Source organism: Streptomyces sp. F001 (assembly GCF_004187715.1).
GTDB classification, from domain to species: domain Bacteria; phylum Actinomycetota; class Actinomycetes; order Streptomycetales; family Streptomycetaceae; genus Streptomyces; species Streptomyces flavusporus.
Map to the genome: position 1 here is coordinate 229,430 of NZ_QZWF01000009.1, position 57,671 is coordinate 287,100.

The 57,671-nt window shown below is 69.5% G+C and carries 35 protein-coding genes, 1 tRNA gene, 3 rRNA genes and 8 pseudogenes (1 of these 47 cut by a window edge); 13 read left to right on the forward strand and 34 right to left on the reverse strand.

The window, feature by feature from the left end; genetic code table 11:
• Positions 1 to 65: 65 nt before the first annotated feature.
• Positions 66 to 2,828: a SpoIIE family protein phosphatase gene (locus StrepF001_RS28820; RefSeq protein WP_129801127.1), complete on the forward strand. Its 2,763-nt coding sequence runs from the start codon at positions 66 to 68 to the stop codon at positions 2,826 to 2,828.
• A 59-nt stretch (positions 2,829 to 2,887) separates the two neighbouring features.
• Here StrepF001_RS28820 and StrepF001_RS28825 read toward each other — a convergent pair.
• From StrepF001_RS28825 to thyX, 8 genes are all read right to left on the reverse strand, one after another.
• A tRNA-Thr gene (locus StrepF001_RS28825) sits at positions 2,888 to 2,963 on the reverse strand.
• Between the two features lie 95 nt (positions 2,964 to 3,058).
• Positions 3,059 to 3,721 carry a DegT/DnrJ/EryC1/StrS family aminotransferase gene (locus StrepF001_RS28830; RefSeq protein WP_129801172.1) on the reverse strand — a complete coding sequence of 221 codons (663 nt, stop codon included), beginning with the start codon at positions 3,719 to 3,721 and terminating at the stop codon, positions 3,059 to 3,061.
• Between the two features lie 114 nt (positions 3,722 to 3,835).
• Positions 3,836 to 3,952: ribosomal RNA gene (rrf, locus tag StrepF001_RS28835) — 5S ribosomal RNA — on the reverse strand.
• A gap of 87 nt (positions 3,953 to 4,039) precedes the next feature.
• Positions 4,040 to 7,162, reverse strand: a 23S ribosomal RNA gene (locus tag StrepF001_RS28840).
• A gap of 286 nt (positions 7,163 to 7,448) precedes the next feature.
• Positions 7,449 to 8,975, reverse strand: a 16S ribosomal RNA gene (locus StrepF001_RS28845).
• Together the 16S, 23S and 5S rRNA genes form the textbook arrangement of a ribosomal RNA operon.
• A gap of 505 nt (positions 8,976 to 9,480) precedes the next feature.
• The gene (locus tag StrepF001_RS28855) at positions 9,481 to 11,166 is read right to left on the reverse strand and encodes a ribonuclease J (RefSeq protein WP_129801128.1); all 1,686 of its coding nucleotides are present in this window, start codon (positions 11,164 to 11,166) and stop codon (positions 9,481 to 9,483) included.
• A 153-nt stretch (positions 11,167 to 11,319) separates the two neighbouring features.
• Entirely contained in the window at positions 11,320 to 12,219 is a 900-nt protein-coding gene (gene dapA / locus StrepF001_RS28860; RefSeq protein ID WP_129801129.1) for a 4-hydroxy-tetrahydrodipicolinate synthase, read from the reverse strand.
• A 214-nt stretch (positions 12,220 to 12,433) separates the two neighbouring features.
• Entirely contained in the window at positions 12,434 to 13,192 is a 759-nt protein-coding gene (gene thyX / locus StrepF001_RS28865; protein WP_129801130.1) for an FAD-dependent thymidylate synthase, read from the reverse strand.
• Between the two features lie 213 nt (positions 13,193 to 13,405).
• Here thyX and StrepF001_RS28870 point away from each other — a divergent pair, with 213 nt between their 5' ends.
• Positions 13,406 to 13,672, forward strand: a complete 267-nt coding sequence (locus StrepF001_RS28870) for a hypothetical protein (RefSeq protein ID WP_129801131.1) — start codon at positions 13,406 to 13,408, stop codon at positions 13,670 to 13,672.
• Between the two features lie 99 nt (positions 13,673 to 13,771).
• Positions 13,772 to 14,329 carry a hypothetical protein gene (locus tag StrepF001_RS28875; RefSeq protein WP_129801132.1) on the forward strand — a complete coding sequence of 186 codons (558 nt, stop codon included), beginning with the start codon at positions 13,772 to 13,774 and terminating at the stop codon, positions 14,327 to 14,329.
• Between the two features lie 91 nt (positions 14,330 to 14,420).
• Here the strand turns inward: StrepF001_RS28875 and StrepF001_RS28880 are convergent, their stop codons facing one another.
• The 5 genes from StrepF001_RS28880 to rpsO all read right to left on the reverse strand — a co-directional run bounded on the left by StrepF001_RS28880 (position 14,421) and on the right by rpsO (position 19,889).
• Positions 14,421 to 14,876, reverse strand: a complete 456-nt coding sequence (locus StrepF001_RS28880; RefSeq protein ID WP_129801133.1) for a tetratricopeptide repeat protein — start codon at positions 14,874 to 14,876, stop codon at positions 14,421 to 14,423.
• Between the two features lie 8 nt (positions 14,877 to 14,884).
• Positions 14,885 to 15,637: a 4-hydroxy-tetrahydrodipicolinate reductase gene (gene dapB / locus StrepF001_RS28885; RefSeq protein ID WP_129801134.1), complete on the reverse strand. Its 753-nt coding sequence runs from the start codon at positions 15,635 to 15,637 to the stop codon at positions 14,885 to 14,887.
• A gap of 29 nt (positions 15,638 to 15,666) precedes the next feature.
• Positions 15,667 to 17,046, reverse strand: coding sequence for a pitrilysin family protein (locus tag StrepF001_RS28890; RefSeq protein ID WP_129801135.1), 1,380 nt, complete (start codon positions 17,044 to 17,046; stop codon positions 15,667 to 15,669).
• Entirely contained in the window at positions 17,043 to 19,262 is a 2,220-nt protein-coding gene (locus StrepF001_RS28895; protein ID WP_129801136.1) for a polyribonucleotide nucleotidyltransferase, read from the reverse strand. Before StrepF001_RS28895 ends, StrepF001_RS28890 begins: the two co-directional genes overlap by 4 nt.
• 339 nt (positions 19,263 to 19,601) lie before the next feature.
• Positions 19,602 to 19,889 carry a 30S ribosomal protein S15 gene (gene rpsO / locus StrepF001_RS28900; RefSeq protein WP_004982702.1) on the reverse strand — a complete coding sequence of 96 codons (288 nt, stop codon included), beginning with the start codon at positions 19,887 to 19,889 and terminating at the stop codon, positions 19,602 to 19,604.
• 291 nt (positions 19,890 to 20,180) lie between these two features.
• Here rpsO and StrepF001_RS28905 point away from each other — a divergent pair, with 291 nt between their 5' ends.
• Positions 20,181 to 20,474, forward strand: a complete 294-nt coding sequence (locus StrepF001_RS28905; RefSeq protein WP_129801137.1) for a DUF397 domain-containing protein — start codon at positions 20,181 to 20,183, stop codon at positions 20,472 to 20,474.
• Positions 20,475 to 20,525: 51 nt separating this feature from the next.
• On the opposite strand, the gene StrepF001_RS28910 is transcribed toward StrepF001_RS28905, so the two are convergent.
• Both StrepF001_RS28910 and StrepF001_RS28915 read right to left on the reverse strand, forming a co-directional pair.
• Entirely contained in the window at positions 20,526 to 22,070 is a 1,545-nt protein-coding gene (locus tag StrepF001_RS28910) for a PQQ-binding-like beta-propeller repeat protein (protein ID WP_240797718.1), read from the reverse strand.
• Between the two features lie 52 nt (positions 22,071 to 22,122).
• A pseudogene (locus StrepF001_RS28915) lies at positions 22,123 to 22,331 on the reverse strand (type VII secretion integral membrane protein EccD); the annotation flags it as partial.
• Between the two features lie 180 nt (positions 22,332 to 22,511).
• Here StrepF001_RS28915 and StrepF001_RS48395 point away from each other — a divergent pair.
• The 3 pseudogenes from StrepF001_RS48395 to StrepF001_RS49635 form a co-directional block, all read left to right on the forward strand.
• Positions 22,512 to 23,035, forward strand: a pseudogene (locus tag StrepF001_RS48395) (type VII secretion protein EccC); the annotation flags it as partial.
• 136 nt (positions 23,036 to 23,171) lie between these two features.
• Positions 23,172 to 23,843: pseudogene (locus StrepF001_RS46545) on the forward strand (hypothetical protein); the annotation flags it as partial.
• 342 nt (positions 23,844 to 24,185) lie between these two features.
• Positions 24,186 to 27,591, forward strand: a pseudogene (locus tag StrepF001_RS49635) (SCO5717 family growth-regulating ATPase).
• 90 nt (positions 27,592 to 27,681) lie between these two features.
• Here the strand turns inward: StrepF001_RS49635 and StrepF001_RS28930 are convergent.
• The 9 genes and pseudogenes from StrepF001_RS28930 to rimP all read right to left on the reverse strand — a co-directional run bounded on the left by StrepF001_RS28930 (position 27,682) and on the right by rimP (position 39,716).
• Positions 27,682 to 28,628: pseudogene (locus StrepF001_RS28930) on the reverse strand (bifunctional riboflavin kinase/FAD synthetase).
• 131 nt (positions 28,629 to 28,759) lie between these two features.
• Positions 28,760 to 32,451: pseudogene (locus StrepF001_RS28935) on the reverse strand (trypsin-like peptidase domain-containing protein).
• Positions 32,452 to 32,695: 244 nt separating this feature from the next.
• Positions 32,696 to 33,601, reverse strand: a complete 906-nt coding sequence (gene truB, locus StrepF001_RS28940; protein ID WP_129801138.1) for a tRNA pseudouridine(55) synthase TruB — start codon at positions 33,599 to 33,601, stop codon at positions 32,696 to 32,698.
• Entirely contained in the window at positions 33,598 to 34,044 is a 447-nt protein-coding gene (gene rbfA, locus StrepF001_RS28945; RefSeq protein ID WP_129801139.1) for a 30S ribosome-binding factor RbfA, read from the reverse strand. The genes truB and rbfA overlap by 4 nt, the downstream gene beginning before the upstream one ends.
• 38 nt (positions 34,045 to 34,082) lie before the next feature.
• Complete coding sequence (locus StrepF001_RS28950; protein ID WP_129801140.1) at positions 34,083 to 34,376, reverse strand: DUF503 domain-containing protein; 294 nt, start codon at positions 34,374 to 34,376, stop codon at positions 34,083 to 34,085.
• Positions 34,377 to 34,583: 207 nt separating this feature from the next.
• Positions 34,584 to 37,672, reverse strand: a pseudogene (infB, locus tag StrepF001_RS50150) (translation initiation factor IF-2).
• 146 nt (positions 37,673 to 37,818) lie between these two features.
• Complete coding sequence (locus tag StrepF001_RS28960; protein ID WP_129801141.1) at positions 37,819 to 38,115, reverse strand: YlxR family protein; 297 nt, start codon at positions 38,113 to 38,115, stop codon at positions 37,819 to 37,821.
• 102 nt (positions 38,116 to 38,217) lie between these two features.
• Positions 38,218 to 39,204, reverse strand: a complete 987-nt coding sequence (gene nusA, locus StrepF001_RS28965; RefSeq protein WP_129801142.1) for a transcription termination factor NusA — start codon at positions 39,202 to 39,204, stop codon at positions 38,218 to 38,220.
• A gap of 2 nt (positions 39,205 to 39,206) precedes the next feature.
• The gene (gene rimP, locus StrepF001_RS28970; RefSeq protein WP_129801143.1) at positions 39,207 to 39,716 is read right to left on the reverse strand and encodes a ribosome maturation factor RimP; all 510 of its coding nucleotides are present in this window, start codon (positions 39,714 to 39,716) and stop codon (positions 39,207 to 39,209) included.
• A 194-nt stretch (positions 39,717 to 39,910) separates the two neighbouring features.
• On the opposite strand from rimP, the gene StrepF001_RS28975 reads away from it, so the two are divergent.
• From StrepF001_RS28975 to StrepF001_RS28985, 3 genes are read left to right on the forward strand one after another with little or no spacing between them, the layout of a single operon-like run.
• Positions 39,911 to 40,426, forward strand: a complete 516-nt coding sequence (locus StrepF001_RS28975) for a hypothetical protein (RefSeq protein WP_129801144.1) — start codon at positions 39,911 to 39,913, stop codon at positions 40,424 to 40,426.
• Positions 40,423 to 40,926 carry a ferritin-like domain-containing protein gene (locus StrepF001_RS28980; RefSeq protein ID WP_129801145.1) on the forward strand — a complete coding sequence of 168 codons (504 nt, stop codon included), beginning with the start codon at positions 40,423 to 40,425 and terminating at the stop codon, positions 40,924 to 40,926. The genes StrepF001_RS28975 and StrepF001_RS28980 overlap by 4 nt, the downstream gene beginning before the upstream one ends.
• A 27-nt stretch (positions 40,927 to 40,953) precedes the next feature.
• Positions 40,954 to 41,853, forward strand: coding sequence for an aminoglycoside phosphotransferase family protein (locus StrepF001_RS28985; RefSeq protein WP_129801146.1), 900 nt, complete (start codon positions 40,954 to 40,956; stop codon positions 41,851 to 41,853).
• Positions 41,854 to 41,914: 61 nt separating this feature from the next.
• Here the strand turns inward: StrepF001_RS28985 and StrepF001_RS28990 are convergent, their stop codons facing one another.
• The 6 genes from StrepF001_RS28990 to dxr form a co-directional block, all read right to left on the reverse strand.
• Positions 41,915 to 43,618, reverse strand: a complete 1,704-nt coding sequence (locus StrepF001_RS28990) for a proline--tRNA ligase (RefSeq protein ID WP_129801147.1) — start codon at positions 43,616 to 43,618, stop codon at positions 41,915 to 41,917.
• Complete coding sequence (locus StrepF001_RS28995; protein ID WP_129801148.1) at positions 43,582 to 44,295, reverse strand: GNAT family N-acetyltransferase; 714 nt, start codon at positions 44,293 to 44,295, stop codon at positions 43,582 to 43,584. The genes StrepF001_RS28990 and StrepF001_RS28995 overlap by 37 nt, the downstream gene beginning before the upstream one ends.
• An 87-nt stretch (positions 44,296 to 44,382) precedes the next feature.
• Positions 44,383 to 45,231, reverse strand: coding sequence for a GNAT family N-acetyltransferase (locus tag StrepF001_RS29000; protein WP_129801149.1), 849 nt, complete (start codon positions 45,229 to 45,231; stop codon positions 44,383 to 44,385).
• A gap of 220 nt (positions 45,232 to 45,451) precedes the next feature.
• Positions 45,452 to 46,609, reverse strand: coding sequence for a flavodoxin-dependent (E)-4-hydroxy-3-methylbut-2-enyl-diphosphate synthase (gene ispG, locus StrepF001_RS29005; protein WP_129801150.1), 1,158 nt, complete (start codon positions 46,607 to 46,609; stop codon positions 45,452 to 45,454).
• 204 nt (positions 46,610 to 46,813) lie between these two features.
• On the reverse strand, positions 46,814 to 48,106 hold the full coding sequence (locus tag StrepF001_RS29010; RefSeq protein ID WP_129801174.1) for a site-2 protease family protein: 1,293 nt from the start codon (positions 48,104 to 48,106) through the stop codon (positions 46,814 to 46,816).
• A gap of 8 nt (positions 48,107 to 48,114) precedes the next feature.
• A complete protein-coding gene (gene dxr, locus StrepF001_RS29015) occupies positions 48,115 to 49,377 on the reverse strand; it encodes a 1-deoxy-D-xylulose-5-phosphate reductoisomerase (protein ID WP_129801151.1) in 1,263 nt (420 codons plus the stop codon).
• A gap of 207 nt (positions 49,378 to 49,584) precedes the next feature.
• On the opposite strand from dxr, the gene StrepF001_RS29020 reads away from it, so the two are divergent.
• Positions 49,585 to 50,040 (forward strand): lamin tail domain-containing protein, encoded by a 456-nt coding sequence (locus StrepF001_RS29020; protein WP_129801152.1) that lies wholly within the window; start codon positions 49,585 to 49,587, stop codon positions 50,038 to 50,040.
• A 164-nt stretch (positions 50,041 to 50,204) separates the two neighbouring features.
• Here the strand turns inward: StrepF001_RS29020 and StrepF001_RS29025 are convergent, their stop codons facing one another.
• The 3 genes from StrepF001_RS29025 to StrepF001_RS29035 form a co-directional block, all read right to left on the reverse strand.
• Positions 50,205 to 52,136 carry an acyl-CoA dehydrogenase family protein gene (locus StrepF001_RS29025; RefSeq protein WP_129801153.1) on the reverse strand — a complete coding sequence of 644 codons (1,932 nt, stop codon included), beginning with the start codon at positions 52,134 to 52,136 and terminating at the stop codon, positions 50,205 to 50,207.
• A gap of 111 nt (positions 52,137 to 52,247) precedes the next feature.
• On the reverse strand, positions 52,248 to 52,553 hold the full coding sequence (locus StrepF001_RS29030; RefSeq protein WP_276322848.1) for a hypothetical protein: 306 nt from the start codon (positions 52,551 to 52,553) through the stop codon (positions 52,248 to 52,250).
• 263 nt (positions 52,554 to 52,816) lie between these two features.
• A complete protein-coding gene (locus tag StrepF001_RS29035) occupies positions 52,817 to 52,996 on the reverse strand; it encodes a hypothetical protein (RefSeq protein ID WP_129801154.1) in 180 nt (59 codons plus the stop codon).
• A gap of 205 nt (positions 52,997 to 53,201) precedes the next feature.
• Here StrepF001_RS29035 and StrepF001_RS29040 point away from each other — a divergent pair, with 205 nt between their 5' ends.
• Positions 53,202 to 54,251, forward strand: coding sequence for a LacI family DNA-binding transcriptional regulator (locus StrepF001_RS29040; protein WP_129801155.1), 1,050 nt, complete (start codon positions 53,202 to 53,204; stop codon positions 54,249 to 54,251).
• A gap of 71 nt (positions 54,252 to 54,322) precedes the next feature.
• Positions 54,323 to 56,365 carry a glycoside hydrolase family 31 protein gene (locus StrepF001_RS29045; protein WP_129801156.1) on the forward strand — a complete coding sequence of 681 codons (2,043 nt, stop codon included), beginning with the start codon at positions 54,323 to 54,325 and terminating at the stop codon, positions 56,363 to 56,365.
• Between the two features lie 72 nt (positions 56,366 to 56,437).
• On the opposite strand, the pseudogene StrepF001_RS29050 reads toward StrepF001_RS29045, so the two are convergent.
• Positions 56,438 to 57,671, reverse strand: a pseudogene (locus StrepF001_RS29050) (CBM35 domain-containing protein) (its annotated part continues 853 nt past the right edge of the window); the annotation flags it as partial.

Sequence of the window (57,671 nt, forward strand, 5' to 3'; positions counted from 1 at the left end):
CGCCGGTCCGTCCGGCCTGGGCGGTGGCACGAGAACGAGCGGGCATCGGAGGGGCGGCCGCACACATGACCACCGGACTGATTCCCGGGGGACAGCCCCCGGACCCCCGGCCGACGAGCGGCCTGCCGTCGCAAACGCGACGGGAGCCGGTCGACCACGGGGCCCAGCACGTAGAAAGCAGGTCGAGGAGTTCTGTGATCACCGCGCGCGCGGCCGCCAGCTTCGAGCCCGTCGGGCGCTCGGTCGCCTCCGCCCGCTCCTTCGTCCGCGACACACTCCAGGGCTGGGGCTACGCCGACATCGTGGACGACGCGGTGGTCCTCACCAGCGAGCTGGTCACCAACGCCGTCGTGCACGCCGGTACGACCGCGGACGTCCTGTGTCTGCGCACCGACGGCGGCGTACGCATCGAGGTCGCCGACCACTACCCCGAACGCGAAGTCCCACTCCAGGGCTCGGCCGTCAACATGGGCAGCCCCGACCGCGAGGGCGGCCGCGGCCTCCAGCTGTGCGCGGCCCTGGCCAGCCGCTGGGGCGTCGAGTACACCCCGACGTACAAACAGGTCTGGTTCCAACTCGACCTCCCCGAGCGCGCGGTGGGCACCCGCACCGCCGGCCCGTCCCTCCCGGCCGACCTGCTCCCGCTGGCCGACGGCCGCGTCCGTGTGGCGGTCATCCAGATCGACCGGAACGGCTCCATCTCGGCCTGGAACGACGACGCCGAGGAGCTGTTCGGCTACCAGGCGGAACAGGTCACCGGAAAACCCCTCACCGACCTCGCGGCCTGGCCGCACACGCCTGGCACCAGCACGGGCATCGTGGAGGCCCTCCAACTCTCCCGTTGGGAAGGCAGTTACGGCATCCGCAACGCGAACGGGCGAGTGATTCCCGTCTACGCCTCCCACCTCCGCGTCCGCGACACGGCCGGCGAGCCCTCCACGGTCTGCCTCCTCGTACGGGACCACGAACGCGCCGTCCTGCAGACGCCGATGCGCCTGCCGGCATCCGACACGAGCACCTCCTCGGAGGGCCAGAACACCGACCCCTTCGAGGTGTTCATCGGCTCCCCCGCCCCGGACGACCTCGACGGCCTCCTCCAGCGCACGGTGGAACGCGCCCGCGACATGCTCGACGGCGACTCCGCGTTCCTGCTCCTCGCCACCGACGACGAAACGGAGTTGGAGGTCCGCGCCTCCACGGGCCTGCCCTCCGCCCGCCAGCGCTTCGCCCGCGTCCCCGTCGAGGCGGGCCCCGGCCGCTACGGCTCCGCCCGCATGCCGGCCGTCCATGACGACCTCACGGCGGTCTCCGGTGCGGTACCTCTACTGAACGGCACCGGCATGCGCTCGGTGGTCACGGTCCCGCTGAAGGTCGAAGGCCGCCTCACCGGCTCCCTCGGCGTCGCCGCGGAGGCGCCCGGCAGATACTCCAACGAGGAGGCCCTGCGCCTCCAGTTCGCCGCCGACCGTATCGCCCTGGCCGTCGAATCCGCCCGCCTGGGTGAACTCGAACGCCTGCGCCGCGGCTCCCTCAGCTTCCTCGTCGAGGCCTCCGACCTCCTGGCCGGCACCCTGGACCGCGACCAGACACTGGCCCTCATGGCCCAGATGACGGTCCCGACACTGGCCACCTGGTGCGCCGTCTACACGATCGCCGACCAGGCATCGGAGCCGTATCTGTCGTACGTCCTGCATGAGGACGAGGAACTCATCGACGGCATCAAGTCCCTCCTGTCGAAGATCGCCCCGCCCGACCCGGTCCCCACCCCGGGCGCCCGCGTCTGGTCGGCCCCGGCGGAAGCCGCCCACCAGGCAGCGCTGCGCACGTCCATGCGCAGCCTGGGCCTCGGTGAACCAGCCACGGTCAGCGGGGGAATCGGTCCGACCCTGGCAACGGCCTCGGCCGTGGGCGGCGAGACGGTCGTCCTCCCCCTGGTGGCCCGCAACCGCGTCATCGGCATGTTGACACTGGGCAAGCCGACCGACGAACACTTCCGCCAGGAGATCCTGGAACTGGCCGAGGACCTGTCCCGCAGAGCCGCCCTGGCCCTGGACAACGCCCGTCTCTACTCGGAGCGCGTGGCCATCAGCCAGTCCCTCCAGCGCAGCCTCCTGCCGCCCGAGCTCCCCGAGATCGGTGGCGTGGAGGTCGAGGTCATCTACCGCGCGGCCGGCGAGGGCAACGAGGTCGGCGGCGACTTCTACGACCTGTTCCCCATCCGCGACGGTGCCTACGGCTTCGCCATCGGCGACGTCTGCGGTACGGGCCCCAACGCGGCGGCGGTCACGGGCTTGGCCCGCCATGCGCTGAGGTTGCTGGCCCGCGAGGGCCTCAGCGGCCCGGCGGTCCTGCAACGCCTCAACTCCGCGATCCTCGACGAGGGCGCCCGCAGCCGCTTCCTGACGCTCCTGTACGGCGAGATGCGCCCGCAGGAGGACGGCAGCGCGGAGCTGAAGGTGGTGTGCGCCGGACACCCGCTGCCGCTCCGCCTGCGCCAGGACGGCACGGTCGAGACCGCGGCCGAGCCCCAGCCGCTCCTCGGCGTCCTGGAGGACCTGGACCTCTACGAGCAGACCGTCATTCTCGACCCTGGCGACGTTCTGCTCTGCGTCACGGACGGCGTCACCGAACGACGCGAGGGCACCCGCATGCTGGGCGACGACGGCCTCGCCGACGTCCTCACCACCTGCACCGGCCTCACGGCGGGCGCGGTGGCGGCCCGCGTCATGCGCGCCGTGGAACGCTTCGCCACGGACGCCCCCTCCGACGACATGGCGATCCTGGCCATGCGCGTGCCTGGCCTCCACAACGGTCTGAACGGCGCCTGACCGAACAGCGCCTGAACAAACAAAAGGCCCCCGCCCGAAAGGGCGGAGGCCTTTTGTAGTGGAGCCCCCAAACGGAATCGAACCGTTGACCTTCTCCTTACCATGGAGACGCTCTGCCGACTGAGCTATAGGGGCCGGTCGCCTTGCCGAGGTTTCCCTCGCGGCAACGGAATAGATCATACCCCGAACAGGCCTGTGCTCCCAACCACGACCGCCCGAGACAAGACCGGTCAGAGGGCTGGCTGCAACAGGCCGCCCAGGGCATTGCACGCGGACACGATCCGCTGCATGTCCCGCTTCGTCAAAGCCCCTTCCACAGGCAGCGCAAGCGTTTCTGCCGCCGCCCGCTCGGTCTCCGGCAAGGACACGCACTGCCGGAACCCGGGCAGCCGATGCACCGGAGTTTTCACCGGAACCCGGCACTCAACGCCCCTGGCCCGCACGGCCCGCGCGAAGGCGTCCCGGTCCGGCCGCCCGTTCCCGGGCACCCGCACGACGTACTGCTGATAGGTGTGCCCGACACCGCCATCAGGGGTGTACACACCCTTCAACTTGGCATCGAGATAAGCAGCCCGCTGCCGTCGCTGAGCCACCTCGTCGTACGGCGACTCGGACTCCCCCTGCTCCAGCACCAGAATCCCGTGCCGCTGCCCAACACGGTGCAGCCGCGTCACATCCGCCGGCCGACCGAAGCGGTGTACGGCAACGACCCCCGCGGTACGCGGAGTTACGACCGCTTCGACAGCCGACGGGTCCAGGCAGTACGACACCGGGTCGATGTCCGCGAACACCGGGAGCGCACCGGCCAGAGCCACGGCTTCCGAGACCTCGACGTTCCCGAAGGCCGGCACGATGACCTCGTCACCGACTCCGATGCCGGCGGCCCTGAGCATTGCAGCAGTACCCATGCTGCGGATCGTGGTTGCGCAACGTGAACTTCAAGTGACACAGAACAAAAAAGGGTTGGACCCGGAACGGAAGTTCCGGGTCCAACCCACTCAAGATTTGTTCGGCGGTGTCCTACTCTCCCACAGGGTCCCCCCTGCAGTACCATCGGCGCTGTGAGGCTTAGCTTCCGGGTTCGGAATGTAACCGGGCGTTTCCCTCACGCTATGACCACCGAAACACTGTGAAACTGTGAACGCCGCACCACGCGCGGTGGCGTGGGGCTGTTCGTGGTTTCAGAACCAACACAGTGGACGCGAGCAACTGAGGACAAGCCCTCGGCCTATTAGTACCGGTCAACTCCACCCCTTGCGGGGCTTCCATATCCGGCCTATCAACCCAGTCGTCTACTGGGAGCCTTACCCCATCTAGTGGGTGGGAGTCCTCATCTCGAAGCAGGCTTCCCGCTTAGATGCTTTCAGCGGTTATCCCTCCCGAACGTAGCCAACCAGCCATGCCCTTGGCAGAACAACTGGCACACCAGAGGTTCGTCCGTCCCGGTCCTCTCGTACTAGGGACAGCCCTTCTCAAGACTCCTGCGCGCACAGCGGATAGGGACCGAACTGTCTCACGACGTTCTAAACCCAGCTCGCGTACCGCTTTAATGGGCGAACAGCCCAACCCTTGGGACCGACTCCAGCCCCAGGATGCGACGAGCCGACATCGAGGTGCCAAACCATCCCGTCGATATGGACTCTTGGGGAAGATCAGCCTGTTATCCCGGGGTACCTTTTATCCGTTGAGCGACGGCGCTTCCACAAGCCACCGCCGGATCACTAGTCCCGACTTTCGTCCCTGCTCGACCCGTCGGTCTCACAGTCAAGCTCCCTTGTGCACTTACACTCAACACCTGATTGCCAACCAGGCTGAGGGAACCTTTGGGCGCCTCCGTTACCCTTTGGGAGGCAACCGCCCCAGTTAAACTACCCATCAGACACTGTCCCTGATCCGGATCACGGACCCAGGTTAGACATCCAGCACGACCAGACTGGTATTTCAACGACGACTCCACCCACACTGGCGTGTGGACTTCACAGTCTCCCAGCTATCCTACACAAGCCGAACCGAACACCAATATCAAAAACTGTAGTAAAGTTCCCGGGGTCTTTCCGTCCTGCTGCGCGAAACGAGCATCTTTACTCGTAGTGCAATTTCACCGGGCCTATGGTTGAGACAGTCGAGAAGTCGTTACGCCATTCGTGCAGGTCGGAACTTACCCGACAAGGAATTTCGCTACCTTAGGATGGTTATAGTTACCACCGCCGTTTACTGGCGCTTAAGTTCTCAGCTTCGCCCACCCGAAGGTGAGCTAACCGGTCCCCTTAACGTTCCAGCACCGGGCAGGCGTCAGTCCGTATACATCGCCTTACGGCTTCGCACGGACCTGTGTTTTTAGTAAACAGTCGCTTCTCGCTGGTCTCTGCGGCCACCCCCAGCTCGGAGAGCAAGTCTCTTCACCGGGCGCGGCCCCCCTTCTCCCGAAGTTACGGGGCATTTTGCCGAGTTCCTTAACCATAGTTCACCCGAACGCCTCGGTATTCTCTACCTGACCACCTGAGTCGGTTTAGGGTACGGGCCGCCATGAAACTCGCTAGAGGCTTTTCTCGACAGCATAGGATCATCCACTTCACCACAATCGGCTCGGCATCAGGTCTCAGCCACACGTGCGACGGATTTACCTGTCGCACGGCCTACACCCTTACCCCGGGACAACCACCGCCCGGGATGGACTACCTTCCTGCGTCACCCCATCACTCACCTACTAACCGCTTGGTCCGGCGGCTCCACCACTCCGTGCTTGTCCGAAGACGCACACGGCGGTTTCACGGCCTTAGCATCACGATGCTCGATGTTTGACGCTCCACAGCGGGTACCGGAATATCAACCGGTTATCCATCGACTACGCCTGTCGGCCTCGCCTTAGGTCCCGACTTACCCTGGGCAGATCAGCTTGACCCAGGAACCCTTAGTCAATCGGCGCACACGTTTCTCACGTGTGTATCGCTACTCATGCCTGCATTCTCACTCGTCAACCGTCCACGACTCGCTTACGCGGCCGCTTCACCCGGCAGACGACGCTCCCCTACCCATCACAGTCTCCGTTGGGAGTATGTACTGCAATGACACGACTTCGGCGGTACGCTTGAGCCCCGCTACATTGTCGGCGCGGAATCACTTGACCAGTGAGCTATTACGCACTCTTTCAAGGGTGGCTGCTTCTAAGCCAACCTCCTGGTTGTCTCTGCGACTCCACATCCTTTCCCACTTAGCGTACGCTTAGGGGCCTTAGTCGATGCTCTGGGCTGTTTCCCTCTCGACCATGGAGCTTATCCCCCACAGTCTCACTGCCGCGCTCTCACTTACCGGCATTCGGAGTTTGGCTAAGGTCAGTAACCCGGTAGGGCCCATCGCCTATCCAGTGCTCTACCTCCGGCAAGAAACACACGACGCTGCACCTAAATGCATTTCGGGGAGAACCAGCTATCACGGAGTTTGATTGGCCTTTCACCCCTAACCACAGGTCATCCCCCAGGTTTTCAACCCTGGTGGGTTCGGTCCTCCACGAAGTCTTACCTCCGCTTCAACCTGCCCATGGCTAGATCACTCCGCTTCGGGTCTTGAGCGCGCTACTCTACCGCCCTGTTCGGACTCGCTTTCGCTACGGCTTCCCCACCCGGGTTAACCTCGCAACACACCGCAAACTCGCAGGCTCATTCTTCAAAAGGCACGCAGTCACGAGAATGAAGCAAGCTCCATTCCGACGCTCCCACGGCTTGTAGGCACACGGTTTCAGGTACTATTTCACTCCCCTCCCGGGGTACTTTTCACCATTCCCTCACGGTACTATCCGCTATCGGTCACCAGGGAATATTTAGGCTTAGCGGGTGGTCCCGCCAGATTCACACGGGATTTCTCGGGCCCCGTGCTACTTGGGTGTCTCTCAGACGAGCCGCTGACGTTTCGACTACGGGGGTCTTACCCTCTACGCCGGACCTTTCGCATGTCCTTCGCCTACATCAACGGTTTCTGACTCGCCGACCGGCCGGCAGACCGGTCAAGAGAGATCCCACAACCCCGCATGCGCAACCCCTGCCGGGTCTCACACGCATACGGTTTGGCCTCATCCGGTTTCGCTCGCCACTACTCCCGGAATCACGGTTGTTTTCTCTTCCTGCGGGTACTGAGATGTTTCACTTCCCCGCGTTCCCTCCACATGCCCTATGTGTTCAGGCATGGGTGACAGCCCATGACGACTGCCGGGTTTCCCCATTCGGACACCCCCGGATCAAAGCCTGGTTGACGACTCCCCGGGGCCTATCGTGGCCTCCCACGTCCTTCATCGGTTCCTGGTGCCAAGGCATCCACCGTGCGCCCTTAAAAACTTGGCCACAGATGCTCGCGTCCACTGTGCAGTTCTCAAACAACGACCAGCCACCCGTCACACACCACTACGTGATGCTTCACCGGGGCCGGCATCCGAAGGACGAGCAGCGCTCGCACCCTCAGACACCCAACAGCGTGCCCGCAGCCCCGACCAGATCAGCGTTCCACGCTTGCGGCAGTACTAGCTCCGTCCCCTGACCGTGCCGAATAATCAACGTTCCACCCATGAGCAACCGCAGGACGTTCGCCGATGTGGCCTGGCCCCAAGCAAGCGGCAGAAGTGCTCCTTAGAAAGGAGGTGATCCAGCCGCACCTTCCGGTACGGCTACCTTGTTACGACTTCGTCCCAATCGCCAGTCCCACCTTCGACAGCTCCCTCCCGCGAACGGGTTGGGCCACCGGCTTCGGGTGTTACCGACTTTCGTGACGTGACGGGCGGTGTGTACAAGGCCCGGGAACGTATTCACCGCAGCACTGCTGATCTGCGATTACTAGCGACTCCGACTTCATGGGGTCGAGTTGCAGACCCCAATCCGAACTGAGACCGGCTTTTTGAGATTCGCTCCACCTCACGGTATCGCAGCTCATTGTACCGGCCATTGTAGCACGTGTGCAGCCCAAGACATAAGGGGCATGATGACTTGACGTCGTCCCCACCTTCCTCCGAGTTGACCCCGGCGGTCTCCCGTGAGTCCCCAGCACCACAAGGGCCTGCTGGCAACACGGGACAAGGGTTGCGCTCGTTGCGGGACTTAACCCAACATCTCACGACACGAGCTGACGACAGCCATGCACCACCTGTACACCGACCACAAGGGGGCGCCTGTCTCCAGACGTTTCCGGTGTATGTCAAGCCTTGGTAAGGTTCTTCGCGTTGCGTCGAATTAAGCCACATGCTCCGCCGCTTGTGCGGGCCCCCGTCAATTCCTTTGAGTTTTAGCCTTGCGGCCGTACTCCCCAGGCGGGGAACTTAATGCGTTAGCTGCGGCACCGACGACGTGGAATGTCGCCAACACCTAGTTCCCACCGTTTACGGCGTGGACTACCAGGGTATCTAATCCTGTTCGCTCCCCACGCTTTCGCTCCTCAGCGTCAGTAATGGCCCAGAGATCCGCCTTCGCCACCGGTTGTTCCTCCTGATATCTGCGCATTTCACCGCTACACCAGGAATTCCGATCTCCCCTACCACACTCTAGCCAGCCCGTATCGAATGCAGACCCGGGGTTAAGCCCCGGGCTTTCACACCCGACGTGACAAGCCGCCTACGAGCTCTTTACGCCCAATAATTCCGGACAACGCTTGCGCCCTACGTATTACCGCGGCTGCTGGCACGTAGTTAGCCGGCGCTTCTTCTGCAGGTACCGTCACTTGCGCTTCTTCCCTGCTGAAAGAGGTTTACAACCCGAAGGCCGTCATCCCTCACGCGGCGTCGCTGCATCAGGCTTGCGCCCATTGTGCAATATTCCCCACTGCTGCCTCCCGTAGGAGTCTGGGCCGTGTCTCAGTCCCAGTGTGGCCGGTCGCCCTCTCAGGCCGGCTACCCGTCGTCGCCTTGGTGAGCCGTTACCTCACCAACAAGCTGATAGGCCGCGGGCCCATCCTTCACCGCCGGAGCTTTCCACCATCAAAGATGCCCAAGATGGTCGTATCCGGTATTAGACCCCGTTTCCAGGGCTTGTCCCAGAGTGAAGGGCAGATTGCCCACGTGTTACTCACCCGTTCGCCACTAATCCACCCCGAAGGGCTTCATCGTTCGACTTGCATGTGTTAAGCACGCCGCCAGCGTTCGTCCTGAGCCAGGATCAAACTCTCCGTGAATGTTTACCGGTCATCCGGTGCAACACCACGAGAGCGGAACAGCCGGGCGGAATAAGCCCGGCCGTTCACAGCGTCCTCGCTGTGTTATTTCAAAGGAACCTCGCCCCGGCCTGACGGCCGGAGACGGGGCATCAACATATCTGGCGTTGATTTTTGGCACGCTGTTGAGTTCTCAAGGAACGGACGCTTCCTTCGTACTCACCCTCTCGGGCTTTCCTCCGGGCGCTTCCCTTCGGTCTTGCGTTTCCGACTCTATCAGATCTTTTCCCGATCCGATTTCCTCGGCGCTTTCCAGGTTCCCGCTTTCGCGTTTCCCTTTCCGGCGGCTCCGACTTTATCAGAGATTCTGAGTCGGAATTTCCACCCCGCTCGGAGACTGTCTCCGGTTGCGCGAAGCAGCCGGGTTCCCCGTGAGGCGGAGCCGTAAACGTACTGGAGCGGGGCGCCCCGATGCAAATCGAGGCGCCCCGCTCCCAGTTCACGCGTACGAGGGGTCGTACCCGGGTCAGACCTCCACGACGACCGGGAGGATCATCGGCCTGCGCCGATACGTGTCGGAGACCCACTTGCCCAGCGTGCGGCGGATGAGTTGCTGCAGCTGGTGGGGCTCGACGACGCCGTCCTGGGCCGAGCGCTCGAGTGTCTCCGTGATCTTCGGGATGACATCGACGAAGGCCGCGTCCTCGATGCCCGAGCCGCGGGCCTGGACATGCGGGCCGCCCGTGATCTTGCCGGTGGACGAGTCCATGACGACGAAGACCGAGATGATGCCCTCTTCGCCCAGGATCCTGCGGTCCTTGAGGGCCGGCTCGCCGACGTCGCCGACCGAGAGGCCGTCGACGTACACGTAGCCCGCCTGGACCTTGCCGGAGATCTTCGCCTTGCCCTCGATGAGGTCGACGGCGACTCCGTCCTCGGCGATCACGATGCGGTCGTGGGGAACACCGGTCAGGGCACCGAGTTCCGCGTTGGCCCGTAGGTGGCGCCATTCGCCGTGGACCGGCATCAGGTTGCGCGGCCTGCAGATGTTGTAGAAGTACAGGAGCTCGCCCGCCGAGGCGTGGCCGGAGACGTGAACCTTGGCGTTGCCCTTGTGGACGACGTTGGCGCCCCAGCGGGTGAGACCGTTGATGACACGGTAGACCGCGTTCTCGTTGCCGGGGATGAGGGACGACGCCAGGATGACCGTGTCGCCGTTGACGATGCGGATCTGGTGATCCCTGTTGGCCATGCGGGACAGGGCCGCCATCGGCTCGCCCTGTGAGCCCGTGCAGACCAGGACCACCTCGTTGTCCGGCAGGTCGTCGAGTGTTCGGACGTCGACCACCAGGCCCGGGGGGACCTTCAGGTAGCCGAGGTCTCTGGCGATGCCCATGTTGCGGACCATGGAGCGGCCGACGAAGGCCACCCTGCGGCCGTACTCGTGGGCCGCGTCCAGAATCTGCTGGATGCGGTGGACGTGGCTGGCGAAGCTCGCCACGATGATCCGCTTGCGGGCGGACGCGAAGACCTGGCGCAGGACGTTGGAGATGTCGCGCTCGTGCGGGGTGAAGCCGGGGACCTCGGCGTTCGTGGAGTCGCTGAGGAGGAGGTCGATGCCTTCCTCGCTCAGCCGCGCGAAGGCGTGCAGGTCGGTGAGGCGGTTGTCCAGCGGGAGCTGGTCCATCTTGAAGTCGCCGGTGTGGACGACCATGCCCGCAGGGGTGCGGATGGCCACGGCCAGGGCGTCGGGGATGGAGTGGTTGACCGCGACGAACTCGCAGTCGAACGGGCCGATGCGCTCCCGGTGCCCCTCCGCCACCTCGAGGGTGTACGGCCGGATGCGGTGTTCCTGAAGCTTGGCCTCGATGAGAGCGAGGGTCAGCTTGGAGCCGATCAGTGGGATGTCCGGCTTCTCGCGGAGCAGGAACGGGACGCCGCCGATGTGGTCCTCGTGGCCGTGGGTGAGGACGATGCCCTCGATGTCGTCCAGGCGGTCCCGGATGGAGGTGAAGTCCGGCAGGATCAGGTCGATTCCGGGCTGCTCCTCCTCGGGGAAGAGCACTCCGCAGTCGACGATCAGCAGGCGGCCGCCGTACTCGAAGACCGTCATGTTCCGGCCGATCTCGCCGAGGCCGCCGAGCGGGGTGACCCGCAGGCCGCCTTCGGGGAGCGGCGGGGGCGGGCCGAGTTCAGGATGCGGATGACTCAAAAGACTCTCCTCACCACGCGCGCCACGTACCGGTTGGGCACGTGGCGCGCGTGACGTTCGTGCAGAAGCAGTTGTCGTTGTGGGGTGCAGGCACCGGTGGCCCGCGTATTCAGTTGTGAAGTCCGTACACGCCCGGCCGGGCGAAGTCTGATGTCAGAGCTGTACCCCGCCGGCGGCAAGATCGATCTTGAGCTGCTCGATCTCCTGGGCCGTGAGTTCGACCATGGGCGGACGCAGGGGGCCGCCGGGCAGGCCCTGGAGGGCGAGGGCGGCCTTGGTGGTCATGACGCCCTGGGTGCGGAACATGCCGGTGTAGACCGGGAGCAGCTTCTGGTGGATCTCGGTGGCCTTCTGGACATCGCCCGTCGTGTAGGCCTCGACGAGCTCGCGCAGTTCGGGCGTGACGACATGGCCGACGACGGAGACGAACCCGACCGCGCCCACGGAGAGCAGCGGCAGGTTGAGCATGTCGTCGCCGGAGTACCAGGCGAGGCCTGACCGGGCGATGGCCCAGCTTGCGCGGCCGAGGTCGCCCTTGGCGTCCTTGTTGGCGACGATCCGCGGGTGCTCGGCGAGGCGGACCAGCGTCTCCGTGTTGATCGGGACGCCGCTGCGGCCGGGAATGTCGTACAGCATGACCGGCAGCTCGGTGGCGTCGGCGACGGCCTTGAAGTGCTGGTAGAGACCTTCTTGCGGGGGCTTGTTGTAGTACGGCGTGACGACGAGGAGGCCGTGCGCGCCGGTCTTCTCGGCGGCGCGGGCCAGCTCGATGCTGTGGTGGGTGTCGTTGGTGCCGACACCGGCGACGATGTGGGCGCGGTCGCCCACTGCCTCCAGGACCACTCGTACGAGGTCCGATTTCTCCGCGTCGCTCGTGGTGGGGGACTCGCCGGTGGTGCCGTTGATGATCAGGCCGTCGTTGCCTGCGTCCACCAGGTGCGTGGCGAGCCGCTGCGCGCCGTCTAGGTCAAGTGCGCCGTCCGCCGTGAAGGGCGTGACCATGGCGGTGAGGACCCGCCCGAAGGGGGTCTGCGGAGTGGAGGTCGGAGCCATGGGTTACACGCTACTCGTTGCTCACGGCGGGGTCTGCCCTCGGGGGCCGGATAAGTCAGGACAAAGATGGAGCCCGGCACTGCCTGCTCGGGGGTTCAAGCAGTGCCGGGTCCGTTTGATCAGGCTAGATGAACTTCTCCAAATGCCGCAATACGGACACTTCGCCCGGCTGGTCCGTACATCTGTGCTCGGCGAGCGGGGAAGCGCATGTGCGTTACGGCGCCACGCGGCCGTTGGCGTTGAAGGCGGCATGCGTGAGCGGCATGAGGCCGGCCCACTCGGCCTCCATCTTCTCGCCGACCATCTCGATCTCACGCTGCGGGAAGGACGGGACCTTGGCCAGCTCGTGCTGGGTGCGCAGGCCGAGGAAGTGCATCAGCGAGCGGGCGTTGCACGTGGCGTACATCGAGGAGTACAGGCCGACCGGGAGGACCGCGCGGGCGACCTCGCGGGCGACGCCGGCGGCGAGCATCTCCTGGTAGGCCTCGTAGGCCTGGCGGTACGAGTCCTCCATGACACGGCCGACCAGCTCCTGCTGGGCCTGAGTGCCCTCGACGAACCGGTACTTGCCCGGGCGGCCCTCTTGGACCAGCTTGCGGGACTCGTCGGGGACGTAGAACACCGGCTGGAGCTCGCGGTAACGGCCGCTCTCCTCGTTGTACGACCAGCCCACGCGGTGCCGCATGAACTCGCGGAAGACGAAGATCGGGGCGCTGATGAAGAACGTCATCGAGTTGTGCTCGAAGGGGCTGCCGTGCCGATCCCGCATCAGGTAGTTGATCAGGCCCTTGGAGCGCTCCGGGTCCTTGTTCAGCTCGTCCAGGGACTGCTCGCCGGCGGTCGAGACGCGGGCGGCGAACAGCACGTCGGCGTCCGAGGCGGTGTGCTTGACCAGCTCGACGGTGACGTCGCTGCGGAAGCTCGGCTTGAGATCCGGGGCTTCCTGGGGTGCGTCGGCGGGGGTGTCGGTCACGGCTTGGAGGGTCCCTTCCATCCACTTCTCTCGGGCGGCGCCCACTCTACGGCCCGGCACTGACATCGGGGCGTTCGGTGCCGGGCCGCGACATTCGTCGGCGAACGTCGGCAACTTCTGCGAATTCAGCGAAACCTGGCACCTTTTGGGGCACTCGCTCGTCTGTGTAGGTGACAGCGATGCGTTCGAGCCCTGAGAGGAGAAGCAGCACCGATGTTCCTCCCCCAGCTACCGCTGGGAGGTGCCCCCAGGCGCGAACCCGTGCCGTTCGCCTTCCTCGCCGAAGCCGACAGGTTTCGTAGCAACGTCACTCCCCCATCCCGCGAGCGGGCCACCGCCGGGCAGATAGCCGGGCGTTGGCTCATGGGGCTCACCATCGTCGCCGCACTGGCGGGTTCCCTGGTGATCGGCATGCCGGCGCTGGAGCTCGACCACTCGGCCGAGCACCCGCATCAGTCCCAGGCGTCCGAAGGGCGCTGAGCCGGAGCTGACTCGGACGGACCCCCAGGGTGGTGAGCGGGGGCGCAGGTCGATAACCTCACCGGCACAGCCCATGCATGGATTGAGTGAGGACCAGCCGTGCCCCTGCCCTTCCTGACGGCCGACCGCGCCTTCGACGCAGCGGACGACGTCGCGCTGCCGTTCGACGATCGCGACCGCTGGCGGCGGCCCTACCGTCCCGGGCCCTGGCGCGTGGGCACGGCTGCGATCTGGCTGCTGCTCGCCTCGTACGTGCTGTTCGCCGCGGTGATCATCGCGCTGACCGGCACGCTGCCGTCCGCCGGGGTGGTGCTCGGCATCGCGCTGGTGGTCATTGTCGGGGCCCTGCGGCTGCTGCGCATGGGCGTGTGGGTGAGCGCCCACGGGCTGCGGCACGTGGGCTTCCTCCTCACGCGTACGGTGCGGTGGGACCAGGTCGTCGCCGTGCGGACGGTTCAGCAGCCGGTGCGCTGGTTCGGGCTGCCGCGCACCGTGCAGGGACAGGCCCTGCTCCTCGTACGCAAGGACCGGGCCGCGGACGACGTGCCACCGCTGATGACCACGCACAACGCCGACTTCCTGGGGCGGCCGCAGGCGTTCGACCGGGCGGCGGACGCGGTGGAGGTATGGGCCGAGGAGTATCGGCGGGGCATCTGACACCGGTTGCGGTGGCCTCCCCTCGACCATCGCAACCGTTGATTGAGGCACCACGACGGCGATCAATCACGTCCGCGAGAACGGCGCCGGCTCAGGCGCAAAAAGGAGCCCTGCCCTCGTGCAGGGCGATCGCCCGTTGCATCGCCTTGCGGGCGCGTGGGGTGTCGCGGGCGTCGTGGTAGGCGACGGCAAGGCGGAACCAGGCGCGCCAGTCGTCCGGCGCCGCCTCCGTCTCGGCCTTGCGCCGGGCGAAGACCTCGTCGGCCGAGTCGCGGTCGATACGGCCGCTGGGCATGCGCTTCAGCTCGTCGACGGGCAGGCCGCCCTCGGCCTCGAGTTCGGCGGCGAGCTGGTTGGCCCTGCGGACGAACTGGGTGTTCTTCCACAGGAACCACAGGCCGATCACCGGCAGGATCAGCACCGCGACACCGAAGGTGACGGTGAGGAACGTGCCGGTCTTGATGAGCAGCACCCCGCGGCTGCCGACCAGGACGAAGTAGAAGACCAGGACGGCGGCCGTGAGGGCGTAGGACAGCTTGGCTCGCATGGCTCGCGTCAGCTCAGGTCCAGGAAGTTTTCCAGGCCGAAGGTCAGGCCCGGAGTGGTCACCACGCGGCGCGCGCCCAGCAGAATGCCCGGCATGAAGCTGCTGTGGTGCAGGGAGTCGTGCCGGATGGTGAGGGTCTCGCCCTCGCCGCCGAGCAGCACCTCCTGATGTGCGAGCAGACCGCGCAGGCGGACGGCGTGCACGGGAACGCCGTCGACGTCGGCGCCGCGCGCGCCGTCCAGGGCCGTGACGGTGGCGTCCGGCGCCGGGGCGGTGCCGGCCGCACGGCGGGCCTCGGCGATGAGCTGGGCGGTGCGGGTGGCGGTGCCGCTGGGGGCGTCGACCTTGTTCGGGTGGTGCAGCTCGACGACCTCGACGGACTCGAACCAGGGTGCGGCGATCTGCGCGAACTTCATGGTGAGCACGGCGCCGATGGAGAAGTTCGGCGCGATCAGCACGCCGGTCTCCGGGGACTGGGCCAGCCAGCCCCTGAGCTGCGCGAGGCGCTCGTCGGTCCAGCCCGTCGTACCGACGACGGCGTGGATGCCATGCCGTACACAGAAGTCGAGGTTGCCCATCACCGAGGCGGGGGTGGTCAGCTCGACGGCCACCTGGGCGCCGGTCTCGGCCAGGGTCTCCAGCTTGTCGCCCCGGCCGAGGGCGGCGACCAGCTCCATGTCCTCGGCGGCCTCGACGGCTCGTACCGCCTCCGAACCGATCCGGCCCTTGGCACCGAGGACCGCCACGCGCAGCTTGCTCATGATCTTGCTTCCTTACCGGATACGGGGGGTCAGGCGACGGCCTCGTGCAGCCGGGACGCCTGTTTGTCCTTCAACGGGCCGATGACCGACAGGGAGGGCCGTTGTCCCAGAATCTCGCGGGCGACCGAGCGGACGTCGTCCGGGGTGACCGAGGCTATCCGGGCCAGCATGTCGTCGACGGACATCTGCTCGCCCCAGCACACCTCGCTCTTGCCGATGCGGTTCATCAGCGCGCCGGTGTCCTCCATGCCGAGGACCGTGGAGCCGCGGAGCTGGCCGATGGCGCGGTCGATCTCGTCCTCGGGCAGGCCGTGTTCGGCGACGTGGTCGAGTTCGTCGCGGCAGATCTTCAGCACGTCGTGGACCTGCGAGGGCCGGCAGCCGGCGTACACGCCGAACAGGCCGCAGTCCGCGAAGCCGGAGGTGTACGAGTACACGCTGTAGGCCAGGCCGCGCTTCTCGCGGACCTCCTGGAAGAGGCGGGACGACATGCCGCCGCCGAGCGCGGTGTTCAGCACGCCCAGGGCCCAGCGGCGCTCGTCGGTGCGGGCGAGCCCGGGCATGCCGAGCACGACATGGGCCTGCTCCGTCTTGCGGCCGAGCATCTCGACGCGGCCGGCGGTGCGGATGACGCGACGGCCGTCGCGCGGGGCGAGGGGCGTGGCGTCGGGGTCCGTGAGGGCGCCGGCCTTCTCGAAGGCGGCGCGGACCTGGCGTACGACCTTGTTGTGGTCGATGTTGCCGGCGCAGGCGACCACGAGGTGGGTCGGGTCGTAGTGCTTCTTGTAGAAGCGGCGGATGCGGTCGGCGGTGAGGGCGTTGACCGTGTCGACCGTGCCCAGGACCGGGCGGCCGAGGGGGTTGTCGCCGAACATGGTGTGCGCGAACAGGTCGTGCACGCAGTCGCCCGGATCGTCCTCGGTCATCGCGATCTCTTCGAGGATGGCGCCGCGCTCGATGTTGACGTCCTCCTCGAGGATCAGCGAGCCGGTGAGCATGTCACAGACGACGTCTATGGCGAGCGGCAGGTCGGTGTCGAGGACGCGCGCGTAGTAGCACGTGTACTCCTTCGCCGTGAACGCGTTCATCTCGCCGCCGACGGCGTCGAGGGCGGAGGAGATGTCCAGGGCGCTTCTTCTCTGCGTGCCCTTGAAGAGCAGGTGCTCCAGGTAGTGCGTGGCCCCGTTGAGGGACCTGGTCTCGTCGCGGGAGCCGACGTGCGCCCAGATGCCGAACGTGGCGGAGCGCACGGAGGGCAGGGTCTCGGTGACGACGCGCAGGCCCCCGGGGAGGGTGGTCTTGCGGACGGTGCCGATGCCGTTCGTGCCCTTGATGAGGGTTTGGGTACGGGCGACGGCCCGCGCCTCCGAAGAGGTGCGGGCCGTCGCCTTGGAGCTACGGGACGTCACTGGTCGGCGTCGTCCTTCTTGTCCTCGGCAGCTTCCTCGCCCTCGATCACGGGGATGAGGGAGAGCTTGCCGCGGGAGTCGATCTCGGCGATCTCGACCTGGACCTTGTGGCCCACGCCGAGCACGTCCTCGACGTTCTCCACGCGCTTGCCGCCGGCCAGCTTGCGGATCTGCGAGATGTGCAGCAGGCCGTCCTTGCCCGGGAGCAGGGAGACGAAGGCACCGAAGGTGGTCGTCTTCACGACCGTACCGAGGTAGCGCTCGCCGACCTCCGGCATCGTCGGGTTGGCGATGCCGTTGATCGTGGTGCGGGCGGCCTCGGCGGACGGGCCGTCGGCGGCACCGATGTAGATCGTGCCGTCGTCCTCGATGGTGATCTCGGCGCCCGTGTCCTCCTGGATCTGGTTGATCATCTTGCCCTTGGGGCCGATGACCTCACCGATCTTGTCGACCGGGATCTTCACGGTGATGATCCGCGGCGCGTTCGGGGACATCTCGTCGGGCCGGTCGATGGCCTCCATCATCACGTCGAGGATGTGGAGACGGGCGTCGCGGGCCTGCTTCAGGGCGGCGGCGAGCACGGAGGCCGGGATGCCGTCCAGCTTGGTGTCGAGCTGGAGGGCGGTCACGAACTCCTTGGTGCCGGCGACCTTGAAGTCCATGTCACCGAAGGCGTCCTCCGCACCGAGGATGTCGGTGAGGGTGACGTAGTGCGTCTCGCCGTCGATCTCCTGGGAGATCAGGCCCATGGCGATACCGGCGACCGGTGCCTTCAGCGGCACACCGGCGTTCAGCAGCGACATGGTGGAGGCGCAGACCGAACCCATGGACGTCGAACCGTTGGAGCCGAGGGCCTCGGACACCTGACGGATCGCGTACGGGAACTCCTCGCGCGTCGGCAGCACCGGCACGAGCGCACGCTCGGCGAGGGCGCCGTGGCCGATCTCGCGGCGCTTGGGGGAGCCGACGCGGCCGGTCTCGCCGGTGGAGTACGGCGGGAAGTTGTAGTTGTGCATGTAGCGCTTGCGGGTCACCGGGGAGAGGGTGTCCAGCTGCTGCTCCATGCGGAGCATGTTGAGGGTGGTGACGCCCAGGATCTGGGTCTCGCCACGCTCGAACAGCGCGGAACCGTGCACCCGCGGGATGGCCTCGACCTCGGCGGCCAGCGTGCGGATGTCGGTGACACCGCGGCCGTCGATGCGCTTCTTCTCCTTGATCACGCGCTCGCGGACGAGCTGCTTGGTCAGGGAGCGGTACGCGGCGGAGATCTCCTTCTCGCGGCCCTCGAACTCCGGCAGGAGCTTCTCGGCGGCGAGCGCCTTGACGCGGTCGAGCTCGCTCTCGCGCTCCTGCTTGCCCGCGATGGTCAGCGCGGAGGCGAGCTCCGGCTTGACGGCGGCGGCCAGCGCCTCCAGGACGTCGTCCTGGTAGTCGAGGAAGATCGGGAACTCGGCGGTCGGCTTGGCGGCCTTCGCGGCGAGGTCGGCCTGGGCCTTGCACAGGACCTTGATGAACGGCTTCGCAGCGTCCAGACCAGCGGCGACGATCTCCTCGGTCGGCGCCTCGGCGCCGCCCTCGACCAGCGTGATGGTCTTGTCGGTGGCCTCGGCCTCGACCATCATGATCGCGACGTCGCCGTCCTCCAGGGTGCGGCCCGCGACGACCATGTCGAAGACGGCGTCCTCGAGCTCGGTGTGCGTCGGGAAGGCCACCCACTGGCCGCGGATCAGCGCGACGCGGACGCCGCCGATCGGGCCGGAGAAAGGCAGGCCGGCCAGCTGCGTGGACGCGGACGCGGCGTTGATCGCCACGACGTCGTACAGGTGGTCGGGGTTGAGCGCCATGATCGTGGCGACGACCTGGATCTCGTTGCGCAGGCCCTTCTTGAAGGACGGGCGCAGCGGGCGGTCGATCAGACGGCAGGTGAGGATGGCGTCCTCGGAGGGACGGCCCTCACGGCGGAAGAAGCTGCCGGGGATCTTGCCGGCGGCGTACATCCGCTCCTCGACGTCCACCGTCAGCGGGAAGAAGTCGAGCTGGTCCTTGGGGTTCTTGGAGGCGGTGGTGGCCGACAGCACCATGGTGTCGTCGTCCAGGTACGCCACGGCGGAGCCGGCGGCCTGCTTGGCCAGGCGGCCCGTCTCGAAGCGGATGGTGCGGGTGCCGAAGGCGCCGTTGTCGATGACGGCCTCGGCGTAGTGGGTCTCGTTCTCCACTAGTGTTTTCTCCTCGTCTTCGTCCCTCCTCGCCCGTGATGGCGGGGGGACGGTGGCGGAGAAGCGCGCCGTCTGGTGCGGGCCGGTCTTCGATCGAAGCACCCGGGGCTCGCTTCCCCCCCGGGGGCCACTACCGAGGACCGGCGGCGGCGAGGTGCGCTTCTCCTCGTTCGTCTTGTGATCCCGCCATACCCCTGTTGGTACGCGGCATCACGCTGTGTCGTACGTCTTGCGTTGTGCTACCACACTACAAAGGGGCAGTGACACTGCGCACGTTTCCGCACGTACGGCAAAGGGAGCGGCCCCCTCGACAGTGGGAACCGCTCCCTTCACGGCGTCTTACTTGGCGCCCGCCGCACCGCGGCGGATGCCGAGGCGGTCGACCAGCGCACGGAAGCGCTGGATGTCCTTCTTGGCGAGGTACTGCAGCAGCCGGCGGCGCTGACCGACCAGGATCAGCAGACCACGGCGGGAGTGGTGGTCGTGCTTGTGGGTCTTGAGGTGCTCCGTCAGGTCGGAGATCCGACGGGACAGCAGAGCGACCTGGACCTCGGGGGAGCCGGTGTCACCCTCCTTGGTACCGAACTCGGAGATGATCTGCTTCTTCGTAGCGGCGTCGAGCGACACGCGTACTCCTCATAGTCTGTGAGTGGCCACCGAGTGCCCCCGGTCTTCATCGCGGGGGAGCTTCCGTTACTCGGGAGGCGGGGATCCGCTGGGCGCGGCCTCCAGAGCGGCGCTCCGGGGGTGCGTACACAAACGGCCGTCACTCAGGGTACCAGCAGCTGGTGACCGCCTGTCCCCCGTTCCCCGGACGCTCCCCGAACCGCCCGGCCGGCCCGGGCCCGGCCACTAGGGTGAGTGATCGGATCGTTTCGTACATCGGGAATTCGTACGTCGGGAAGGGGTCGCTTCGGCATGGCGGAGACGGAAGCGGAGATGAAGGCGCGTAAGGAGCGGGAGCGGGACGAGCTCTACGCGCTCGACATCTCGGACGTCGAGTGGCACAGCGCGCCGGGCACGGAGGAGCACGAGGAGCGCGTCGAGATCGCCTACCTCCCCGACGGCGCGGTGGCCATGCGTTCGTCCCTCGACCCCGACACCGTGCTGCGGTACACGGAGGCGGAGTGGCGGGCGTTCGTACTGGGCGCGCGGGACGGGGAGTTCGACCTGGAGCCGGCGCCGCACAATGGCGGGCTTGCGGCGGAGTGAAACGAGTGGGGCGGCACGCGCGCGTGCCGCCCCCGATCGCGTATCACGGGGTCACGGCTTCTTCACTGTGTCGCTCTCTATCCCTACGACCAGCCAGATCCAGGCCTTGCCCTCCGTCGGCCCTTCGGCCGCTCGGGAGCCGAAGAAGATCCGGCCGTTCTGGACCACGATGTCCGACAACTCGGCGGAGGTGAGGGGCCACCCCTCGCTGGGCAGGTCGAAATAGAGGTACGGGGTTTCCTCACCGGTGTTCGGATCCAGGCTGACCAGGCCGTTCGGCGAGATGTGGTCACTGCTCTCGCGCAGCGCCAGCAACTGGTCGCCGCTCATCCTGAGTGGGCGGATCAACGCGTTGCGACCGGACTCGAACTTCTTGACGGTGTTCCCCGACGTCAGATCGAAGCCGACGATCCAGTTGGAGTTGTTGACCAGGGTCCCCTGCTCCTTGCTCATTACGAAAACCTGGCCCGCGCCGACCACCATCGTGGGGCAGTCCTCGGCAGCGAGGAAGTCGACTTCGTCCTTGCACTCGACGACGTAGCCTCCGCTGCCCAGGCGGATCGTCGTGCGGTACTTGCCCTTCTCGTCCAGGGAGATGAGGTCCGTGATGCCGACCTCGCCTGCCGCCGTCGCGATCACGGCCGGGTCACTGGAGAGCAGACGGATCTCCCGGACGCCCTTGGCGACGGAGTAGGTCCACTTCGTCGCGCCGGTCTGCAGGTCGAGCTTGCGCACCTTGTACGTGATGCTGTCGAACGACCCTGACGTCGCCTCCGGGTCCGTCCAGCAGGAGAGGCGAACGAGAACAGCAGTGCCACCTGCGGCGCCGTTGTGCTCGCACACGTCGGAGGCGGGGGACTTGACCCGCCAGCGCAACGTGCCGCGGTCCATGTCGTATGCGTCGGTGCCGCCGCCCCAAGTGACGACGACGGTAGCGCGGGCCAGGGTGATTCCCGGCTGGTCCTGGAAGGTTGAGTCCTCCGGGGTGCCGTCGCCGACGCCGAGTTCCGAGACGGGGAACTCCGCCTCCCATACCTTTTGGCCTTGGTCGAGGTCAACGAACGCGACGTGGTTGCACAGCGCGTCCTTCTCCTCGCTCGCCCGGAACAGCACCGCCGTGCGGTTCTCACCGTTGACATGCTGTGTGGTGCCGCAGATCGGACCACCGAGGCGGAGCTTCCATGCCTCGTCGCCCACGGCGGCGTCAGTGCCGAGCCGATAGCCGGCGACCGTTCTGTTGATGCCCTTGGCGAGGATCTTGTCCGTGGCCCACATGCCCGGCATCTCTGTGCGCTCCCCCGGGACCATCCCGTCTTCGGAAAAACGGAAGGCCATGGCACCGGCAGTGGCGGCCGGCCGCTTCTCGACGGTCTGCCGGACATCGAGCCTTCCCTGCCCACGGGCGTCCTGCGCCTTGTCTCCCGATGCCGCAGACCCGCCACCGGCACCCCACAGAAGCCATCCGCCCACGCCCAGGGCCGCCACCAGGACGGCCGAGACAAGGCCCAGCAATTGCCTCCTGCGGCGCTTCTTCTGGCCGGTCTCCGCGGACAGGGCGGACTGGGTGTACATCGAAGGGGGTGGGCCGAAGCTCACGCGGTGATATCCCTTTCACTCAATGCCGATGTGCCGGAGGCGTGCCGACGTATCAGCTCGTCATCGACCGGGCGGTGGCGTACACGTCGAAGACGGCCAGCCCAACGGGACCAGGGTCAGCAGGACGAAGCCCTCGGCGATCTCCATGAAGCGTCCCCAGAACGGGGTGAGGCCGCTCCGCGAAGCGACCAGACCGATCGCGGTGACGATCGCGGATGTCGCGGCGATCGCCGCGACGAGCCAGATCGTGCGGATGTCGAGGTCACACGGGAATGCCCTGATTCTCCAGCCTGGTTCGCGTGTGCTCACGCGAACATCCGGCACCCTACCGCCCTCTTGTCTCTCATGAAGTCAGGGTGGCGGACGAACGCTCGGGGCCCGGCAAGGGAATTGGGGAGCAGTAAGCCACATGGTCGTGAAGCGCCCTCCTCGGGTGCTGCCGTCGCCTCCACGATCGCCATGTCCGTCGCGAGGGTGATCCGCTTCCACCGTGGCTCCCAAGGACAACTGGCGGACCTGCGCCGCGCGACTGCCTCGGCTATCTGACGCAGACCCGGCGCACAGCCCTGGACACCGCGAGGGCGCAGCGCGACGCGCAGCACTACGTCCCCCCTCCCCGGAACAGCTGTGGGCCCTGGTCGCCGAGGGCAGCCGGACATGGGAACGGCGCCCGGGGGACGAGGACTTCGCCCAAGTACGCATCGGCCTCGGCCGCAGGCCCTCGCCACTCCCCTCGTCGCCCCTGAGACCGGCCCGTCCAGCAACTGGAACCGCTGACGGCAGGCGCGATGCAGCACTTCCTCGCCGTCCATGCAACTCTGGACGACCTGCCGACGGCAGTCTCCCTGCGAGCCTTCTACTACGTCACCATCAGCGGTGACGACCAGTCAGTACGGTCTTCCACCCGGGCCATGACCGGCTCGCCGGCCGCTCTGCACTCGCCCGAGGACCTGATCATCGTCGTCATGCTCGACAGCCTCTCCCTGCCACCGGGCTCGGTTCTGGCCGACCCCGAGGGACTCCATGGTCCGCACCGCCTGTGCGTGGGCGCCACGGGTTCCGGCAAGTCGGAGCTGCTGCGCACCCTGGTGCTGGGCCTGGCCTCGGCATGCGCGGCACTCCGTGTCCGTGGACCAACTGGACGCGCTCACACTGCCTATCGCCGACGACGGTGTCGTCATAGGCGTGGACGCGGAGAACCGGCCCGCGGTGCTGGGACTCAACCGGCCCACCCCGTACGACGTCGTCCTCATCGGCGGCCTGTGGACCGCCCAGGTCATCGCCCTCAGAGCGCCGGCGACGGGCGCGCGCGTCGCCGTGGAGACCGGGCGTCCGCAGGCCTGGACGCAGATGATGCACGCCATGGGCGGCGGGCAGAACGGCCTGGCCGTGTACGACGTCGGCCGAGTACCCCCGCAGGGCACCTCGGCGGGAACCCCCGTGCTGGTGGTACGGGACTGCGGCATGCGGCCGCCACGTGGCCGAGTCGTATCCGGGCCCTGGCAATCGGTTCTGACCGTGCTGCCGTACCTCAGCTTGGTGGCTCCCCGGCTGGTGCGGCAGGCGCGACTCGTCGGGGTGCAGCGCGTCTCCCCCGACGAGGCCGCGGAGCTCGGGCGCACGATGGCGCTGCCCCGGGCCGATGTGGACGCCCTGCCCACCCTGTCCGACGGCCTCACGCTCTGGTGCACCGACCGTGACCGGCAGTACGCGATGTCTCAGCCCACCGACGCCGAGATCGGATTGTTGGGCGTGCCGCGAAGGATGGACTGAATCGGCTACCGCCTGAGGGGAATTGCGGGTTCGGGGCGATTACCCCTTTTCTCCCCATCTCAACATCCGTAGTCAGTCGGTTTGTTCACCGAAGGGATGAACTGCAGACACCTGCAGGCCGGTGGTGACACTGCGGGCAGACCGTGATGGAGTGGATGGGCCTGCCGGGGCTCGCCTTGTGGTGATTAGGCTGGTACCTGGCGCAACGCCAGAACCCGTGGAGCGGGCGTCGGCGTCTGCAGGGGGAGAGCCGGTGGATCGGACGACCTCGAACACGTACGGACGATGAGACTTGGTCGCCCCAGCACGGCATGAGGGTGCTCGACCACACCAGGAGGAACTGTGAGCAGCGATCGGGACGGGATCCGCGGGGGCTGGGCAACGCCCGGCGATGACCAGCCCGACGCGGAGTCCGCCGTCGAGACGACGGGCGAGTTCACCATCGACTATGCGCCGCCTGCCTGGTACACGCAGAACGCGTCGGGGGGTTCGTCGTCGGCTTCGTCCTCGTCGTCGGCTTCGTCCTCGTCGTCGCCTTCCGCGGGTTCTCCGTCGCCCTCCTCTTCGGCTCCTTCGGCGCCTTCAGCGCCGGAATACCTGCCCGGGTTGACTCCGCCGGTGCACTCGGCTCCGGGGGCTCCTTTCACTCCGCCTCCGCCCGCGGCGGCGCCTGCGCCCGCTCCTGGAACGCCCTTCACGCCCCCTCCGCCGGCGCCTGCGCCCGGGGCTCCCTTCACGCCCCCGGCGCCGGCTCCCGGAGCGCCGTACACGCCGCCCGCGCCGCCGAGCGGTGGGCCGGCCGGCGTGCCCAGGCTTCCGGTGGGGAGTGGGTTCGAGCCGCAGCGGCCCGAGGCGGAGACCGGGGACGGCGCTTCTGCTGATCCCACCTCTCCCACGGCCGTGCCGAGCATTCCGGTGGGTGGGTTTGCGTCGCCGGCGGGCTCGGAGACTGCGGATGCCGGGGAGGCTTCGGACGAGGCCGACTCCGGGAACGGTGACCTCGAGAGCGGCGCCACCATGCGCTTCTCCTCGGTCGCCCTGAAGCGGGAGATCCAGGAGCGGGCTGCTGCCGCGGCTGAGGCAGAGGCCGCTGCCGACGCATCGCAGGACGCGGAAGGCGAGGACGAGGCGGACTCCCCGGCCGACGCCGAGGACGAGGCCTCCGAAGAGGTCACGGACGCGAGCGACGCGGCTGACGAGGACGACGCTGCTGCCGCTGTCGCGGGCGACGTCGACGACGTGACCTCCGTGGACGTCGACGTCGAGGGCGCGGAACCTGCCGGGGCGGAACTGGAGGACGCCGAGGCGGAGGTCGTCGAACAGGCGGCAACCGCGGACGGCGAGACGGAGGACGCCGAGACGGAGGACGCCGAGACGGAGGACGCCGCTCCCGCCGACGCCGAGCCGTCCGACGCCGAGTTCTCCGATGACGGGGCCTCCGACGACGCGGCTGCCGAACCGTCCGATGCCGTGCCGGCCGACGCCGCGCCGTCGGCTACGGCGCCTGCGGATGCGGTGCCCTCGGACGCAACGCCTCACGACGACGCACCCCAGGACAGCACCCCCGAGGACGCCGTACCGGCCCCGTCCGACGCGCCGCAGGACACGCCGTCGGCCTGGACGCCCCCGCCGGCGCCGCAGGGCGGGCTGCCGCCGTTGCCGCCGTCGTACCAGCCCGCGGCCCCGGCACCCGCCGCCCAGTGGCCCGCGCAGCCCCAGCCGCAGCAGGCGGAACCAGCCGCGCCCGCGCAGCCGCAGCCGCCCGTGCCGCCTCAGCAGCCGACCTTCCAGCCGCAGCCGCCGCAGCCCGCGCCGGCCGCCTGGACTCCGCGCCTGCACCGACGGCCGGCCCCTCGCCCGCCGCACCGCGCCCGCCCCGGTTCCGCCGGTCGCACCCCGGCTCCGGCCAGCAGCCGGGCCTGCGCCCACGCCCAACCTCAGCAGGGCTACGGCTTCCGCAACCCGGCGTGCCCAACGCCCAGGGCGGCTACGGCTTCCGCAGCCCAGCACCCAGCCTCCGCCGCCCGAACGCCAGCAGAACAAGCCCTTCCGCCCAGGCCCCGGCCACCACACGACGGCTACGGCTTCGCAGCCAGCGCCGGCCTCGGCCCCGAACGCCAACCGCACCAAGCCCTTCCGCCCCCAGGCACCGACCCCGCCCCACCCCGGGCAGCTACGGCTTCCCCAGCCGGCGCCACCCAACACCCCTACGCCCCCAACCCCTCCGAGCCCGGCGGTTACGGCTTCCCGCAGCAGCCCGGGGCAGCAGGGGCACCCCGGCGTGCCCGCACAGCCGGCGCAGCCGCAGCCCGGCGCCCAGAACCCGGCCGACGCCCCTCAAGGAGCCCCGCAGGGCTTCGCCCCGCAGATTCCACAGCAGCCCCAGCCTCCGCAGCAGCCCCAAGCCCCGCACCAGCCGCCCGTAGACCCCCGAGCCGGCACTGCATGGCCGCAGCCCGTGCAGCATGACCAGCGGCAGCCCACCAATCCCGGTGCCGCGCCGCTCGGTTACACCGCGGCCGTGGAGCTGTCCTCCGACCGACTGCTCAACAACAAGCGGCAGAAGCCGAAGAGCGGCCGACCGACCGCGGGCTCACGGTTCAAGCTCGGCGGCAAGAAGGAAGAGGCCGAGCGGCTGCAGAAGCTCCAGCTGATCCGGACGCCGGTGCTGTCCTGCTACCGCATCGCCGTCATCAGCCTCAAGGGCGGCGTCGGCAAGACCACGACGACCACCGCGCTGGGCTCCACCCTCGCCAGTGAGCGGCAGGACAAGATCCTCGCGATCGACGCCAACCCGGACGCCGGTACGCTCGGCCGCCGGGTGCGCCGCGAGACCGGGGCCACCATCCGTGACCTCGTCCAGGCGATCCCGTACCTCAACTCGTACATGGACATCCGGCGGTTCACCTCGCAGGCCGCCTCGGGCCTGGAGATCATCGCCAACGACGTCGACCCGGCCGTGTCCACGACCTTCAACGACGAGGACTACCGGCGCGCGATCGACGTCCTGGGCAAGCAGTACCCGATCATCCTCACCGACTCGGGCACCGGTCTGCTCTACAGCGCCATGCGCGGTGTGCTCGACCTCGCCGACCAGCTCATCATCATCTCGACGCCGTCCGTGGACGGTGCGAGCAGCGCCAGTACGACGCTGGACTGGCTGTCCGCGCACGGGTACGCGGACCTCGTCTCCCGGTCCATCACCGTCATCTCGGGTGTGCGCGAGACCGGCAAGATGATCAAGGTCGAGGACATCGTGACGCACTTCGAGACCCGGTGCCGGGGAGTGGTCGTCGTTCCCTTCGACGAGCACCTGGCCGCCGGTGCCGAGGTCGACCTCGACATGATGCGGCCCAAGGTGCGGGAGGCGTACTTCAACCTCGCGGCCATGGTCGCCGAGGACTTCGTCCGCCACCAGCAGATGCAAGGCCTGTGGACGAGCGACGGCAACCCGCCGCCGGTGGCCGCGCCGCCGCTCCCGGGCCAGCCCGTGCCAGGACAGCCCATGCCGGCGCAGCCGTACCAGCAACCCGGCCAGCCGTACCCACAGCCGGGCCAGCCGTACCAGCAGCCCGGCCACCCAGGTCAGCCGCCCGCCCACCCGGGACAGCCCGGCCAGCCCTACCCACAGCCCGGCCAGCCCTACCCACAGCCGGGCCAGCCGTACCAGCAGCCGGGCGCCCAGCCCTACCCGCAGCCCGGCCACCCCCAGCAGCCGCAGCCCGGTCAGCAGCCGCCCCAGCAGTAACCGCAGCCACCACACAAAGGGCGGCCGGTGCCCGTAGGCACCGGCCGCCCTTCGGCGTCGTACGCGCGACTACTGGCGTCGTACGCCCGACTACTGCGCCGCCGCGACCAGCTCCCGGCACTTCTTCACATCGTCGGCCATCTGCTCGAGCAGGGCCTCCAGGGTGTCGAACTTCGCCTGTCCGCGTACGAAGGCCAGGAAGTCGACGGCGACATGGAGCCCGTACAGGTCCAGCCCCACCCGGTCGATGGCGTACGCCTCGACCGTGCGTGCCGTGCCGTCGAACTGCGGATTGGTGCCCACGGAGATCGCGGCCGGCATCGCCTCGCCCTCCACATGCAGCCAGCCCGCGTAGACCCCGTCGGCCGGGATGGCGGTGTGCGGCAGTGTCTCGACGTTCGCCGTCGGGAAGCCCAGCTCGCGGCCCCGCTGGGCGCCGCGCACGACCACGCCCTCGACCCGGTGCGGACGCCCGAGGATCTCGGCGGCACCCTCGACATCGCCCTCGGCGACCAGGCGCCGGGTCAGCGTCGAGGAGAAGGGCTCCCCGCCGCCCGCCTCGCCGGTCACGTACAGCTCCACGACCTCGACCTCGAAGTCGTAGACCTTGCCCTGCTCGGCGAGGAAGTCCACGTTGCCCGCGGCCTTGTGGCCGAAGCGGAAGTTGGGGCCCTCGACGACCGCCTTGGCGTGCAGCTTGTCGACCAGGACCTTGACGACGAAGTCGGCCGGCGACAGCTTCGAGAACTCCGTCGTGAAGGGGAGGATGAGGACCGCGTCCACGCCCAGCTCCGCCATCAGTTCGGCGCGGCGGTGGTGCGGGGCGAGCAGCGGGGGTGGCTGCCGGGGCGGACGACCTCGCTGGGATGCGGGTCGAAGGTGACGACGACGGTGGGAACGCCCAGCTCGCGGGCGCGTTCCACGGCATGCCGGATGATCAGCTGGTGTCCGCGGTGGACACCGTCGTAGGAGCCGATGGTGACGACGCTGCGTCCCCAGTCCTCGGGGATGTCCTCCAAGCCACGCCAGCGCTGCACTGTGACCGCTCCTCGAACCCGTGTCGGTACTTGCTGTCTACCTCTTACGCAGGTCTAAGGGTGCCATGCCGCGGGGGTCCGGCCCGCATCGGCATGGGGGGCTGTGACCTGACCCACGTGCCGGTCCCCGGTCATGCGGGGACCCGGACGCCGGCCAGGTTCTCGATCATCCGGCGGGTGCTGGGGCCGACCACCACGGCCCAGTCCTGCGGGGCGTCGGCCAGCCAGCCCGCGGCCCGTGCGGCGAAGCCCGGCACCTCACGGCCGAGGTCGACGAGGGCGCGGTCGAAGCGGGTGGCTCCGTCCGGGGTGCGGACCAGGAGCAGGCCGGTGTGGTGGACGAGGCCGCCCAGGTCGTCGGCGTCGTGCCGGGCGGCGGCGCGTAGCAGGGACTCCAGGACGGCGGGCGTGCACTCGTGGGCGAGGAGGAAGGCGCGCAGTTCGCGGCGCAGGGGGCCGGGGCCGGCGAGCACGGCGGCGAGCGCCGTCCGCACCGGCTCCGGTCCGCCGTCCAGTACGCCGGTGACCAGCGGGAACAGTACGGTCCGGGCGAGGGGTCCCTGGTCGAGGCGCCGGTCGACGTACGCGGCGACGGCCGCGGCACGGTCCGGGCGGCGCGCCACGGCCTCCCGTACGAGATCGGCGACCCGGCGGGCCAGCGCCGGTGTCGTGACGTCGGCGAGCGCGAACAGCGCCGCCCCCGCGTCCGGCCGGTGCAGCCGGGTGCGGAAGGCGTCGAGGACCGCCTCCGGGTGAGTGGGCAGGGCCGCGGCCAGCGCGCTGGGCGGCAGCTGGGGATCGCCCGCCACGAAGTGTTCGAGCGCCCGCGGGAGGTGGCGGGCGCGGGCGTGCGGATCCCGTACGAGGATGCCGAGCGCGCCCCCGTGCAGCGTGCCGTCGGCGGGGCGGGCGAGCAGCGTGAGGGCGGCGTAGCGCAGGAGCTGCCGGTCGGCCTCGGTGCACGCGTGCGGGGCGGCGCGCAGTCCGTACGCCACCGCCGCCACCCGCCGCGTGGGCCGCCCGTCGTGCGCCCACCGGTCGACCGCCCGGCACACGGCGGACGGCTCCTCCTCGGCGAGTACGGCGAGCAGCTCGTCGCCGCGCGGGTGCGCACTGTCCACGAGCACCTCGGTGAGGTCGTCCAGCGCGCGGTGCCGGTACGTGTGCAGCAGCGCCTGTGCGGCCGTGGCGACGGTGGCGTGCGGGGTCGCGGGCAACGGCCGCTCGTCGTCGAACCAGCGGGCGAGATGCGGTTGTACGGCGGTGGGGTCGGCGGCGAGGAGGTGTGCGGCCGCGTCGAGGTACCGGGGGCCACCGGCGGTGGTGTCGGCGCGAACGAGCCGGCGCAGCAGGTCGAGACGCTCGGCCTCCGGCAGCGGCAGGGCCGTCCAGAAGACGGGCCCGAACTCCGCGGGGACGGGCCGCTGTTGCCGCTGCCAGTCGGCGATGCCGTCGGCGAGCAGCCTCAGGACACCGACGTACGGCGTGGCGTCCGGCACCCTGCGCAGGACCTCTGCGAGCAGGCGGGCGGCCCACCAGGAGCGCGGGTCGGCGTCCAGGGCGTGCACCAGCTCCTCCAGGCGGCGGGCGAGTTGGCGGGTGCCCTGCTGGCGGGCGACGAGGAGGAGGGCCTGGACGACGGGGCCGATGCGGTGGTGCGGAAGGGAGGGGTGCGGGGTGTGCGGGGTGAGGGGCGGTGGACCAGGACGCGCAGGGCCTCGTCGAGGTCGAGGTGTGTGCCCTGGATCCAGTCGGCGAGCTCCTCGTGCGCGAAGCGGTAGCCGGTGCCGGCGGGGACGAGGAGGCCTTCGGTGAGGACGGCGGCCGCCCAGCCGGATCCGCCGCCGAGCCGAGCGGGTGCGGGCCCCCACGGGAAGACGGCCTCGAACGACTCCCGGTCCAGTTCGCCCGGTCCGGGGCCGAGGCTGCGCCGGGCGGCCTCGTGGACCTGCCCGGCCACCCTCGCCGCGAGGCGCCGTACGGCGGTACCGCGCAGGCCGTTCTCGGCGGCGAGCCGGACCGCGACACGCAGGCACATCAGGTCGAGGTGGGCGGAGAGGACGTCATGCCGGTCGACGGCGCTGCTGGCCGGGGCGTCCGGGAGCGCGGCGCGGACCTCGGAGAGGAGGCGGAGGGTGAGGGGGTGGCGGGCATCGGGGCCGGTGAGGGCTCCTCGGGCAGGCCGTAGCGGGCGCGGGCCTCGCGGGCCTCGGCCTCGTCCAGGTCGCCGAGGTGGACGCAGGGCGGAAGGCTGCCGGGGCCTTCGTCGTACTGCCCGCCCGCATGAAGGAACTCCCGCGGGAACTCCGCCCCCGCCCGCTCCCAGTACTCCGCCCGGCACGCGACCACCAGCCGCGCCCCCGTCTCCCGCAGCCACCTCGCCGTCCCGTCCGTCCACTCGGGCAGCCGGTGAGTCAGAACCGGCGGCATCTCCTCGGGACCGTCGAGCAGCAACAGCAGGGGGCGGCCCGCGGCGCGGGCCAGGGCGGCGACCCGTTCGGGCCGGATGTCGCCCGGGCCGACGGGGTCGGGGGCATCAGGATCGCCGCACAAGCCCCCGGAATCGGCGTCATCGCCATCCACCGAGGAGCCGTCGGGATCGGCATGCCGCAGGTCGGTGGGCAGGGCGGCGCCGGACGCCGCCACGATGCGGGCCGCCCGGGTCAGCGCCCGGCGGGCGGCGTCCGCCACCGAGGCGTCGTCGTCCCTCAGGTCGGAGCCGCGCAGCCACAGCGTGGGGGCCGGTTGCGCACCCCGGCTGCGGCGGTCGGCGAGGGCCGCGAGTTCCGTCGTACGACCGCTGCCCGGCGGCCCGACGAGCCCGAGGACGACGGCCGGGCCCGCGGTGAACGCGGCGAACTCCCGCACCGTCGCCACCCGTTCGACCGGCTGAACCGCGTCGAAGACAGCCCCGGCACCCACCCGGCCGGGGTGGCCCGCAACGCGCCCACCGTCCACACCGAGCCGGCTCGCAAACGCCCCCGCACCCACCCCGCCGAGGCGGCCCTCATCCACCCACCGTCCACCCGCCCAGGCGGCCCACAACCGCCCCACCGTCCACCCCGCCGAGGCGCCCCGCAACCGCCCCGCCCGGCCCGTCCTGCCCCACCGACGTGCCCGTCAGCTCCAGTACTCCGGCAAGGTTGAGGTCGGCCCCGTACGCAGGCACCGTCGCGGCGTTGCGGGCGAGCAGGTCGGCGAGTGGGCCGCTCTCGGTGCGGTGCAGCGGAACGGCGAAGCCGGTGTCGCGGTGACCGGCCTGCAGGGCGGTGCCGAGGACCGCGACCACGGCGCCGGTCGTGACGTCGACGACCGGTCCCCCTGCCGCGCCGCCGCCCAGCCGCAGTGCGTCCCTGCCAGCTGTACCGATCGCCAACTCCAGTACGTCGTCGAGGACATGGAACCCGTCCGTGGCCGTGTACGTCACGCCGGTCGCGCCCAGCACACGGGCCTCGCGCCAGCCGCCGGCGGCGATCCGCACATACGTGCCGCTCTCGATGCGGTCCCGCACGGTGACGGGGAGCGGGTCCGCGCCGAGGCCCTCGGTCTGTACGAGAGCCAGGTCGAGCTCGGGCAGCGGGGTCACGGCATCGGCGGTGACGACACAGCTGCGGCCCCCGGCGTCGTGGAGAACGAGGCGGGTCAGCCCGTCGACGGTTTCGTGGCTGGTGAGGACCGTGCCGTCGTGGTCGGCGACGACACCCGTGCCGCGCAGGCGTCCGGCGAGGTCGTGGATGCGTACCAGGGCGTCGTGGTGTGGCGCGCGCCCGGCGTTCTCACGCGAGCCGGGCTGCGGTGCGGTCCGCCGGCCCCGTACCGCCATGGTCGAACCTCCCCCGTCGTACACGTGCCCTGCGTTCGACGGTAGGGGCGGGATGATCAGACGGACAGATCGCGGGCCCAACGCGCCCCCTTGCACTCCCCCGGTTCACTCCGAGCGCCTGCCCGGACGGGTGAACGGGAAGGGGTCGTTGGATACACCCTAGGGATGGGGGAACCGAGGGGGACCGTGGAGCGGCGGGAGTGCACGACCCCGTGACCGCCGCTCCACGGGCAGTCCCGAGCCGTCAGCCGAAGACGGCGAGGCTTTTCGCCTTGCCCCGCTGCTCCTCCACGAGCGCGAGGAAGCGGCCCTCGGGGTCGAAGACGGCCACCGGGCCACGGTCCGCGTACACGTCGGGCATGTCGAGCCGGACACCGTTGGTGAGCAGCCGGGCCCGTCTGGTGTCCACGTCCCAGCGCGGGAACGCGGCCGCGGCGGCCTCGGCGATCGGCATGACGGTCAGCTCCTCCTGGAGCTGGTCGAGGGTACGGGCCGAGTCGAGCTTGTACGGTCCGACGCGCGTCCGGCGCAGCGCGGTGAGGTGGCCGCCGACGCCGAGGTCGGCGCCCAGGTCGCGGGCGAGGGCGCGGATGTAGGTGCCGGAGGAGCAGACCACCGACACGACCAGGTCGAGCACGGGGGTGCCGTCCTCGGCAACGGCGTCCCGGACGTCGTACACGCTGAACGACGACACCGTCACCCGGCGGGCCGGGATGTCGAAGTCCTCGCCCTCCCGCGCCCGCTTGTACGAGCGCACGCCGTTGATCTTGATGGCGCTGACCTTGGACGGTACCTGCATGATGTCGCCGGTCAGCTTGGTGATCCCGGCGTCGATGGCTTCCCGGGTGACCTTCGAGGCGTCGACCGACCCCGTGATCTCGCCCTCGGCATCGTCCGTCACGGTCGTCTGGCCCAGGCGGATCGTGCCCAGGTACTCCTTCTCGGTCAGCGCGAGGTGCCCGAGGAGCTTGGTCGCCTTCTCGACGCCGAGGACGAGGACGCCGGTCGCCATCGGGTCGAGGGTGCCGGCGTGGCCGACGCGGCGCGTCCTGGCGATGCCGCGCATCTTGGCGACCACGTCGTGCGAAGTGAAGCCCGACGGCTTGTCGACGATGACGAGGCCGTCGGGCGTGGTGTGCTTCTGGGTCATTCGGTGGTGTCGTCCTCGTCGTCACCCGGCTTCTTGTACGGGTCGGCGTCTCCGGCGTATGTGGCGCCGGTGGCCGCCTCGCGCACCTTCTCGTCGGAGGCGCGCGCCTTGTCGAGGAGGTCCTCGATGGTCCGGGCGGTGTCCGGGAGGGCGTCGGCGACGAAGGTCAGGGTCGGCGTGAACTTCACACCGGCCGCCCTGCCGACCTCGGAGCGCAGGATGCCCTTGGCGCTCTCCAGACCGGCGGCCGCGGCCGCCCGCTCCTCTTCGTCCCCGTACACGGTGTAGAAGACGGTCGCCTCCCGCAGATCGCCCGTCACCCGGGTGTCCGTGATGGTGACGTGCGAGCCGAGCCGCGGGTCCTTGATCCCGCGCTGCAGCTTCTGGGCCACCACCTCTCGGATGAGGTCCGCCAGCCTCTTGGCCCGCGCGTTGTCGGCCACTGGTCCGTCTCCCGTTCTTTCCTGTCTACGTTCTTCGGTCAGTCGTCGTCGCCGTGGAAGCGGCGTCTCACGGACAGCAGCTCCACCTCGGGGCGGCCGGCGACCAGCCGCTCGCACCGGTCCAGTACGTCCGTCAGGTGCCCCGCGTCGCCGGACACCATCGCGAGACCGATGAGGGCCCTGCGATGAAGGTCCATGTGATCCACCTCGGCCGCGCTCACGGCGTACTTCCGCTGGAGTTCCGCGACGATCGGACGGACGACGGAGCGCTTCTCCTTCAGCGACCGTACGTCGCCGAGAAGCAGGTCGAAGGACAGCGTCCCCACATACATGTATGTAACCGGTTCACCCGCCGGTACGGGATCGATGGCCCCGCTGTTCAGTCGGCAGGGACATCAGAAAGGTACAACGAACGGGCGGATGGCTCGACGGGATTCTTTTCGCCCGCACAGGCCGGGTCCGGGGGTGGAGCCCCCGGAACACGGCGCGCTGGCCGGCAGGACCGAAGTCCCGCCGGCCAGCACAAACCGTCGGGGCGATTACGCCCGCGGCTTCTCCCGCATCTCGTACGTCGCGATGACGTCGTCGACCTTGATGTCGTTGAAGTTGCCGAGGTTGATACCGCCCTCGAACCCTTCGCGGATCTCGGTGACGTCGTCCTTGAAGCGACGCAGACCCTCGATGTTGAGGTTCTCCGCGATGACCTTGCCGTCGCGGACGAGGCGCGCCTTGGTGTTGCGCTTGACCTCGCCGGAGCGGATGAGCACACCCGCGATGTTGCCCAGCTTGGACGACTTGAAGACCTCGCGGATCTCCGCCGTACCGAGCTCGACCTCCTCGAACTCCGGCTTGAGCATGCCCTTGAGGGCCGCCTCGATCTCCTCGATCGCCTGGTAGATGACCGAGTAGTAGCGGACGTCCACACCCTCGCGCTCGGCCATCTGCGCCGCGCGGCCGGCCGCACGGACGTTGAAGCCGATCACGATGGCGTCGGAGCCCATCGCCAGGTCGATGTCGGACTCCGTGACCGCACCGACACCGCGGTGCAGGACGCGGATGTCGACCTCTTCGCCGACGTCCAGCTGGAGCAGGGAGGACTCCAGGGCCTCGACGGAACCAGAAGCGTCACCCTTGATGATCAGGTTCAGCTGCTGGACCTCGCCGGCCTTGAGCACCTTGTCCAGGTCCTCCAGCGAGACGCGACGCGTGCGCTTGGCGAAGGCCGCGTTGCGCTCGCGGGCGGCACGCTTCTCGGCGATCTGGCGGGCCGTACGGTCCTCCTCGACGACGAGGAAGTTGTCGCCCGCGCCCGGGACGTTGGTCAGGCCCAGGACCTGGACCGGCGTCGACGGGCCCGCCTCGGCGACGTTGTTGCCGTTGTCGTCGAGCATGGCGCGCACACGACCGTAGGCGTCGCCCACGACCATCGTGTCGCCGACCCGCAGCGTGCCTCGCTGGACGAGGACCGTCGCCACGGCACCACGGCCGCGGTCGAGACGGGACTCGATCGAGATGCCCTGCGCGTCCTGGGCCGGGTTGGCCCGCAGGTCGAGCGAGGCGTCGGCCGTGAGGATCACGGCCTCCAGCAGGGAGTCGATGTGCAGACCCTGCTTGGCGGAGATGTCGACGAACATCGTGTCGCCGCCGTACTCCTCGGCCACCAGGCCGTACTCGGTGAGCTGACCGCGCACCTTGGTCGGGTCGGCGCCCTCGACGTCGATCTTGTTGACCGCGACGACGATCGGGACGTCGGCCGCCTTGGCGTGGTTGAGCGCCTCGACCGTCTGCGGCATGACGCCGTCGTTGGCCGCGACGACCAGGATCGCGATGTCGGTCGACTTCGCACCACGGGCACGCATGGCGGTGAACGCCTCGTGACCCGGGGTGTCGATGAAGGTGATCTTGCGCTCTTCGTCGTTGACCTCGGTCGCGACCTGGTAGGCACCGATGTGCTGGGTGATGCCGCCGGCCTCGCCCGCGATGACGTTCGTCTTGCGGATGGCGTCGAGCAGTCGGGTCTTACCGTGGTCGACGTGACCCATGACGGTGACGACCGGCGGACGGACCACCAGGTCCTCCTCGTCGCCCTCGTCCTCGCCGAACTCGATGTCGAAGGACTCGAGCAGCTCGCGGTCCTCCTCCTCGGGGCTGACGATCTGAACCGTGTAGTTCATCTCGCTGGCCAGGAGTTCCAGCGTCTCGTCGGAGACGGACTGGGTCGCGGTGACCATCTCGCCGAGGTTCATCATGACCGCGACGAGCGACGCCGGATTGGCGTTGATCTTCTCCGCGAAGTCGGTGAGCGACGCACCGCGCGACAGGCGAATGGACTCGCCGTTGCCGCGAGGCAGCATCACACCGCCGACCGACGGGGCCTGCATGGCCTCGTACTCCTGGCGCCTCTGCCGCTTCGACTTACGGCCACGACGCGCGGGACCGCCGGGACGACCGAAGGCACCCTGCGTGCCACCACGGCCACCGGGACCACCGGGACGACCACCGAAGCCGGGACGGCCACCGCCGCCACCGGGACCACCCGGACGACCGGCGAAACCGCCGCCACCGCCACCGGGACCACCGGGACGGCCGGCGAAGCCGCCGCCGCCACCACCGGGACGACCGGCGAAGCCGCCGCCACCCGGGCGACCGCCGCCGCCACCGGGACGACCGCCGCCACCGGGACCACGGCCACCGGGGCCACCGCCACCGGGACGCGGGCCGGCAGCAGGACGCTGCGGCATCATGCCGGGTTGGGACGCGGACCACCGGACCGCCGCCGGGACGCGGGCCGCCGCCCTGCGGGCGGGGCATGCCGCCCGGGGTGGGACGCTGACCGCCCGGAGCCTGCGGACGAGGACCGCCCGCCGCGCCCTGGGGACGGGGACCGCCCTGGCCCTGGCCCTGCGGACGCGGGGCGCCGCCGGGAGCACCGGGGCCGCCCGGACGCGGAGCGCCGCCCGGACGGGGCGCCTGCGGGCGCGCCATGCCGGTGGAGCCACCAGAGGTGAACGGGTTGTTGCCCGGACGGGGACCGGCCGGACGGGCACCGGGACGCGGGGCGCCGCCACCCGGGCGCGGAGCGCCGGAACGGTCGCCGCGGTCACCACGGCCCTGGCCGGGGCCACCCGGACGCGGGGCGCCCGGACGCGGGGCCTGGCCGGCCGGACGCGGGGCGCCCGGACGCGGACCGGAGCCCTGGGAGGCGGCCGGTGCGGCGGGAGCCGACGGGGGCGCCGTGAACTCGGGCGTGGTCGGAGCCGGGGACGCCGGGGCGGGCCGCGGCGCGGGCTTCGGGCCGGAGTGGGACGGGGGCCGGGAGTGGCCGGCGCGGCAGGAGCCGCGGGCTTCTCGGCGGCCGGCTTGGGGGCCGGCGGGCGCGGGGCGGCCGGACGGGCAGCCTGCGCCGGGAGGGGGCTGCCGGCTTCGCCGGGGCAGCCTTGCGTGCGGGGGCGGACTTGCCGCCTCCGTTGCCCTGCTGGAGGGCGTCCGTCAGCTTGCGGACAACGGGCGCTTCGATGGTCGAAGACGCCGAACGGACGAATTCACCGAGTTCCTGGAGCTTGGCCATGACGACCTTGCTCTCAACCCCGAACTCCTTGGCGAGTTCGTATACCCGGACCTTAGCCACTTCGCTCCTTTTAGGTCCGGGTTGCGGCCGGACCGTCGCTACTTCATGGGCGTACTCATCGCGTACTCATCGAGTGCTCATCGCAATCTCGACCTGCTTTCGACTCGCGAGGTACCAGGGCCGCACGGGGTTCCGCACGACGCTTCTTACGGTGTTGCCTGCTCAGCAACTGTTGTCTGCTCGACGTACCGGCGCAACGCCTTTGTGTCGAGCGCACCCGGGGCGCGCAGCGCCCGCGTGAACGCCCGGCGGCGTACCGCCTGGTCGATACAGACCAGGGCGGGGTGCACATATGCACCCCGGCCGGGCAGCGTACCGCGAGGATCAGGGACACATGCGTCCTTGATCGCCACGATGCGCAGCAGATCCGTCTTGGCCGCTCGCTCCCGGCACCCCACACACGTGCGTTCAGGACATGCGCGAGCAGGCGTCCGGCCAGACACGGTTAAGTCTACCTCCCCGCACCGACCTCACCCCTTTGGGGCAGAGGTCGAACAGTTGCTGCACGCAGATCTGTCGTGTTCCTAGCGCCCTGCGGTCTGGATCTATTCCCCGGGCTGTTCGGTGTCCGGACGGATGTCGATCCGCCAGCCGGTGAGGCGGGCCGCAAGCCGGGCATTCTGCCCCTCCTTGCCGATCGCCAGCGACAGCTGATAGTCCGGCACCGTCACGCGCGCGGAGCGGGCCGCCATGTCCACGACATCGACCTTGGACACCCGCGCGGGGGACAGCGCGTTCGCCACCATTTCCGCCGGGTCGTCCGACCAGTCGACGATGTCGATCTTCTCGCCGTTCAGCTCGCCCATCACGTTGCGCACCCGGCCGCCCATGGGGCCGATGCAGGCGCCCTTGGCGTTCAGACCCGACCGGGTGGAGCGGACGGCGATCTTGGTGCGGTGACCGGCCTCGCGCGCGATGGCCGCGATCTCGACCGACCCGTCGGCGATCTCCGGCACCTCCAGGGCGAACAGTTTCTTCACCAGATTGGGATGCGTCCGGGACAGGGTCACCGAGGGGCCGCGCACGCCCTTCGCCACTCGTACGACGTACGAGCGGAGCCGCATGCCGTGCGGGTACGTCTCGCCCGGCACCTGCTCCTGCACCGGCAGGATCGCCTCCAGCTTGCCGATGTCGACGAGCACGTTCTTGGGGTCGCGCCCCTGCTGCACCACGCCGGTGACGATGTCGCCCTCGCGGCCGGCGTACTCACCGAGCGTGGCGTCGTCCTCGGCGTCGCGCAGCCGCTGCAGGATGACCTGCTTGGCGGTGGTCGCGGCGATCCGGCCGAAACCGGACGGGGTGTCGTCGAACTCGCGGGGCTCCTGGCCCTCCTCGAGGTCCTCGGGATCCTCCTTCGCCCACACGGTCACATGTCCGGTCTCCCGGTTGAGCTCCACGCGCGCGTGTCGGCGGCTTCCCTCGGTGCGGTGGTAGGCGATGAGGAGGGCCGCCTCGATCGCTTCGACGAGCAGGTCGAAGGAGATCTCCTTCTCCCGAACCAAGCCCCGCAGGGCACTCATGTCGATGTCCACGGCTACGCCTCCTCCTCTTCCTTCATGTCCTTCTTGTCCTTGCGGCTGAACTCGACCTGGACGCGCGCCTTGGCGATGTCCTCGAAGGGCAGCCTGCGCGCCGTGGGCTTGCGCCCCTTGACCCCGGGTACCTCGAGGTCGACGCCCTCGTCGTCGACGGTGAGGATTCTGGCCACCAGCTCTTCGCCCTCGGCCAGCTGGAATCTGACCAGCCGGCCGGTGGCGCGCACATAGTGCCGGTGCTGCGTGAGGAGGCGTTCCGCGCCCGGGGTTCCGACCTCGAGGGTGTACTCGCCCTCACCCATCGCGTCCGTCTCGTCGAGCTTCGCCGAGAGCACACGGCTCACATCGGCGATCCGGTCCAGGTCCGCTCCGGTGTCGGAGTCGACGACGACGCGCAGCACCCGCTTGCGTCCGACGGAGTCCACTGCGATCTCTTCGAGATCGAGGCCCTGGGAGGTGACGAGCGGTTCCAGCAGTTCTCGCAGCCTCTCGCTCTGGGTGGTGCTCATCCGGGTGACTCCTCGGCCGCGTGTGCTGTTGTGGGTTGGTCGCGTGTCTGGTCAAAGGGTATCCGGTCGCAGGGAGTGTTGCCGTCCACCTGTGTTCGAGCGGTGCCGATGAGTGGTCGGACACGTGTACGCGGGTACGGTGATCACGGGCGTGCCGCCCTGTCCTTTCGTACGAGCCTTCGAGGACGTCAGCCGTGCCGTTTCCCCTGTCTCCGCGCACCCGTTCGGGACCGCGCAGAAGGACCCTGCTCGCCTCGGCCGCGGGCGTCGCGTTCCTCACGGGCTGCTCCGGCGGGCCCGAGGACTCCGGCGCCACCGGCGGCAGTCCGTCCGTCGCCGACCGGGCACGCGCGCGTGCGGCCCGGGACAGCGGCGGACTCGTGGACGAGTACGACGCGGTGATGGCCGTACATCCCGCGCTGGCCGAGCGGTTGCGGCCGTTGCGGGACGAGACCGCGCGGCATGCCGAGGCGTTCGGGGACACGATGGCGAAGGCGTCGCCCACGGTTTCCGCACCGTCCCCGGCACCGTCCCCGGTGCCGAGCAGTGAGAAGGATGCACTCGCGCGGCTCGCCGGCGCCGAGCGGGCGCTCGCGGACCGGCGGGCCGAGGCGCTGCTCGACCTGCCGGGCGAACTGGCACGGCTGTTGGCCTCGGTGGCGGCGGCCGGGGCGGCGCACGCGTACCTGCTGACGGAGGGTGAGAGATGAGCGAGGCGGAGGACGGGGAGCTGCGGGCACTCCAGGCGGCGCTGGCCGCCGAGCACGCCGCCGTGTACGGGTACGGGGTGGTCGGCGGGAGGATCGACGAAGGTCGGCGCACTCAGGCGCGGGCGGCGTACGACGCCCATCGCGCGCGGCGTGACGCTCTGGTGCGCGCGGTGCGGGACCTGGGCGGTGAGCCGGTCGCCGCGGCCGGCGGATACGCGTTGCCGTTCCCGGTGACGGACTCGACGACGGCCGTACGGCTCGCCGCCGAGCTGGAGGAACGTGTGGCCGGCGTGTACTCCGACCTGGTGCGGGCGGCCGGGGGCGGGCTGCGGGGCACGGCCGTGGCCGCGCTGCGGGAGGCGGCGGTGCGGGCGGTGCGCTGGCGCGGCGGGAGCGTAGCCTTCCCTGGTCTCGCCGAGCGGGCGGCCACGGACCCGGAGCCGGAAACGGCCACTCCCCCGGCCTCGGCACCGCCTTCGGCTTCGGCGCCGGCGGCGTAACCCGTACAGAAAGGAATCGACTCGCGTATGGCTTTCGAACCGCCGCGGCGTCTGGTCAGGGCGCTCGGTGAGACGGCACCGGACGGTGACGCCTGGTTGGAGAAGCTGCCGGAGGTCGCCCAACGGGCCGTTGCTCTACGCGAGTTGACCGTGGAACGCGTGCAGGTGCCGGGCGGGCGGAGCAGCCTGGTGCTGCTGGTGCGGCGGGCGGACGGGACGCCCGCGGTGCTGAAGCTGGCGCCGCCCCGGGCCCGGCCGGAGAGCGAGGGGGCCGCGCTTGCGCACTGGAGCGGCCTGGGCGCCGTACAGCTGCTCGAACCGGTCGCCGACGACGGCGCGCTGCTGCTGGAGCGGCTGCATCCGGATGTGTCGGTGCGGTCGCTGCCGGAGGCGAAGGCGCTGCTGGAGGCGGCGGGCACGCTGCGGCGGCTGTGGGTGGCGCCGCCGGGAGAGCACACCTTCGAGACCGTGGCCGAGCGGACCGGGCGGCAGGCCGAGGCGATGTGGGCGAGTGTTGCGGGCGACCCGGACGCGGCGCCGCTGGTCGATGCGGCGCTCGCGGCCCGTGCGGAGCTGCTGAGCGCACCGCCGGAGCACCGGCTGCTGCACGGCACCTTCCGGCAGAGCAAGGTGCTCGCCGGTGACCGGATGCCGTGGCTGGCGGTGGGACCGGACCCGGTGGTCGGGGAGTGCGCGTTCGATCTGGCCCGCCTCGTCCGCGACCGGGTGGAGGACCTGATCGCCTCGCCCTCGGGCGCCGCGACGACCCGCCGGCGTGTCAAGCGCCTCGCGGAGTCCCTGGACGTCGACCAGGAGCGGCTGCGCGGCTGGACGCTGTTCCGGGCCGTGGAGTCGGGGGTGCGGGCCCGCCGGGTGGGGCGGACTCAGGACGGGGAACTGCTGCTGGAGTTCGCGGGCTGGTTGTGAGGCCCGCCGGGCGCTTCCGGGGACGAGCAGCTTCCGCCGTCCGTCCCCGGAGGCCGGGGGGTCACGCCGTGAGGCGGGCGATCGCCTCGTCGACCGGGAGTTCCTCGCGCTCGCCGGTCCTGCGGTCCTTCAGCTCGAGCACGCCCTCGGCGGAGCGGCGGCCGGCGACCAGGATCTGCGGGACGCCGATCAGCTCGGAGTCGGTGAACTTCACGCCCGGCGAGACGCCGGCCCGGTCGTCGACCAGGACGCGAACGCCGGCCGCAGCGAGCTTCTCGGCGACCTCGAGGGCGAGTTCCGTCTGCAGGGCCTTGCCGGCGGCGACGACATGCACGTCGGCCGGGGCGACCTCCTTGGGCCAGCACAGGCCCTTGTCGTCGGCAGTCTGCTCGGCGAGGGCGGCCACCGCGCGGGAGACGCCGATGCCGTAGGAACCCATCGTCACCCGGACCGGCTTGCCGTTCTGGCCGAGGACGTCGAGCTTGAGGGCGTCGGTGTACTTGCGGCCCAGCTGGAAGATGTGGCCGATCTCGATGGCGCGGTCCAGCTTGAGGCCGGTGCCGCACTTCGGGCAGGGGTCGCCCTCCTGGACCACGACCACGTCCACGTACTCGTCGACCTCGAAGTCACGGCCCGCGACGACGTTCTTCGCGTGCGTGTGCTCCTTGTTGGCGCCCGTGATCCACGAGGTGCCGGGGGCCACGCGCGGGTCAGCGAGGTACTTGACCTTCTCGCCCAGGCCCTGCGGGCCGACGTAGCCACGGACCAGGTCCGGCCGGCCCGCGAAGTCCGCCTCGGTGACCATCTCGACGACGGCCGGGGCGAAGTGTGCCTCGACCTTGTCCATGTCGACCTCGCGGTCGCCGGGGACGCCGACGGCGACGATCTCGCCGTCCACCTTGACGAGGAGGTTCTTCAGGGTGGCGGAGGCCGGGACGCCGAGCGATGCGGCGAGGGTCTCGATGGTGGGGGTGTCCGGGGTCGGGATCTCCTCGGCGGCCGGGACGTCGGAGGCGTCCACCGGCTTGAGCTCGTACGAGATCGCCTCGGTGTTGGCTGCGAAGTCGCAGTGGGGGCAGTCCGCGAAGGTGTCCTCGCCGGCGCCGGCCGGGGCGAGGAACTCCTCCGACTTCGAGCCGCCCATCGCGCCCGCGGTCGCGGCGCAGATGCGGTAGTCGAGGCCGAGGCGCTCGAAGACCTTCTGGTAGGCCTGGCGGTGCAGGGCGTACGACTCGGCGAGGCCCTCGTCGGCGAGGTCGAAGGAGTAGGAGTCCTTCATCAGGAACTCGCGGCCGCGCAGGATGCCGGCCCGGGGCCGGGCCTCGTCGCGGAACTTGGTCTGGATCTGGTAGAGGATCACCGGCAGGTCCTTGTACGAGGACGCCTGGTCCTTCACGAGGAGGGTGAAGATCTCCTCGTGGGTGGGGCCGAGGAGGTAGTCGCCGCCCTTGCGGTCCTGCAGGCGGAACAGCTCGGGGCCGTACTCGTCCCAGCGGCCGGTCGCCTCGTACGGCTCCCTCGGCAGCAGGGCGGGGAGCAGCACCTCCTGGGCGCCGATCGCGTCCATCTCCTCACGGACGATCCGCTCCACGTTGGCGAGGACCTTCTTGCCGAGCGGCAGCCAGGTCCACACCCCGGCGGCGGTACGGCGGACGTAGCCGGCGCGGACGAGCAGCTTGTGGCTGAGGACCTCGGCGTCCGCCGGGTCGTCGCGCAGCGTCTTCGCCATCAACTGGGACATGCGCTGGACCGGTGCGTTCGCCATCGTTCTCGTACTCCTGCCGGATGGGGGTCCCCCCGCTCGTGCGAAGCCGAGAGTGGGGAGGGTGATGGCAAGGAGGTTAGCCGGGCGGTGCCGGACGGTGGAAATCGGTTAACCGCGGCGGCGGAGCGGGAGGGGGCGCCCATCACGGCGTACGGCTTGGGGGCGCTGGGGAAGAGGACCTGGCGGGCGAGGTCGACGTAGCCGAGGGAGTGGTACAGGCCGCGGGCCGGGCTGTCGGTGTCGATGGCGGAGAGGATGGAGCGGGGCTCGTCGGCGGTGTCGGTGATCGCGGTGATCAGGACACGACCGATACCGCGGTTCTGGTAGCGCGGATGCACATGCAGCTCGGTGATCACGAAGGAGTTGTCGAGCCAGTCGTCGAGGCCCTGGGCGCGGAGGTAGGGCTCGACGATGGTGGACCACCAGTGGGTGCGGTCGTTGGGCATGCCGTACACAAAACCCACGAGGCGTCCGTCGGGGGTGGTGGCGCCGAGGGCGCGGGCGCCCGGGTAGGTCATGTGTCGCAGCACGATCTGTCGGCGTACGGCGATTTCGTCGGCGCCGAGGCCGAACGCCACCGCTTGGACAGCGAGGGCTTCGTCCACCCTGGACGGGAGGTCGAGAGGGCCGATCACGATGTCTTCACGGTGGTGGGGGTCGTGACCGGGGAAGCGCATGGAGGGAGCGTACAGGGGGTTGCTGTTGTCGTCCCGGTGCAGGTGAGTGGGGGCCGGTCGCGCAGTTCCCCGCGCCCCTGGGTTGGTTCAGAACAGGACACTCATGAAGGCACCGATCTCCTGGAAACCCACTCTCCTGTACGTCCTTCTCGCCGCCGTGTTGTAGTCGTTGACGTACAGGCTGACCACCGGGGCGACGTCGGTGAGGGCGTAGCGCAGGACCGCTGCCATGCCGGGAGCCGCAAGGCCCCTCCCCCGGTACTCGGGGGCCACCCACACGCCCTGGATCTGGCAGGCGCGGTCGGTCGCGGCGCCGATCTCGGCCTTGAAGACGACCTTGCCGTGCTCGTCGAGGCGGGCGAAGGAGCGGCCGGAGCCGACGAGTTCGGCGACGCGGGCCTGGTAGAGGAGACCGCCGTCACCGGCCAGCGGGGAGACGCCGACCTCCTCCGTGAACATAGCCACGCAGGCCGGCATGATCGTCTCCATCTCGTCCTTGCGGACGCGGCGGACGTAGGGGTCCGGGGCGATGTCGGCGGGCATGCGGTCGGTGACCATGAGCGGCTGGTGTGCGCGGACATCGCGGGCCGGGCCCCACTGCGGTTCGAGGAGACGCCACAGCTGGGCGGTGGGTTCGGCGGGACCCACGATGGAGGAGCAGCGGCGGCCCGCCCTTCTCGCTCGGTCGGCGAAGGCGCGGACCGAGCGGGGCGTGGCACAGATGGGGACGAGGTTGGCGCCCGCGTAGCACAGGGACGTCAGCATGCCGTCCTCGTACCAGCCCCACATCTCGCCGCCGAGCCGCCAGGGGTCCAGTCCGGCGACCTGGACCCGGGACGTCACAAAGGCGTTCGCCACGGGCTCACGGTCGAGGACGGCGAGCGCGGCGTCCAGGTCGCTCGGTTCGAGGACCCGGGAGGTCGTCTGGGTCAGCACGGGCGGGGCCTCAGGGTCGGGTCTGCTGGTCCCCGCACTGTACCTGCGGAAGCTTTGCCGTGCCGCCCTGTGTTGGTTGCCGCTCGCTTGAAGGTGACCGTCGGCCACCACCCCGCCCTGGGGGCTGCCGCCCCCAGACCCCCGCTTCGGCCCTGAACGGGCCTCGTCCTCAAGCGCCGGACGGGCTGAGATATGCCGACCGGCGCCGAAAGGCAAACCTTCAGCCCGCCACCGAAACCGACGGCTCCCCGCTCGTCACCCCCTCCTGCTCCATCTGCTCGGCGATCTTCATGGCCTCTTCGATCAGCGTCTCGACGATCTTCGACTCGGGGACGGTCTTGATGACCTCGCCCTTGACGAAGATCTGCCCCTTGCCGTTGCCGGAGGCGACGCCGAGGTCGGCCTCGCGGGCCTCGCCGGGGCCGTTCACCACACACCCCATGACCGCGACGCGCAGCGGGACCTCCATGCCCTCAAGGCCGGCGGTGACCTCCTCGGCCAGCTTGTACACATCGACCTGGGCACGCCCGCAGGACGGGCAGGAGACGATCTCCAGACCACGCTCCTTGAGGTTCAGCGACTCCAGGATCTGGATGCCGACCTTGACCTCCTCGGCGGGCGGAGCGGACAGGGACACCCGGATCGTGTCGCCGATGCCCTGCGACAGCAGTGCACCGAAGGCGACCGCCGACTTGATCGTGCCCTGGAACGCCGGGCCCGCCTCCGTGACGCCCAGATGCAGCGGGTAGTCGCACTGCGCGGCCAGCTGCCGGTACGCCTCGATCATCACGACCGGGTCGTTGTGCTTCACCGAGATCTTGATGTCCCGGAAGTCGTGCTCCTCGAACAGCGACGCCTCCCACAGCGCCGACTCCACCAGCGCCTCCGGCGTCGCCTTGCCGTACTTCTGCAGCAGCCGCCGGTCCAGCGAGCCCGCGTTCACGCCGATCCGGATCGGCGTGCCGTGCTCCTTCGCGGCCCCCGCGATCTCCTTGACCTTGTCGTCGAACTGCTTGATGTTGCCGGGGTTGACCCGGACCGCGGCGCAGCCGGCCTCGATCGCGGCGAACACGTACTTCGGCTGGAAGTGGATGTCCGCGATCACCGGGATCTGCGACTTGCGCGCGATGGTCGCCAGCGCGTCCGCATCGTCCTGGGTCGGACAGGCGACCCGGACGATCTGGCAGCCGGACGCCGTCAGCTCGGCGATCTGCTGAAGGGTCGCGCCGATGTCCGACGTACGGGTCGTGGTCATGGACTGCACCGACACCGGCGCGTCTCCGCCCACCGCCACGGATCCGACCTGGATCTGCCGGCTCTTCCGGCGCTCGGCGAGCTTGGTCGGAACGGACGGCATGCCGAGAGAAATCGCAGTCATCTGCTGTGCAACCCCAAGTCGTGGATCAAGGTCCGGTCCCGTCAGCAGCGGGCTCCAGGCTTCGAGATTACGGCACGGGCTTGTGCGCGAGCACTCCCCCACCTCGAATACGCTCGGCGGGGGGACCCCCATCGCCCGTCGAAACCCACTCGATGGAAGGCGGCCCGGCGCACAGCATGCCGGGCCGCCTTCAACGCCGGGTGACTAGGAGATTCTCACGGGGTTAACCACGTCCGCGATGAGGACGAGGAGGGTGAAGCAGATGAAGATCCCGGCCACCACATAGGCCACCGGCATCAGCTTCGCCACGTCGAACGGACCGGGGTCCGGCCTGCGCAGCACCCTCGCCACGTTCCGGCGCAGCGACTCCCACAGCGCCCCCGCGATGTGCCCGCCGTCCAGCGGCAGCAGCGGGAGCATGTTGAAGAGGAACAGGGAGAGGTTGAAGCCTGCGACCAGCATCAGGGCCATGGCCAGTTGCTGGGTGGGCGGGATGTCGAGGGTGAAGATCTCGCCGCCCACGCGGGCCGCGCCGACCACGCCCATCGGGGAGTCGGGTTCGCGCTCGGCGCCGTCGAAGGCCGCGTTCCACAGGGCCGGGATCTTCCCGGGCAGGGCGGCGAGTGAGTCGACGGCCTCGTCGACCCGGTCGCCCATCCACACCAGGGAATCGTCGAAGTCCTGCCGGACGATGCCGGTGGCGGCGCTGAAGCCGAGGAAGCCGGCGGTGACGTACTCGCCCTGGACGATCTGGCCGCTGGAGTCCTTCTTGGCGACCTGGTTGGTGGCGATCTTCGCCTGCAGGGTGACTTCCTCGCCCCCCCGCTCGACGACGATCGGCACCTCCTTGCCGGGGTTGGCGCGGATCAGGTCGGAGAGCTCGTTCCAGTCGTCCGTGCGCATACCGTTGAAGGCGACGATCTTGTCGCCCGCCTTGAGGCCGGCCGCCGCGGCCGGGGAGGCGGGGTCGGACTTCTGGCAGTCGTCGCGGTTCTCGCTCTGGGCGATGACGCACTGGGAGACCGAGCTGACGCTGGTGGTCTGCTGGGAGATGCCGAAGCCCATCAGGACGGTGAGGAACAGCACCACCGCCAGGATCAGGTTCATGAAGGGGCCCGCGAACATCACGATGACCCGCTTCCACGGCTTGCGCGTGTAGAACATGCGGTTCTCGTCGCCGGGCCTGAGCTCCTCGAAGGCCGCCGAGCGGGCGTCCTCGATCATGCCGCGCCACGGCGAGGTGGAGCGGGCCTCCAGCCTGCCGTCGGGGCCGGGCGGGAACATGCCGATCATGCGGATGTAGCCGCCGAGCGGGATGGCCTTGATGCCGTACTCGGTCTCGCCCTTCTTGCGCGAGAAGATGGTCGGGCCGAAACCGACCATGTACTGCGGCACGCGGATGCCGAAGAGCTTGGCCGTGGACAGGTGCCCCAGCTCGTGCCACGCGATCGAGAACAGCAGGCCGACCGCGAAGACGACTATGCCGAGGATCATCATCAGGGTCGTCATGCACGCGCCTCCGCGGTGGCCGTCTGTGCTGTCAGTTCCCGGGCCCGGGCACGCGCCCAGGTCTCCGCTTCGAGGACGTCCGACACGGTCAGTGAGGTTCCCGCGCGCGGGACGCCGTGTTCGTCGACGATCCGCGTGACGGTTTCCATGATCCCACTGAACGGCAGCGCTCCACTGCGGAACGCCTCCACGCACTCCTCGTTGGCGGCATTGAACACCGCCGGGGCCGTGCCTGCGAGCTCGCCGACGTGCCGGGCGAGGTCGACGGACGGGAAGGCGTCGTTGTCGAGCGGGAAGAACTCCCAGGCCGACGCCTTGCTCCAGTCGAAGGCGGGGGCCGCGTCGGGGACGCGTTCCGGCCAGCCGAGGCCGATGGCGATGGGCCCGCGCATGTCGGGGGGCGTCGCCTGGGCGATCGTGGATCCGTCCGTGAACTCAACCATCGAGTGGACATACGACTGCGGGTGCACGACCACCTCAATGCGGTCGAAGGGAATGTCGTACAGCAGGTGTGCCTCGATGACCTCCAGGCCCTTGTTGACCAGGGTCGCGGAGTTGATCGTGATCACCGGGCCCATGGCCCAGGTGGGGTGGGCCAGGGCGTCCTCGACGGTGACGTTCGCCAGCTCCGCCTTCGTACGGCCGCGGAAGGGGCCGCCGGACGCCGTGACGACGAGCTTGCGTACGTCGGTCCGGGTGCCGGCCGCCAGCGCCTGGAAGAGGGCGGCATGCTCGGAGTCGACGGGAATGATCTGGCCGGGCTTGGCGAGGGCCTTGACCAGCGGGCCGCCCACGATGAGCGACTCCTTGTTGGCGAGCGCGAGGGTGCGGCCCGCCTCCAGGGCGGCGAGGGTCGGGGCGAGGCCGATGGAGCCGGTGATGCCGTTGAGGACGGTGTGGCAGTCGGAGGCGGCGAGGTGGGTGGCCGCGTCGGGGCCGGCCAGGATCTCGGGGAGCGGCTCCCCGGTGCCGTACTGGGCGCTCAGGGCTTCGCGCAGCGCCGGTACGACGTCCTCGCGGGCGACCGCGACGGTCCGGACCCGCAGCCGGAACGCCTGCTCGGCGAGGAGGGCGACCCGGCCGCCGTTGGCGGAGAGTCCGGTGATCCGGAACCGGTCGGGGTTGCGCAGCACGAGGTCGATGGCCTGGGTGCCGATCGACCCGGTGGAGCCGAGGATCACCACGTCCTTCGGGCCGTCTGCCGTCACCGGGTCGTAGACGAGGTGCGGGTCGGCGAGTGGGGCTGGACTGTCGCTCATCCCCCCATTGTTGCCGCAACGGATGTCCGCCAGGACAGGGTGTCCCTCGGGTGGGTGCGGCGGGTGCCTTGTCTGGCTTGTCGCCGAAGCGAACAGATTCGGGGTTTGTGAAACTCGCGTGAAGATCGTGTGATAAGACTTCGGTCACGTCGGGCGGGGGCCCGGCCGTCGCATGACTTCGGACGACATCCTTGGGGGGATCTCTCCATGCGCATACGCGCTGCTCTTGCCCTGTCCGCGCTCGCGGGCGCGATGGCGCTCACCGGCACCGTGCTCAGCACTCCGGCCCAGGCGGCCGGCGGTGTGGTCATCCACCATGTCTGGTTCGACAGCCCCGGCTCGGACACCGGCTCCAACACCAGCCTCAACAGCGAGTGGGTGGAGATCAAGAACACCAGCCGCTCGGCGATCTCGCTGAAGGGCTGGGTCCTGAAGGACAAGGCGAACCACAAGTACGTCTTCCCCAATGTCAAGATCGGCGCGGGCAAGACGATGAAGGTGAAGACCGGTGTCGGCAGGGACACCGCGTCGAACAAGTACCAGGACCGCGGCTGGTACGTGTGGAACAACACCAGCGACACCGCCACACTCACCAAGGCGAGCGGCGCGAAGGTCGACTCCTGCTCCTGGACGACGCGGGATCCGAGCGACAAGTGGTGCTGAGCGCTCCGCCGGGGTGCCGCGGATTGCCGCCGTCGATCATCTGCGGCGCCGTTGTGGCTGGTCGCGCAGTTCCCCGCGCCCCTTCAGGGCGCTGCCCGACCGCTCCGCTGTAGCGGAGCCGCATGTCGACACAGCCCCGCGGCCCTCAGGGCGCGGGGCTGAGCTCACCTGACAGGTCGGTGCACGTTCTCCTTCTGGGAGGGTCCGGGGGTCGCGTCCGCGATCCACGGGCCCTCGCTCGAGGGGTCGATGACGCCGTGCTCCAGCCACTCGTAGCGGCCTGCCAGGACGCCCTTGACGACCTGCCGGTCGAGGTCGTCGGTGTTGGTCCACAGGCGGCCGAAGAGTTCGTCGACGCGGATGCGGGCCTGGCGGCAGAAGGCGTCGGCCAGCTGGTAGGCCTCGCGGCCGTTCTCGCCCCGGCGACGCAGGAGCTCGGCACGTACGCAGGCCGCGCTCATCGCGAACAGTTCGGCACCGATGTCGACCACCCGGCCCAGGAAGCCCTGCTTGGTCTCCATCCGGCCCTGCCAGCGGGACATGGCGTAGAAGGTGGAGCGGGCGAGCTTGCGGGCGTGCCGCTCGACGAAGCGCAGATGCGGGGAGAGGTCGATCCCGTGCTTGAACTCGCCGTAGGACGAGGGGAGCTGGCCCGGTCCCGCGACGAGCTTCGGCAGCCACTTGGCGTAGAAGACACCGGCGTTCGCGCCTGCCTTCGCCTTGTCCTGCAGGGTCTTGTCGGGGTCGATCAGGTCTCCGGCGACCGACAGATGGGCGTCGACCGCCTCGCGGGCGATCAGCAGGTGCATGATCTCCGTCGAGCCCTCGAAGATGCGGTTGATCCGCAGGTCCCGCAGGACCTGTTCGGCCGGCACCCCGCGCTCGCCGCGCGCCCGCAGGGACTCGGCCGTCTCGAAGCCGCGGCCGCCGCGGATCTGGACGAGTTCGTCGGCCATCTGCCAGGCCATCTCGGAGGCGTAGAGCTTGGCGAGCGCCCCTTCGATGCGGATGTCGTTGCGGTCCTCGTCGGCCATCTGCGAGGCCAGGTCGGTCACGGCCTCCAGGGCGAAGGTGGTGGCCGCGATGAAGGAGATCTTCCCCCCGACCGCCTCGTGCTCGGCGATCGGCTTGCCCCACTGTTCGCGCGCAGCCGTCCATTCCCGGGCGATCTTCAGGCACCACTTGCCGGCGCCGACGCACGACGCGGGCAGGGAGAGCCGCCCGGTGTTGAGTGTGGTCAGCGCGATCTTCAGGCCGGCACCCTCCGGCCCGATGCGGTTGGCGGCGGGGACGCGGACCTGGTGGAAGCGGGTGACGCCGTTCTCGATGCCGCGCAGGCCCATGAAGGCGTTGCGGTTCTCCACGGTGATGCCGGGCGAGTTGGTCTCCACGACGAAGGCGGTGATGCCGCCCTTGTGATCCTCGCTCTTCGGCACCCGGGCCATGACCACCAGCAGGTCGGCGACCACCCCGTTGGTGGTCCACAGCTTCACCCCGTCGAGGACGTAGTCGTCCCCGTCCGGCACCGCGGTCGTGGCCAGCCGGGCGGGGTCGGAGCCGACGTCGGGCTCGGTCAGCAGAAAGGCGCTGATGTCGGTGCGGGCGCAGCGGGGCAGGAACCGTTCCTTCTGCTCCTGCGTGCCGAACAGTTTCAGCGGCTGCGGCACGCCGATCGACTGGTGCGCCGAGAGCAGTACGCCGACCGCGGGGCAGGCCGAGCCCGCCAGCGCGAGCGCCTTGTTGTAGTACACCTGCGTGAGGCCGAGCCCGCCGTACTTGGTGTCGATCTTCATGCCGAGGGCGCCGAGCTCCTTGAGCCCGTCGATCACCTCGTCGGGGATCTGGGCGTCCCGCTCGATGCGGGCGGAGTCGATCTTCGTCTCGCAGAAGTCGCGCAGCTTGGCGAGGAACTCCTCGCCCCGCTGGACGTCGTCGTCGGCGGGCAGGGGGTGGGGATGGATGAGGTCGAGGCGGAAGCGACCGAGGAACAGTTCCTTGGCGAAGCTGGGCTTGCGCCAGTCCTGTTCACGGGCCGCCTCCGCCACCTGGCGGGCCTCACGTTCGGTGACGGTGGGTCGGGTGGGAGCTGCGGACATGAGGCTCACCTCGCCGCGAATAGGGATCAAGGTCCGATTTGGTTACCGACGGGTGCTACTCGATCGTATGTACCCGATCCGGGGCCCGGCCACCACCCCGCGCGCAAACCTTCAGCCGATGTCGACGGAGTACGCCTTGGTGTCAAGGCGGCCCTTGCCCTGGAAAACCTCGGTGCCGGCCTCGATCCCGGAGACGTACTTGTCGTTGCCGATCAGCTTGCGCCGAACGAGTGCCTGGGTGAAGTCGTCGAGGTTGAGGGTGGCCTTGGTGGTGTTGGTGCGGCGGACGAAGGAGTAGACGTTCCAGCCGATGTTGCCCTGGTAGATGTCCCACATCGCGCCACCCAGGCTCGCGCTGCCGTACTTGCCGAGGGGCGCCGTAGCGCCCGAACGTGCGTCCCACTGGTCACCGAGAATGACTACTTCTGGCCCGGGAGGGGCCCGCTGGGCGGTAGCGTCGTAGTGACAGCCCGTGAGCCCCTCGAAGGCACGAACCGGCTACGGCCGGGGGCACGGTTGTACGTGGCGTTGACCGGGCCGTCGTCATCGGGCGTTGCCTGATGTGGGTGCCTGTCACCGTGCCCGCACCCTGTGACCAGAGGGTGGATGCGACCCGTGACCGTCCTGTCGTAGGGGGCAGTCGGGAGCGCGACGAGGTGTGTACAGCCGAGCCGACGAGCTCAGCTGTACACGGCCGAGAAGGTGACGTAGTACTTGCCGAGCGCGGCGAAGTCCGCGCGCTTCTTGCTCTCCTCGCCGGCGCGGGCGACGGTGACGCCCGCGGCAGCCGGGTGCGACCGTTCCGCGCCGACGAGGAGGGCCTTCGCCTTGCGAGACAGGCGGGGACGACGGTGTTGCATGGGGGCCCTGCGGGCGACGGTGCGCGTACGTCCCTTCCGTGGCCGCCGGGCGCGCCAAGGTTGCCGTACCGGCCGAAAATCATTGTCGAAGCGCTTCGACACACTATGGACACCCACCTCGGCTAGGGCTACTGTCGAACCACCCTCACCCGCCGTTGTTCGCAATGCGCACTGTCGAAGCGCTTCACAAAGCTTGGAGAGCTGGATGGTCACCCTCGCCGAGGTCGCCCAGCACGCCGGAGTGTCGGCGAGCACGGTGAGCTATGTCCTCAGCGGCAAGCGGTCCATCTCCGCGACCACCCGGCACCGGGTCGAGCAGAGCATCCGGGAGCTGGGCTACCACCCGAACGCCGGCGCCCGCGCCCTGGCGAGCAGCCGGTCGAACATCATCGCCCTGATGATTCCACTGCGCACGGACATGTACGTGCCGGTGATGATGGAGATCGCCATCGCCGTGGCCACCACCGCCCGGACGCACGGCTACGACGTCCTGCTGCTCACCGGCGAGGAGGGCCCCGACGCGGTGCGCCGGGTCACCGGCAGCGGGCTGGCCGACGCCATGATCCTGATGGACGTCGAGCTGGACGACGACCGGCTGCCGTTGCTGCGCGATGGGGGTGCCCCCGCTCGAGCGAAGCCGAGAGTGGGGGACGACCAGCCGTCCGTCCTGATCGGACTGCCCGCCGACACCACCGGGCTCACCTGCGTCGACCTGGACTTCGCGGCCACGGGCGCGCTCTGCGTCGAGCATCTCGCCAAGCTGGGTCACCGCGACATCGCTGTCATCGGCGAGGCGCCCGCGGTGTACGAGCGGCACACCGGTTTCGCCGAGCGCACCCTCGACGGACTCCGCTCCCGTGCACGGGAGTTGGGGCTGCGGGTGCTGCACCGCCCCTGTGAGGGCGGTTACGACGCGATGGCGGTGACGCTCGCCCGGGTCTTCGACGAGCGTCCGGCGACGACCGGATTCGTCGTGCAGAACGAGTCGGCGGTCGAGCCGCTGCTCGCGCTGCTGCGCCAGCAGGGCCGGGCCGTGCCGGAGGACGTGTCGGTGGTCGCGATCTGCCCGGACCAGGTCGCCACCCAGGCGTCGGTGCGGCTGACGTCGGTCGCCATCCCGGCGCAGGAGATGGGCCGGCACGCCGTGGAACACCTGGTCGCGAAGCTGGACGGACGGGGCAGTGACGAGGTCGTGCTGATCGCCCCCGAGTTGACGGTCCGGGCGAGCTCGGGACCGGTTCCGTCCGGATCCTGACGGTCCTGACACCGGTCGCACCACCCCTTTCAAGGCACCTCCCTGTCTGCACTCCTCACAGGAGCCCCCAAGTGAATCAGCCTGCCGAAAACCAGCCCAAGGTCAGCCTGGCCCAGTCCTCCCCCACCGTCGGCACGTTCCGTGAGCGGGACGGCGGTCTGGAGTGGAGCGGCCGCCAGGAGACCGTACGCATCGAGCCGTGGGGTCCGGACGCGGTCCGGGTGCGGGCGCGGCTCGGCGGTCCGGTCCTCGAGGGACTGCCGGGCGCGCTCCTGGACGAGGCCCCGCCGACCGAGAGCACCGTCAAGATCGTGGACGGGGAGGGCCGGCTGACCGTCGGCGCGCTGACCGTGCACGTCGACGCCGAGGGCCTGATCCGGTTCCTCGACACCGCCGGCGGGGACGAGCTGCTCGCCGAGGAACGCGCCCACTTCTGGTGGCCCGGCCCGCGTCTCTACACCGCCGTCGGCAACGGCCATCACCGCCTGGAGCAGCGGTTCGCCGCCTACGAGGGCGAGAAGCTGTACGGCCTCGGCCAGCACCAGCACGGGCGGCTGGACCAGAAGGGCCTGGTCCTCGACCTGGTGCAGCGCAACGCCGAGGTCGGCATCCCGGTGCTGACCTCCAGCCGCGGCTACACCCTGCTGTGGAACAACCCGGCGATCGGCCGCGTGGAGCTCGCGCACAACGGCACCCGCTGGGTCGCCGACTCCGCCCGCCAGATCGACTACTGGATCACCGCCGGCGCCCCGGCCGACGCCCAGCGCCGCTACAGCGCGGCCACGGGCCGGACGCCGATGCTGCCCGAGTGGGCGGCGGGCTTCTGGCAGTGCAAGCTGCGCTACCGCACCCAGGACGAACTCCTCGCCGTGGCACGGGAGTACAAGCGCCGCGGCCTGCCCATCGATGTCATCGTCTGCGACTTCTTCCACTGGACGCACCTGGGCGAGTGGAAGTTCGACCCGAAGGAATGGCCCGACCCGGCGGCGATGGTGCGGGAGCTGGACGAACTCGGCATCAAGCTGGTCGTGTCGGTGTGGCCGTCGGTGTCCCCGCTGAGCGAGAACCACCCGGTCATGGAGCAGCGCGGCTACTTCATCGGCACCCAGTACGGCCCGATGGCGCACGCCGACTGGCCGGACAAGGAGGTCGCCTCCACCGTCCAGGTCGCCTTCTACGACGCCACCAACCCGGACGCCCGGGAGTTCGTGTGGTCGAAGGTGCGCGACAACTACCTTGCCCCGTACGGCATCGATGCCTTCTGGCTGGACGCCTGCGAGCCGGAGCTGAAGCCCGGCTTCCAGGAGAACCTGCGCTACTGGGCGGGCCCGGGCCTGGAGGTCGGGAACATGTACCCGGCCGAGAACGCCCGCACCTTCTACGAGGGCCTGCTCGCGGAGGGCGAGTCCGACATCATCACCCTCAACCGCTCGGCGTGGGCGGGCAGTCAGCGCTACGGCGCCGCCCTGTGGTCCGGCGACATCGGCACCGACTTCGCGACCCTGCGCCGCCAGATCGCGGCCGGCCTCAACACCGCGCTCTCGGGCATCCCGTGGTGGAACACGGACATCGGCGGCTTCCACGGCGGCGACCCGGACGAGAAGGAGTACCGCGAGGTGATGGTCCGCTGGTTCCAGTTCGGCGCGCTGTCCCCGCTGATGCGTCTGCACGGCTTCCGCGACCCGGGTATGCCGCTCGGCCCGGAGATGACCGGCGGCCCGAACGAGGTGTGGTCGTACGGCGAGGAGGCCGGGGCGATCCTGGAGCAGTACCTGCGGCTGCGTGAGCGCCTGAAGCCGTACATCCTGGACGTCATGCGCGAGGCCCACGAGGAGGGCCTGCCGGTGATGCGGCCGCTGTTCCTGGAGTTCCCCGAGGACCAGGGGGCCTGGGCGGTCGACGACGCGTATCTCTTCGGCCGCGATCTGCTGGTCGCGCCGGTGCTGACGGCGGGCGCCACGGCCCGCACGGTGTATCTCCCGGCGGGCGCGACCTGGACGGACGCGTGGACGGGTGAGACGTACGAGGGCGGTGCGGCCGTGACGGTCGACGCCCCGCTGGACCGGATCCCGCTGTTCCTGCGGGACGGGGCCTCGCTGCCGGTCGCCGGGTAGCGGCGGGGCACGCAGGAGGGGAGGGCCTCGGCCACCGGCGGATGCGGTGGCCGAGGCCCCTGCGGACGTCCCTCAGCCGACGATCCGGCCCAGTTCGATCCGGTCGATGTCCGGCGCCCATGCGCTCGCGTTGCCGAACGTCACCTTGTTGACGCCCTGCTTCAGGTCGACGGGGACGCCCAGCGTCCAGTAGTCGTCCCAGCTCCAGGTGTTCTTGAAGGTGACCTTGCGGGGAGCGTCGGCGCCGACCGTGATGTCCGCCGTACGGGACATGATGTCGGTGTTGTAGGCGTGGCCGTTGTCGCGCCGGTCGTTGTGCGCGTAGTGGACGACCAGCAGATAGCGGCCCGGCCTGGGCGCGTCCACGGTGAACTCGGCGGTGCTTTCGGGGCTGTTGCCCAGCCAGCCGATGTACGACCCGGCCGAGGCGTGCGCGGAGTCGACGAGCCGGGCGCCGCCCGCGAGGCCGGCCGAGGCGCCCTCGTAGGAGAGCGTGCCGGTGGTGGAGCCGGCGCCGGAGACGTCGAGGGAGCGGACGGAGGCGTTCTGGGCGGTCGTCGCGATGCGGTTGTTGCCCGCGACGAGGTACAGCCGCAGGGGCCGGCCGGGTGCCGCCGTCACCGTCTCTCCGTGCAGGGTGAGCTGCACCGCCGCCGAGGACCTCGGCACCACCGTGTAGTAGGCGTCGCGCGGGGCGTAGACGTCGAAGACCGCCTTGTCGCCGGAGCGCAGGACCAGGGCGCCCGTGCCGACACCGGCCGAGGAGGAGTAGTCGTAGGACGGCCTGCCGCTGATGTCCGCAAGGGTGGCCTCGTACGACGCCGAAGGTTCGCCGGTCCGGGCGGTCAGGTCGATGCGGTCGAGGGTGACCTCGGCGTCGCCCTTGGCCAGGGTGAGCACATGGGTGCCGGCCGTGAGGCGGACGGTGACGTCCTTCTTGGCGCGGTAGGTCCAGTTCTCGGTGGAGGGGTAGCTGACCGTCACCGGCTCCCCGCCGTCGACGGACAGCTGCTGGGTGGCGGGTGCGCCCGACTGGTTGCCGTAGAGGATCGCCAGGTCGTACGTGCCGGTCTCGGGCACGGTCACCGTGAAGTCGACCTTGCTGGAGGCGGTGCCCAGCGAGCCGACGTCCTTCGTGCCGGAGGCCGCGTAGCCGTTGGCGTTGCTGACCGTGCCCTGGGTGTAGACCTGGCCGCCGGTGATGGCCGCGTCCTCGGCCTCGTACGACGCCGACCACGGGACGGAGGCGGCGGTCGGGGTGCCGGAGCCGCCGGGGGTGAGGACGATCCGGTAGGCGGACATCTTG

Excerpts from the sequence above, each read along its gene's own strand:
- StrepF001_RS28820 (WP_129801127.1), top strand. The coding sequence starts at position 66 with ATGACCACCGGACTGATTCCCGGGGGACAGCCCCCGGACCCCCGGCCG.
- StrepF001_RS28830 (WP_129801172.1), bottom strand. The coding sequence starts at position 3,721 with ATGCTCAGGGCCGCCGGCATCGGAGTCGGTGACGAGGTCATCGTGCCG.
- dapA (WP_129801129.1), bottom strand. The coding sequence starts at position 12,219 with ATGGCTCCGACCTCCACTCCGCAGACCCCCTTCGGGCGGGTCCTCACC.
- StrepF001_RS28870 (WP_129801131.1), top strand. The coding sequence starts at position 13,406 with ATGTTCCTCCCCCAGCTACCGCTGGGAGGTGCCCCCAGGCGCGAACCC.
- StrepF001_RS28880 (WP_129801133.1), bottom strand. The coding sequence starts at position 14,876 with ATGCGAGCCAAGCTGTCCTACGCCCTCACGGCCGCCGTCCTGGTCTTC.
- dapB (WP_129801134.1), bottom strand. The coding sequence starts at position 15,637 with ATGAGCAAGCTGCGCGTGGCGGTCCTCGGTGCCAAGGGCCGGATCGGT.
- StrepF001_RS28905 (WP_129801137.1), top strand. The coding sequence starts at position 20,181 with ATGGCGGAGACGGAAGCGGAGATGAAGGCGCGTAAGGAGCGGGAGCGG.
- truB (WP_129801138.1), bottom strand. The coding sequence starts at position 33,601 with ATGACCCAGAAGCACACCACGCCCGACGGCCTCGTCATCGTCGACAAG.
- StrepF001_RS28950 (WP_129801140.1), bottom strand. The coding sequence starts at position 34,376 with ATGTATGTGGGGACGCTGTCCTTCGACCTGCTTCTCGGCGACGTACGG.
- rimP (WP_129801143.1), bottom strand. The coding sequence starts at position 39,716 with ATGAGCACCACCCAGAGCGAGAGGCTGCGAGAACTGCTGGAACCGCTC.
- StrepF001_RS28980 (WP_129801145.1), top strand. The coding sequence starts at position 40,423 with ATGAGCGAGGCGGAGGACGGGGAGCTGCGGGCACTCCAGGCGGCGCTG.
- StrepF001_RS28985 (WP_129801146.1), top strand. The coding sequence starts at position 40,954 with ATGGCTTTCGAACCGCCGCGGCGTCTGGTCAGGGCGCTCGGTGAGACG.
- StrepF001_RS28990 (WP_129801147.1), bottom strand. The coding sequence starts at position 43,618 with ATGGCGAACGCACCGGTCCAGCGCATGTCCCAGTTGATGGCGAAGACG.
- StrepF001_RS28995 (WP_129801148.1), bottom strand. The coding sequence starts at position 44,295 with ATGCGCTTCCCCGGTCACGACCCCCACCACCGTGAAGACATCGTGATC.
- ispG (WP_129801150.1), bottom strand. The coding sequence starts at position 46,609 with ATGACTGCGATTTCTCTCGGCATGCCGTCCGTTCCGACCAAGCTCGCC.
- StrepF001_RS29010 (WP_129801174.1), bottom strand. The coding sequence starts at position 48,106 with ATGATGATCCTCGGCATAGTCGTCTTCGCGGTCGGCCTGCTGTTCTCG.
- dxr (WP_129801151.1), bottom strand. The coding sequence starts at position 49,377 with ATGAGCGACAGTCCAGCCCCACTCGCCGACCCGCACCTCGTCTACGAC.
- StrepF001_RS29020 (WP_129801152.1), top strand. The coding sequence starts at position 49,585 with ATGCGCATACGCGCTGCTCTTGCCCTGTCCGCGCTCGCGGGCGCGATG.
- StrepF001_RS29025 (WP_129801153.1), bottom strand. The coding sequence starts at position 52,136 with ATGTCCGCAGCTCCCACCCGACCCACCGTCACCGAACGTGAGGCCCGC.
- StrepF001_RS29035 (WP_129801154.1), bottom strand. The coding sequence starts at position 52,996 with ATGCAACACCGTCGTCCCCGCCTGTCTCGCAAGGCGAAGGCCCTCCTC.
- StrepF001_RS29040 (WP_129801155.1), top strand. The coding sequence starts at position 53,202 with ATGGTCACCCTCGCCGAGGTCGCCCAGCACGCCGGAGTGTCGGCGAGC.